At 34.4% G+C, this 57,671-nt stretch carries 50 protein-coding genes, 2 pseudogenes and 1 riboswitch; of the genes and pseudogenes, 45 read left to right on the forward strand and 7 right to left on the reverse strand.

The genetic code is table 11. The features are described from left to right. Positions 1-622: pseudogene (locus EVI01_RS04365) on the forward strand (glucose PTS transporter subunit IIA); the annotation flags it as partial. Between the two features lie 103 nt (positions 623-725). Here the strand turns inward: EVI01_RS04365 and EVI01_RS04370 are convergent. Further along, entirely contained in the window at positions 726-1,610 is an 885-nt protein-coding gene (locus tag EVI01_RS04370; protein WP_010752460.1) for a MurR/RpiR family transcriptional regulator, read from the reverse strand. A 218-nt stretch (positions 1,611-1,828) separates the two neighbouring features. Here EVI01_RS04370 and EVI01_RS04375 point away from each other — a divergent pair, with 218 nt between their 5' ends. From EVI01_RS04375 to EVI01_RS04410, 8 genes are all read left to right on the forward strand, one after another. Then, on the forward strand, positions 1,829-3,226 hold the full coding sequence (locus EVI01_RS04375; RefSeq protein WP_010752459.1) for a 6-phospho-beta-glucosidase: 1,398 nt from the start codon (positions 1,829-1,831) through the stop codon (positions 3,224-3,226). After that, positions 3,226-4,659 carry a 6-phospho-beta-glucosidase gene (locus EVI01_RS04380; protein ID WP_010752458.1) on the forward strand — a complete coding sequence of 478 codons (1,434 nt, stop codon included), beginning with the start codon at positions 3,226-3,228 and terminating at the stop codon, positions 4,657-4,659. The genes EVI01_RS04375 and EVI01_RS04380 overlap by 1 nt, the downstream gene beginning before the upstream one ends. Positions 4,660-4,779: 120 nt before the next feature. Continuing rightward, positions 4,780-5,733 (forward strand): thioredoxin-disulfide reductase, encoded by a 954-nt coding sequence (gene trxB / locus EVI01_RS04385; RefSeq protein ID WP_257006916.1) that lies wholly within the window; start codon positions 4,780-4,782, stop codon positions 5,731-5,733. A gap of 193 nt (positions 5,734-5,926) precedes the next feature. After that, the gene (locus tag EVI01_RS04390) at positions 5,927-7,180 is read left to right on the forward strand and encodes a hypothetical protein (protein WP_025480751.1); all 1,254 of its coding nucleotides are present in this window, start codon (positions 5,927-5,929) and stop codon (positions 7,178-7,180) included. A 531-nt stretch (positions 7,181-7,711) separates the two neighbouring features. Continuing rightward, positions 7,712-9,439, forward strand: coding sequence for a phospho-sugar mutase (locus tag EVI01_RS04395; RefSeq protein WP_010752455.1), 1,728 nt, complete (start codon positions 7,712-7,714; stop codon positions 9,437-9,439). A gap of 68 nt (positions 9,440-9,507) precedes the next feature. Next, positions 9,508-9,801, forward strand: coding sequence for an ArsR/SmtB family transcription factor (locus tag EVI01_RS04400; RefSeq protein ID WP_010752454.1), 294 nt, complete (start codon positions 9,508-9,510; stop codon positions 9,799-9,801). Positions 9,802-10,138: 337 nt separating this feature from the next. Further along, positions 10,139-10,528 (forward strand): YbgA family protein, encoded by a 390-nt coding sequence (locus EVI01_RS04405; protein ID WP_025480750.1) that lies wholly within the window; start codon positions 10,139-10,141, stop codon positions 10,526-10,528. A gap of 37 nt (positions 10,529-10,565) precedes the next feature. Beyond that, positions 10,566-11,504 carry an NADP-dependent oxidoreductase gene (locus EVI01_RS04410; protein WP_010752452.1) on the forward strand — a complete coding sequence of 313 codons (939 nt, stop codon included), beginning with the start codon at positions 10,566-10,568 and terminating at the stop codon, positions 11,502-11,504. Positions 11,505-11,657: 153 nt separating this feature from the next. Here the strand turns inward: EVI01_RS04410 and EVI01_RS04415 are convergent, their stop codons facing one another. Next, complete coding sequence (locus EVI01_RS04415; RefSeq protein ID WP_010752451.1) at positions 11,658-12,515, reverse strand: pyruvate, water dikinase regulatory protein; 858 nt, start codon at positions 12,513-12,515, stop codon at positions 11,658-11,660. Positions 12,516-12,607: 92 nt separating this feature from the next. Between EVI01_RS04415 and EVI01_RS04420 the strand changes: the two genes are divergently transcribed. The 27 genes and pseudogenes from EVI01_RS04420 to EVI01_RS04555 all read left to right on the forward strand — a co-directional run bounded on the left by EVI01_RS04420 (position 12,608) and on the right by EVI01_RS04555 (position 41,768). Further along, entirely contained in the window at positions 12,608-13,051 is a 444-nt protein-coding gene (locus EVI01_RS04420) for a Fur family transcriptional regulator (RefSeq protein ID WP_010752450.1), read from the forward strand. A gap of 150 nt (positions 13,052-13,201) precedes the next feature. Continuing rightward, the gene (gene rpsU / locus EVI01_RS04430) at positions 13,202-13,378 is read left to right on the forward strand and encodes a 30S ribosomal protein S21 (RefSeq protein WP_002356740.1); all 177 of its coding nucleotides are present in this window, start codon (positions 13,202-13,204) and stop codon (positions 13,376-13,378) included. A gap of 26 nt (positions 13,379-13,404) precedes the next feature. Continuing rightward, positions 13,405-13,851: a GatB/YqeY domain-containing protein gene (locus EVI01_RS04435; protein WP_010752449.1), complete on the forward strand. Its 447-nt coding sequence runs from the start codon at positions 13,405-13,407 to the stop codon at positions 13,849-13,851. A gap of 444 nt (positions 13,852-14,295) precedes the next feature. Continuing rightward, positions 14,296-15,267: a PhoH family protein gene (locus EVI01_RS04440; RefSeq protein WP_010752448.1), complete on the forward strand. Its 972-nt coding sequence runs from the start codon at positions 14,296-14,298 to the stop codon at positions 15,265-15,267. 19 nt (positions 15,268-15,286) lie between these two features. After that, positions 15,287-17,479: an HD family phosphohydrolase gene (locus EVI01_RS04445; RefSeq protein ID WP_010752447.1), complete on the forward strand. Its 2,193-nt coding sequence runs from the start codon at positions 15,287-15,289 to the stop codon at positions 17,477-17,479. A gap of 37 nt (positions 17,480-17,516) precedes the next feature. Continuing rightward, a complete protein-coding gene (ybeY, locus tag EVI01_RS04450; RefSeq protein WP_025480749.1) occupies positions 17,517-17,993 on the forward strand; it encodes an rRNA maturation RNase YbeY in 477 nt (158 codons plus the stop codon). Continuing rightward, positions 17,977-18,384, forward strand: a complete 408-nt coding sequence (locus EVI01_RS04455) for a diacylglycerol kinase family protein (RefSeq protein WP_025480748.1) — start codon at positions 17,977-17,979, stop codon at positions 18,382-18,384. Before ybeY ends, EVI01_RS04455 begins: the two co-directional genes overlap by 17 nt. Before the next feature lie 11 nt (positions 18,385-18,395). Continuing rightward, on the forward strand, positions 18,396-19,295 hold the full coding sequence (gene era, locus EVI01_RS04460) for a GTPase Era (protein WP_010752444.1): 900 nt from the start codon (positions 18,396-18,398) through the stop codon (positions 19,293-19,295). A 134-nt stretch (positions 19,296-19,429) separates the two neighbouring features. Then, the gene (gene recO / locus EVI01_RS04465; RefSeq protein WP_010752443.1) at positions 19,430-20,242 is read left to right on the forward strand and encodes a DNA repair protein RecO; all 813 of its coding nucleotides are present in this window, start codon (positions 19,430-19,432) and stop codon (positions 20,240-20,242) included. Positions 20,243-20,590: 348 nt separating this feature from the next. Beyond that, on the forward strand, positions 20,591-21,508 hold the full coding sequence (gene glyQ / locus EVI01_RS04470) for a glycine--tRNA ligase subunit alpha (protein ID WP_010752442.1): 918 nt from the start codon (positions 20,591-20,593) through the stop codon (positions 21,506-21,508). A gap of 1 nt (position 21,509) precedes the next feature. Continuing rightward, a complete protein-coding gene (glyS, locus tag EVI01_RS04475) occupies positions 21,510-23,585 on the forward strand; it encodes a glycine--tRNA ligase subunit beta (protein WP_010752441.1) in 2,076 nt (691 codons plus the stop codon). A 1,698-nt stretch (positions 23,586-25,283) separates the two neighbouring features. Continuing rightward, positions 25,284-26,063 (forward strand): YveK family protein, encoded by a 780-nt coding sequence (locus EVI01_RS04480; RefSeq protein ID WP_010752440.1) that lies wholly within the window; start codon positions 25,284-25,286, stop codon positions 26,061-26,063. Positions 26,064-26,073: 10 nt separating this feature from the next. Next, positions 26,074-26,772 carry a CpsD/CapB family tyrosine-protein kinase gene (locus EVI01_RS04485; protein ID WP_010752439.1) on the forward strand — a complete coding sequence of 233 codons (699 nt, stop codon included), beginning with the start codon at positions 26,074-26,076 and terminating at the stop codon, positions 26,770-26,772. A 17-nt stretch (positions 26,773-26,789) separates the two neighbouring features. Then, positions 26,790-27,554, forward strand: a complete 765-nt coding sequence (locus tag EVI01_RS04490; protein ID WP_010752438.1) for a tyrosine-protein phosphatase — start codon at positions 26,790-26,792, stop codon at positions 27,552-27,554. 11 nt (positions 27,555-27,565) lie between these two features. Beyond that, positions 27,566-29,382, forward strand: a pseudogene (locus tag EVI01_RS04495) (polysaccharide biosynthesis protein). A 10-nt stretch (positions 29,383-29,392) separates the two neighbouring features. After that, a complete protein-coding gene (locus EVI01_RS04500; protein WP_010752435.1) occupies positions 29,393-30,007 on the forward strand; it encodes a sugar transferase in 615 nt (204 codons plus the stop codon). Further along, the gene (locus EVI01_RS04505; RefSeq protein WP_010752434.1) at positions 30,004-30,897 is read left to right on the forward strand and encodes an NAD-dependent epimerase/dehydratase family protein; all 894 of its coding nucleotides are present in this window, start codon (positions 30,004-30,006) and stop codon (positions 30,895-30,897) included. Before EVI01_RS04500 ends, EVI01_RS04505 begins: the two co-directional genes overlap by 4 nt. Beyond that, positions 30,890-32,095, forward strand: coding sequence for a glycosyltransferase family 4 protein (locus tag EVI01_RS04510; RefSeq protein WP_010752433.1), 1,206 nt, complete (start codon positions 30,890-30,892; stop codon positions 32,093-32,095). The genes EVI01_RS04505 and EVI01_RS04510 overlap by 8 nt, the downstream gene beginning before the upstream one ends. Positions 32,096-32,107: 12 nt before the next feature. Further along, positions 32,108-33,130 carry a polysaccharide biosynthesis protein gene (locus EVI01_RS04515; protein ID WP_010752432.1) on the forward strand — a complete coding sequence of 341 codons (1,023 nt, stop codon included), beginning with the start codon at positions 32,108-32,110 and terminating at the stop codon, positions 33,128-33,130. Beyond that, positions 33,127-34,236 (forward strand): capsular polysaccharide biosynthesis protein CapF, encoded by a 1,110-nt coding sequence (locus tag EVI01_RS04520; RefSeq protein WP_010752431.1) that lies wholly within the window; start codon positions 33,127-33,129, stop codon positions 34,234-34,236. Before EVI01_RS04515 ends, EVI01_RS04520 begins: the two co-directional genes overlap by 4 nt. A 3-nt stretch (positions 34,237-34,239) precedes the next feature. After that, positions 34,240-35,364, forward strand: coding sequence for a non-hydrolyzing UDP-N-acetylglucosamine 2-epimerase (gene wecB, locus EVI01_RS04525; RefSeq protein ID WP_010752430.1), 1,125 nt, complete (start codon positions 34,240-34,242; stop codon positions 35,362-35,364). A gap of 82 nt (positions 35,365-35,446) precedes the next feature. After that, complete coding sequence (locus EVI01_RS04530; protein ID WP_010752429.1) at positions 35,447-36,694, forward strand: hypothetical protein; 1,248 nt, start codon at positions 35,447-35,449, stop codon at positions 36,692-36,694. A gap of 92 nt (positions 36,695-36,786) precedes the next feature. Then, a complete protein-coding gene (locus EVI01_RS04535; protein WP_010752428.1) occupies positions 36,787-37,965 on the forward strand; it encodes a glycosyltransferase in 1,179 nt (392 codons plus the stop codon). 119 nt (positions 37,966-38,084) lie between these two features. Continuing rightward, positions 38,085-38,447 (forward strand): glycosyltransferase family 2 protein, encoded by a 363-nt coding sequence (locus EVI01_RS04540; protein WP_010752427.1) that lies wholly within the window; start codon positions 38,085-38,087, stop codon positions 38,445-38,447. Between the two features lie 125 nt (positions 38,448-38,572). Further along, the gene (locus EVI01_RS04545; protein ID WP_010752426.1) at positions 38,573-39,013 is read left to right on the forward strand and encodes a glycosyltransferase family protein; all 441 of its coding nucleotides are present in this window, start codon (positions 38,573-38,575) and stop codon (positions 39,011-39,013) included. A gap of 160 nt (positions 39,014-39,173) precedes the next feature. Then, entirely contained in the window at positions 39,174-40,340 is a 1,167-nt protein-coding gene (locus EVI01_RS04550) for a nucleotide sugar dehydrogenase (protein WP_081184565.1), read from the forward strand. Positions 40,341-40,343: 3 nt separating this feature from the next. Further along, positions 40,344-41,768: an oligosaccharide flippase family protein gene (locus tag EVI01_RS04555; RefSeq protein WP_010752424.1), complete on the forward strand. Its 1,425-nt coding sequence runs from the start codon at positions 40,344-40,346 to the stop codon at positions 41,766-41,768. A 181-nt stretch (positions 41,769-41,949) separates the two neighbouring features. On the opposite strand, the gene yidC is transcribed toward EVI01_RS04555, so the two are convergent. After that, positions 41,950-42,882: a membrane protein insertase YidC gene (gene yidC, locus EVI01_RS04560; protein ID WP_146811543.1), complete on the reverse strand. Its 933-nt coding sequence runs from the start codon at positions 42,880-42,882 to the stop codon at positions 41,950-41,952. A gap of 446 nt (positions 42,883-43,328) precedes the next feature. Further along, complete coding sequence (locus tag EVI01_RS04565; protein ID WP_010752422.1) at positions 43,329-43,604, reverse strand: acylphosphatase; 276 nt, start codon at positions 43,602-43,604, stop codon at positions 43,329-43,331. 107 nt (positions 43,605-43,711) lie between these two features. Here EVI01_RS04565 and EVI01_RS04570 point away from each other — a divergent pair, with 107 nt between their 5' ends. From EVI01_RS04570 to EVI01_RS04585, 4 genes are all read left to right on the forward strand, one after another. Continuing rightward, on the forward strand, positions 43,712-44,479 hold the full coding sequence (locus tag EVI01_RS04570) for a TrmH family RNA methyltransferase (protein ID WP_010752421.1): 768 nt from the start codon (positions 43,712-43,714) through the stop codon (positions 44,477-44,479). Positions 44,480-44,597: 118 nt separating this feature from the next. Then, a complete protein-coding gene (locus EVI01_RS04575) occupies positions 44,598-45,101 on the forward strand; it encodes an HD domain-containing protein (RefSeq protein WP_010752420.1) in 504 nt (167 codons plus the stop codon). 250 nt (positions 45,102-45,351) lie between these two features. After that, a complete protein-coding gene (locus EVI01_RS04580) occupies positions 45,352-46,002 on the forward strand; it encodes a FusB/FusC family EF-G-binding protein (RefSeq protein ID WP_010752419.1) in 651 nt (216 codons plus the stop codon). A gap of 42 nt (positions 46,003-46,044) precedes the next feature. Then, positions 46,045-46,112, forward strand: a riboswitch (Fluoride riboswitch). 48 nt (positions 46,113-46,160) lie between these two features. Beyond that, on the forward strand, positions 46,161-47,435 hold the full coding sequence (locus EVI01_RS04585; RefSeq protein ID WP_010752418.1) for a voltage-gated chloride channel family protein: 1,275 nt from the start codon (positions 46,161-46,163) through the stop codon (positions 47,433-47,435). Positions 47,436-47,764: 329 nt separating this feature from the next. Here EVI01_RS04585 and EVI01_RS04590 read toward each other — a convergent pair whose 3' ends face one another. Together EVI01_RS04590 and EVI01_RS04595 are read right to left on the reverse strand one after the other, a co-directional pair. Beyond that, positions 47,765-48,964 carry a YdcF family protein gene (locus EVI01_RS04590; RefSeq protein WP_010752417.1) on the reverse strand — a complete coding sequence of 400 codons (1,200 nt, stop codon included), beginning with the start codon at positions 48,962-48,964 and terminating at the stop codon, positions 47,765-47,767. A gap of 274 nt (positions 48,965-49,238) precedes the next feature. Further along, a complete protein-coding gene (locus tag EVI01_RS04595) occupies positions 49,239-50,546 on the reverse strand; it encodes a serine hydrolase (RefSeq protein WP_010752416.1) in 1,308 nt (435 codons plus the stop codon). Between the two features lie 890 nt (positions 50,547-51,436). Here EVI01_RS04595 and EVI01_RS04600 point away from each other — a divergent pair. From EVI01_RS04600 to EVI01_RS04610, 3 genes are all read left to right on the forward strand, one after another. Further along, positions 51,437-52,012 carry a WxL domain-containing protein gene (locus tag EVI01_RS04600; protein WP_010752415.1) on the forward strand — a complete coding sequence of 192 codons (576 nt, stop codon included), beginning with the start codon at positions 51,437-51,439 and terminating at the stop codon, positions 52,010-52,012. A 153-nt stretch (positions 52,013-52,165) separates the two neighbouring features. Continuing rightward, a complete protein-coding gene (locus EVI01_RS04605) occupies positions 52,166-53,140 on the forward strand; it encodes a WxLIP family cell surface protein (protein ID WP_146811545.1) in 975 nt (324 codons plus the stop codon). An 8-nt stretch (positions 53,141-53,148) separates the two neighbouring features. Continuing rightward, positions 53,149-55,314, forward strand: a complete 2,166-nt coding sequence (locus EVI01_RS04610) for an L-type lectin-domain containing protein (protein WP_025480745.1) — start codon at positions 53,149-53,151, stop codon at positions 55,312-55,314. A gap of 201 nt (positions 55,315-55,515) precedes the next feature. Here EVI01_RS04610 and EVI01_RS14035 read toward each other — a convergent pair whose 3' ends face one another. Further along, the gene (locus tag EVI01_RS14035; RefSeq protein WP_010752412.1) at positions 55,516-55,641 is read right to left on the reverse strand and encodes a hypothetical protein; all 126 of its coding nucleotides are present in this window, start codon (positions 55,639-55,641) and stop codon (positions 55,516-55,518) included. A gap of 225 nt (positions 55,642-55,866) precedes the next feature. Between EVI01_RS14035 and EVI01_RS04615 the strand changes: the two genes are divergently transcribed. Next, the gene (locus EVI01_RS04615) at positions 55,867-56,973 is read left to right on the forward strand and encodes a baeRF6 domain-containing protein (RefSeq protein ID WP_010752411.1); all 1,107 of its coding nucleotides are present in this window, start codon (positions 55,867-55,869) and stop codon (positions 56,971-56,973) included. Positions 56,974-57,296: 323 nt separating this feature from the next. Next, entirely contained in the window at positions 57,297-57,497 is a 201-nt protein-coding gene (locus EVI01_RS04625; protein WP_005875554.1) for a cold-shock protein, read from the forward strand. Positions 57,498-57,671: the final 174 nt, after the last annotated feature.

Genomic DNA, 57,671 nt, shown 5'->3' on the forward strand with positions numbered 1-57,671 from the left:
AAGCTACCTAATAAGCGACCGTTTATCTTTTCAATGATCGGTGGGGCTGTCTCAGGTATTTATTTAATGGTGTCAGGTGCAACGGGTTATACAATGGGTGGACTAGGAATTTTTGGTGTCGTCAATTATATTACTGGTTCGGATGCTAGTGGAATGTATCATGCATTTATTGGTATAGCTATTGCTTCTGTCATTGGGTTTTTATTGACCTTTTTCTTTTGGAAAGAAGATATGGTAGAAGAAGTAACAGAAAAAAGGAATATTGATTTATCCAGAAAAAGGAGAAGTTCGAGCACCTTTTGATGGGACAGTCATGTCGTTGTTCCCTACGAAACATGCGATTGGACTGGTTTCAAACAATGGACTAGAATTGCTCATCCATATAGGGTTAGATACCGTACAGTTAGATGGCAACTATTTTAAAGAATACGTGAAACAAGGGGACAAAGTAGCGCAAGGGGAGTTGTTACTTACATTCGATATTGAAGCCATTGAAAGTGCGGGTTTTAGTGTTGAAACTCCTGTGATTATCACAAATTCTGCTGATTATTTAACAATTTTACAAAAACAAGGAATCGCAGCAGTTAACTCTGGTGATGAATTGATCACTGCAATGACGTAAGATTTACTTAGTCATTGAGTGATGGAGGGAACACCCAGTTTATTTTTTGCTTAAGTATAAAACAATGAATAAACTGGGTGAAAATAAATGATATCAAAACTTGCTAAGGATAAGGCGGTTCTTCCATAATTGAGGAGCTTACCGAACGCGTATCCACTTTCTGTCCAATTTGGATCAGATGATTCAGATTTTTCTGGTAATCTTCTGCGAAAACACAGCTATATAAAACATCTAGTAAGTAGCAAATCGACGTATTTATAGTAAAGCTACTAATTTTAGAATACAAACGTTCTCTGGTTGTAATGCGTAAAACGGTTGTACTTAAAGAAGCCAGCGTAGATTCACCGATACTAGTCAGCGTTAAAATAGGTACATTGATTTCTTTTAAAATTTTCGCTGTTCGAAGCATCATTTGGTTTTCACCCGTATAGGAAATTAAAATAGCACAGGTATCAGATGTACAGTTGTAGGCTTCATAATAGGATTCACCAGTAGTGGTGACAATGGTTACGTCGTATTTGATCCGTTTCATTTTTAACATAAATGCTTGTGCGATTGATGTATTTGAATGACTGGAAAAAAGAACGATTTTCTTTGCTTTTAATAAGAGTTGCTTTGCTTTTTGTAAGTCATCATGATGAAGCAAAGATAAGGTATCTTCGATGGTCATTTGTTCAAGTGAGGCGACTTTATTCGCAATTGTCATGATCCCTTCATTGGCTAAAAAAGGCAGGTTGGCATCCACTTCTTGAAAATTTCCTTCTAAATATTCCGTTTCAGCGGTAAATGCTTCTTTAAAATGGATCCAACCATTGAACCCAGTTTTTTTGGCTATACGTATCAATGTAGAGGGGTGAACATAACAAGCTTTAGCAATTTGTTGGATGGTTAATTCTTTTAGTTGATGTTTATGATTTTGAATAAAGTCAATTACAACTGTTTCAGATGGAGAAAAGGCGGTTTGTTTTAATTTCTCTTTTAAAAGCATGTCATTTTCCTTTACATTTTTTTAATTTTTTATGTAAAAAAATTGTAAGCGCTAAATGTTATTATGTCAACCAATCTTTTTTTTATACAGTTTTTTTACAGAAAAACTTCATTTTTAAGTAGATTTTGTAAATGGAAATGCAAAAAACTGAGAGGTACTTGTAGTTTTTATTTACAAAAAACATAATATAATTGTAAATAAAATAAAGGAGGAAGCGAATGAAACAAAGAGTAAAGATCGCAACAATTGGCGGTGGAAGTAGCTATACCCCTGAATTAATGGAAGGTTTTATTAAACGTTATGAAGAATTACCTATCAAAGAAATTTGGTTAGTGGACGTTGAAGAAGGAAAAGAAAAATTAAAAATTGTCAGTGAAATGTCTCAGCGCATGTGGGATGCTTCACCTTATGATGTGAAAATTTACGCAACCCTTGATCGAGAAGAAGCATTAAAAGACGCTGATTTTGTGACCACACAATTTCGTGTAGGACAATTGGATGCACGAATAAAAGACGAACGGATTCCTGCTTATTACGGTATGTTAGGACAAGAAACAAATGGGGCTGGTGGAATGTTCAAAGCTTTTCGAACCATTCCTGTCATTCTTGCCATTGTAGAAGACATGAAACGATTATGTCCGAATGCTTGGTTGATCAATTTTGCCAATCCTAGCGGTATGGTTACAGAGGCTGTGGTTCGTTATGGTAAATGGGAAAAAGTGATTGGACTATGTAATGTCCCAGTCATGGCAATGATGACCGAACCAGAAATGCTTGGCGTAGCAAAAGAAGAGTTGATCTATAAATTTGCTGGATTAAATCATTTTCATTGGCACAAGGTGGCTGATTCAACTGGAAAAGATCGAACGAATGAATTAATTGATCGCCTCTACGCTGAAAACAATGGCTTACCAAAAAATATTTTTGATATTCCATTTTTTAAAGAACAATTAAAACAAATGCAGATGATTCCTTGCGGTTATCATCGCTACTACTATCGAGAAGAAGAGATGTTGAACCATGCTTTGGAAGAATATCAAACGATTGGTACAAGAGCGCAACAAGTAAAAGAAACAGAAGCAGAGCTATTTGAATTATATAAAGATCCTCAATTAGACCACAAACCAGAACAATTACAAAAACGTGGTGGGGCTTATTATTCTGACGCTGCTTGTGAGACGATTGCGTCTATCTATGCCAACAAGGAAACGCAAATTGTGGTCTCAACTAAAAATGAAGGCGCTGTCCCTGATCTTCCAGCAGATTGTGTAGTAGAAGTGACTGCCTATGTTGGTGCACAAGGGGCTCGTAATGTTGCTTTTGGTTCATTACCACCAGCTGAACGTGGCTGGCTACAAGTCATGAAAAATATGGAATTATTAACCATTGAAGCAGCAGTAACAGGTGACTATGGCACAGCGCTTCAAGCATTTACGATCAATCCTTTGATTCGTTCGGGTGAGACAGCAAAACGAATCATGGATGAACTCTTTATTGCACATGAAGCTTATTTACCACAATTCAGTGAGACGATTCAACATTTGAAAGAAGAAGGAATAGAAGTGCAAGATGAAATAGCAAAAAACTTATCAAAAATGGTCGTGGAGGAAATATAATGGCATTTAGAAAAGATTTTTTATGGGGTGGCGCAACAGCTGCCAATCAATGTGAAGGAGGCTATGATGAAGGCGGACGTGGTCTAGCAAATGTGGACGTTGTTCCTATTGGTAAAGACCGTTTTCCTGTGATTGCTGGAAAACAAAAAATGTTTACATTTGATGAAGAACATTTTTATCCAGCAAAAATAGCCATCGATATGTATCATCGCTACCAAGAAGACATTGCGTTTTTTGCTGAAATGGGCTTTAAAACTTATCGTTTATCCATTGCTTGGAGTCGTATTTTTCCTAAGGGAGATGAAAAAGAACCAAATGAAGAAGGTTTGGCGTTTTATGAAAATGTCTTTAAAGAATGCCAAAAATATGGGATTGAACCTTTAGTAACGATCACACATTTTGATTGTCCCATGCATTTGATCAAAGAATATGGGGCTTGGCGTTCACGAAAATTGATTGGTTTTTACGAAAATCTTTGTCGGGTTATATTTAACCGTTATAAAGGATTGGTGAAGTATTGGTTGACGTTTAACGAAATCAATATGATTCTTCACGCCCCATTTATGGGAGCTGGATTGTATTTTGAAGAAGGCGAAAATGTGGAACAAATCAAATATCAAGCCGCCCATCATGAATTAGTTGCTAGTGCGATTGCTACTAAAATTGCACATGAAGTAGACCCAGAAAATAAAGTTGGCTGTATGTTAGCAGCTGGAGCAAATTATCCTTACAGCTGCAAACCAGAAGATGTTTGGGATTCAAGAAAAGCAGATCGAGAAAACTATTTCTTTATTGATGTACAGTCAAGAGGCAAATATCCAGCTTATGCGCTAAAAGAAATGGCTCGTAAAGGCATCAAACTTGAAATGGAACCATCTGACTTAGAAATGTTAAAAGAACATACTGTCGATTTTATTTCATTTTCTTATTACTCTTCTCGTGTCTCTACGACCGATCCAGAGCTTTTAGAACAAACAGCAGGAAATATTTTTGCTTCTGTTAAAAATCCCTATCTGACAGAAAGTGAATGGGGATGGCAAATCGATCCTCTAGGGTTACGTACAACGATGAATGATCTCTATGATCGTTATCAAAAGCCATTGTTTATTGTAGAAAATGGTCTAGGAGCCGTGGATACACCAGATGAAAATGGCTATGTAGAAGATGATTATCGTATTGACTATTTAGCACAACACATTCAAGCAATGAAAGATGCTGTGGAATTAGATGGGGTTGATCTTTTGGGGTATACGACATGGGGCTGTATTGATTTAGTTTCTGCTGGAACAGGCGAAATGAAGAAACGCTATGGGTTTATCTACGTCGATCGTGACAATGAAGGAAATGGAACATTGGCCCGTTCGAAGAAAAAATCATTTGATTGGTATAAGAAGGTCATTGCGACAAATGGAGAAGATTTAAGCAGCGAGTAGTCATTTCAATAAAAAGTCTATTGTTTTTAAACTGATTTTTCGAGTATAATAAATCTATTCGAAAAGAGTAAGCAGAACAATAGACTTTTTTTTCTATTGGCTGTAAAGTAAGCTTACTTGATTTTAAAATGGAGGAATGTACATATGTATGACGTTATTGTAATCGGTGCAGGACCTGCTGGAATGACCGCTGCATTATATGCTTCACGATCCAATTTATCGGTCGCAATGATTGAGCAAGGGGCGCCAGGCGGGCAAATGAATAACACGGCAGAAGTAGAAAATTATCCAGGTTTTGATTCAATCATGGGACCTGATTTGGCTTACAAAATGTATGAAGGTGTTTCAAAATTTGGTACGGAAAATGTTTACGGAATCGTTCAAGATATCAAAGACCATGGTAGCTATAAAGAAGTCATCTGTGAAGACAAATCTTATGAAGCCAAAACCGTGATTATCGCTACGGGCTGTATTCATCGTAAATTAGGCGTTCCGGGAGAAGAAGAATATGCAGGACGTGGTGTTTCTTATTGTGCAGTATGTGACGGTGCATTTTTTAGAAACAAACGATTGGTTGTCATCGGTGGCGGAGACTCTGCAGTAGAAGAAGCCATTTATCTGACGCAATTTGCTTCAGAAGTGGTGATTGTGCACCGAAGAGACGAATTACGTGCACAAAAGATTATTCAAGATCGTGCGTTTGCCAATGAAAAAATTTCCTTTGTTTGGGACACGGTAACGGATGAAATCATAGGAAATGACATGGTTGTGACGGGAGTTAAAGCGCACAATGTCAAAACAAATGAAGCTGTTGAATTGGCTGCAGATGGTGTCTTTATTTATGTTGGCTTAGATCCTTTGACTGAACCATTTAAAAAATCTGGTTTAACAAATGCTGCAGGCTGGATTCCAACAGATCAAGAGATGCGGACCAATATGCCTGGCGTTTTTGCAATCGGTGACGTTCGTGAAAAAGATTTGCGCCAAATCACTACAGCAGTGGGCGACGGCGGAATCGCCGGTCAACAAGTCTACAAATATTTGGAAGCATTAGAAGAAACTACCAATAAATAAAAAATGCTAAAACTGTTCCTCTAAAAAGAGGGGCAGTTTTTTTCTTAACTTTTGTAACATAGAAAAGAATAAATAGAGCAGAAAAAAACAGAATTTAAAATATCTATTTAAAGAAAAAAAAGTTCTGTAATCAGTTAGATAGAGGATAAACTAAACATAGTCAATAAGTGGAGGAATGAAGATTGAAACGTGATTGAATAAAGAAAAAATACTTAGAAAGAAATTAAAAAAATTAGAGAAAGTAGGAATAAGGATGAATGAAAAGCATATATTGATTTATGGATTAGATGATGAAAGATCAGATTATTATAATAATTTGATAGGTGAAAACCAGAAATCTAAATATATTCCCCTATTTATTGAAGACTATAACAATAAACTTGCTTCAATATTACTCCAAGAGTGGGGAAAAAAAAGAAACAGATACACAGTTCAGCCATCAGCTTGGGACTCAGAAAAAAGCTTTTCAAAGTTTATAAAAGAAATTTCTCGTAGTACGGAAATTATAAAAAAATATCCGTTTTGGGAAATGTATTTATTTACTTTCCAAAGTCAGCATTTTCTGAGCACATTGGAAATAATCTATAATCGTCCATTAAAAATGTTTCAAAAAAAGGATTGTCATGATGTCCATATAGATATAGATTCGCATGTAGAAGTAGGACGTAGAATCGGATTTGAGATGGCGCAGATACATGATGATCTGATCGTTCATTTTGTTTTGGATAATATAGACTTTAAAGAGGTTTTATCTAAGAATATGGATGGATATGATTATACATCAAAGGAACTTCGTTATGTTTACCGTAATTGGGAAAAATTGAAAGAAAAAATCATTTTTATAGAAAATAATGAAAGAGTCATAGCTCCATGGGAAAAAGACCCTGAATTATGGAAGAACTATCAACCAAAGAAAAAACAAGAATTAAGTAATTTGGAACCCGAGAAAAAGCAAACAGAACTGAGTGATCTGGAACATGAGAAAAAGAATCAAGAACTAAATGGTGCAGAACCAGAAAAAAAGGATCATAAACGAAGTGAATTAGAACAAAAGAAAAAAATGCAAGATTTGAACAACCCACAGCTAGAGAAAAATGCTCATTTTGAAATTACAAAAACAAGCCAAACAATAAATGATGAGCAAACAAAAAATAAACACTCACTTATTAAAAGAATGGGAAATGGAATTTGGAAGCGAATAAAGAATGTTTTTTCTCATTCAAATAAAAAATCAGTTGATTTACATAAAAACTTACCCAATATAGAAAATGGAAAAACATCGACAGTTGTTGCTCTTTCTTATCATCAATACCCGTTACCACAAACAAGTCGATTCTCTGAAAGTAAATTAAAGCATGATATAAAGTTGTCACAGATCACATCTAAGGGTTTAAATGAAAGTAAGACAAGAAACGAAAAAGCAACGCATTCACTGATGATTAGGTAAAGAGAATGATGTGTTTCAATTTTGAGAAGAAGTATCAAATACAGCGAGACATTCTTATACCTTTTAGAAGTTGGTATAGATAGAATAAGCAAAAAGACAAGTACCAGATTCAATCAAAAAAACACGGCTAGATCACTCTGGTATTTATCAAGGAGTCAAATAAATAAGTAGAATCATTGAAAAAGAATATCATAAAGGCTCTTCCTTTGATTCTTTTGAAAATTTATCAAAGCTTTCAAAAGAATGGACTAAATATGTTTTGGGAGAGTATAGAGATTGGGAGTTATGGAACGATTATTTTGAGCTTACACAAAAAAATTCAAAAAATGAATTAAAAATAATTTATAAAGAATGAATTGGACAGAAAAGCGAATTTTCAGCAGGTGATTTTTTAAAGATTATGTTAGTAAGTGAATGGAAAAGACAATCATTGGCATCTGTTTTTTTCTTGTTCTCCCTTCTGGCTTTTCTATCTAAAAAGAGAATGCTATACTTAAAACGAAACATATTTTAGAAAGAGGTGTTCGCTTCATGTCTTGGGAACAAGTATACCAACAATGGGCAAATGAAGAAAATTTAGAAGAAAATTTAAAAAAACAATTAACTGATCTAAGCCAAGATCCTGAAAAATTGGAAGATGCTTTTTATGCGCCTTTAGAATTTGGAACAGCTGGCATGCGTGGCATCTTAGGACCTGGGATTAACCGTATGAACATTTACACGGTTAGACAAGCAACAGAAGGGCTTGCTCGTTTTATGGATACGCAAGGAGAAGAAACGAAGCATCGTGGGGTCGCAATTGCTTATGATTCACGTCATCAATCCCCTGAATTTGCGATGGAGGCAGCCAAAACATTAGCGAAACACAACATTCCTTCTTTTGTATTTGAAAGTCTACGTCCCACACCAGAACTCTCTTTTGCCGTTCGCCATTTGCATGCGTTTGCGGGAATCATGGTCACAGCTTCTCATAATCCAGCGGCTTACAATGGCTATAAAGTATATGGCGAAGATGGTGGACAAATGCCACCAGCCGATGCAGATGCGTTAACAAAATATGTACGAGAAGTAAGTAATCCCTTAAAGGTCGAAGTATTATCTGATAAAGAAGTCGAATCTAGTGGTTTGATCAACATTATCGGTGAAGAAGTGGATACAGCCTACTTAGAAGAAATCAAGGCAGTCACAATTGACCAAGAATTGGTTCAAACGATGGGGAAAGATTTAAAATTGGTGTACACCCCATTACATGGTACAGGAAAAATGCTTGGAGAAAGAGCCTTGCAACAAGCTGGTTTTGAACAATTTGTTTTAGTGCCAGAACAAGCAATAGCTGATCCTGATTTTACAACCGTCAAATCACCAAATCCAGAAGAACACTCTGCTTTTGAATATGCCATTCGCCTAGGTGAAAAAGAAGGCGCTGATTTACTGATAGCAACTGACCCAGATGCGGATCGCTTAGGGGCGGCAGTCAGACAACCAGATGGATCTTATAAAGTATTAACAGGTAACCAAATCGGTGCACTATTTATTCAATATATTTTAGAAGCACATCAGTCACGTGGTACGTTACCTGAACATGCAGCTGTTCTTAAATCCATCGTATCAAGTGAACTTCCTACAGCAATTGCTGAAAGCTACGGCGCAACGATGTTCGATGTGTTAACAGGGTTCAAATTTATCGCTGAAAAAATTCAACAATTTGAAGAGGACCATTCGCATACATTCATGTTTGGTTTTGAAGAAAGTTATGGCTATTTAGTGAAACCTTTTGTTCGTGATAAAGATGCCATTCAAGCACTCTTATTATTAGCAGAAGTGGCTGCTTTTTATAAGAAACAAGGTAAAACACTTTATGATGGATTACAAACAATTTTTGAAAAATACGGTTATTTTGCAGAGAAAACAATTTCTGTCACGATGAGTGGGCAAGAAGGATCTGCTAAAATTGCTACTTTAATGAAGAAATTCCGTGATCAAGCACCAACTGAATTTGCTGGAGCGAAAGTTCTTCAAACAGAAGACTTCAAAGAATTAACGAAAACTGATTCGACAGGAAAAGTGGAAAAATTAACAACTCCACCATCTGATGTATTGAAATATGTTTTGGAAGAAAACGGATGGATTGCTATTCGTCCTTCAGGAACCGAGCCAAAAATCAAATTCTATATAGGTGTCAAAGGTAGTTCTGCAAAAGAGGCAGAAGAGAAAATTCATACCTATGAAGCAATTATTCAATCAATGACAGAAGAATAAAAAAACTTGAGACTGATGGAAAAAGTGGTAAACTTTAGACATCAGTCTTTTTGATGGAGGGGAAGCGGTTGTCAGACACACAAAAAAACGAAGTAGAAAAAGTCAGTCAATTATTTAAAGTGCTAAGTGATCCTACGCGGTTGAAAATATTGATCTATTTAAAAGACGGCGAGCAAAATGTCACAGCAATCAGTCAAGCCGTCAAAATGGAACAATCAGCGGTTTCTCATCAGTTACGTTTGTTAAGAGAAAATCACATTGTTAAATCACATCGTGAAGGAAAAGCAATCTTATATAGCTTAGATGATTTTCATGTATTAGATATTTTGGAACAAACATTGAAACATGTGGAGCATCAATGAAAAGAAGGTTGTGAAAAGGCTGGTCTGCACTAAGCAATAAGAATGAACAGAGAAAATAGTTTCTTATATTTTTCTCTGTTTGAAATTATTGTCTTGGATGTAAGCGTTTTTAAATCGCTTAGTTAGAAAGTTTTGAGATAGATTTATTTGTCAGACACTTTTTATTTGTTGTATCTATTTTATTCGTGCAACTTTTTCAATCTATTTCAAAGCCACACTTACCCTTGTGATTGCAGACTAGATATTCAACAAAAAATGATGTTTAGTAGAAGAGGAGTTCATGTCTTCAAGTTCTGAATCACCAAATGTTATAGTGATAAAAGAAGAGGTGTTCAAGATGTGTGAAACCCAAAAAGAATGGGCTCGCTGGAAATATTTTGTTATGGCACGTTCTCAAAAAAAATATCTAGCCTTGCGTCAGCTTTTTTCTGGAAATCAATGGTCAGAAGAAAAAAAAGCTACATTTTATCAGCAGCTAGATAGTGTGAAAAAAATGCCGGTTGACTTAAAAGCTAAGCAAAATACCTATGAACATGTCTGGGGTTACTTTAAAAAAGTAGCCACACCAGTAGAAAAACAACAATTTTTTACTTTACTAGAGCAGTTAACAAAAGAGCAAGATGAAGCCCTTCCATACTTATACGAATTAGCAAAAAAGTATCAACAATCTTATCTTTTAGACTCTCATTTATTCGATGAGTGCAAATCATTTCCGAATTTTAGTTAGAGCTTTTATAATAAGTGCGAGATGGAGGGAAAAATGAATGGAAACACGTGCAATAGTTATAGAAGAATATGGTCATGCGGATCAACTAAAAGAAAGCCAAGTTAGTTTACCTGAATTAGGGGATCATCAAGTCTTGGTGAAAGTAAAAGCAACATCAGTCAACCCGATTGATTGGAAATTACGTGAAGGGTATTTAGCGCAAATGATGCCTTGGGAATTTCCAATTATTTTAGGATGGGATGTGGCAGGTGAAATTGTAGCTGTAGGAGAAAAAGTGCAAGATTGGCAAGTCGGTCAAGCTATCTTTGCTCGACCAGAAACAACACGTTTTGGTACCTATGCAGACTATACGATCGTAGATGATCATTTATTAGCCAAAAAACCAGAAACGGTTTCTTTTGAAGAGGCAGCAGCAGTGCCATTAGCAGGATTGACTGCTTATCAAGCACTATTTACTCACGGCAAACTAAAAGCGGGTGAAAAAGTCTTAATCCATGCGGGGGCTGGCGGTGTAGGTATCTACGCCATTCAATTAGCAAAAAACGCTGGAGCATTCGTTATTACTACTGCTAGTGAGAAAAATCATGCCTTATTAAAAGAACTTGGAGCGTACCAAGTGATTGATTATCATACAACTGATTTTTCAGAAGTATTAGAAAATATTGATCTAGTTTTTGATACGATGGGCGGCGACGTGCAAAAAGCGAGTTTTAAAGTGTTAAATGAAGAGGGACGATTGATCTCAATCGTTGATCAGCCAGATGAGGAATTAGCTAAACACGTTGCTGTAGCAAAAAGTATCTGGCTTCAACCAGATGGCAAACAATTACAAGAGATTGCGGATTTAATGGCGGAAGGAAAAGTAAAAAGCATCATTGGACATACGTACCCTCTTACAGCAGAAGGTGTAAAAAAAGCCCATGAATTAAGTGCGACCCACCATGCCCAAGGGAAAATCGTTTTAGTAAATGAATAATCTATCCTAAATAAATATTGCTAGAACAGAAAAATATGTGGACGCTGTCGGTTTTAAATTTTTGTGAGCGAATGATGGCCTGTTTACTTCTGTTTATTGTGCTCTATTAGGTAAAAAAACTGATCCGCTAAAACAGCTGGATCAGTTTTTTTACTATTTTTCCCCAGAAGTATCCGTTCCATAGTAACTATGGTCCTCTAACTCCAAAGCATTTAAAATCAGGGACGCTGTTTCTTCAATTGAAAGTGAGGCAACATTGATCACTATACACCCTAATTTTTCATAAAGTTCATTTGCAAAATCTAACTCGGCTCGAATTTTTTCAATATCCGAATAAGCAGTATCAGGATTTAACCCATAAGAGCGCATTCGTTCTTTACGTATATTATTTAAGATATCTGGATTATTTGTTAAACCAACAATTTTTTTAGGATCGATTTCCCATAGTTGTTTAGGGATATGCGCTTGTGGAATCAATGGTAAATTTGCTACTTTTAAGTTTTTATTTGCTAGAAATAAGCTCAAAGGGGTCTTTGAAGTTCTAGAAACCCCAAGTAATACAACATCAGCTTCTAAAAAACCACGTGGGTCTTTTCCATCATCATATTTTACAGCAAACTCCATAGCTTTAATCCGTTTAAAATAATTTTCATTCAATAAATGTAAAGCACCAGGTTGTCGGGTCGGTTTAATCCCTGTTAAACGTTCAATTTCTTCAACTGGTGGGGTTAAGACATCAAAACTAAATAAGTTATTTTTTTGGCAAAAACTTCGCGTTTGATCAATTAACTCTTGATTGATCAAAGTGTGTAGAACAAGCGCTTTTTCTTCTAAAGCATCTTGCAACGCTTGGGCTAAGGTTTCTTTGTCAGTTACAAATGTTCGTCGAAACAAATTAAATTCAACGGTAGGATATTGAGCCATGGTTGCTTGCGCTAATTTCGTAGCTGTTTCCCCAGCAGAATCCGAAATGACAAAAAAAGTAACGATTTCAGTTGATTCGAAAGTCATATTTATAAAACCTCACTTGCATTTTTTTTATCTTTAGTATACCATACTGTGGAACCCATACTTCGTAATCATTTTGATTTGGAGGGAGAACCTTGAAAAAGCAAACATTGATTGAACAATCATTAGAAACATTGAAAAATAACGGTTTTAAGTATACAAAAAAGCGTGAAGCGTTGTTGACTTATTTAATAAAAAGAAATCGATACGTCTCTGCAAAAGAAGTCTTTGATTATATGAATCAAGAATTTAAAGGAGTAAGTTACGATACGATTTATCGAAACCTTCATGATTTTTCTGAACTTGATTTATTGGAAGAAACAGACTTGAATGGTGAAATGAAATTTCGCTTTCATTGTTGTCAAGGTGAGATTGGACATCACCATCATTTCATCTGTACTGTTTGTGGAATGACAAAAGAAATCCACATGTGCCCAATGAATTACTTCGAAAATCAGTTAAATGGCTGTACGATTGAAGGGCATCGTTTCGAAATTTTTGGGCGATGTGAAAACTGTCAATCGGTTGATATTTCATAAAATAACATTTTATTATTTTAAAAAAACCAAAGATTCCCTTGACGGTCAAAACAGCATTAGATATAATAATTGTAGAACAGTCTTGTTTTTTGGATTCTAATTTCAATAACAATTACGGTTACTTTTTAAGCTCGGAGGGAGGGAATTAACATGTCAAAAACAGTCGTTCGCAAAAACGAATCACTTGACGATGCTCTTCGTCGCTTCAAACGTTCCGTGTCAAAAGCGGGTACTTTACAAGAATCTCGTAAACGTGAATTCTACGAAAAACCAAGTGTAAAACGTAAGAAAAAATCTGAAGCAGCTAGAAAACGCAAAAAATTCTAGTTCTTTGATGAATTGGAGTTGGTAGTGTGTCACTACTAAGTAGATTAAACGATGACATGAAAACAGCGATGAAAGCTAAAGATAAAGAATCTTTACAAGTGATTCGTATGATTAAGTCATCCATTCAAAACGAGCAGATTAAAGAAGGTCACGACTTGACAGAAGACGAAGAATTAACAGTGTTGTCTCGCGAAATGAAACAGCGACGTGATTCTTTGCATGAGTTTGAAGAAGCTGGACGTGACGATTTAGCTGAAAAAGTGAAAAGTGAAATAGCAATTGTTGAAAAATACATGCCAGAACAACTTTCTGAGGATGATATTCGTCAACTCGTTCAAGAAGCGATCACGCAAACTGGTGCTTCTTCTGTAAAAGAATTTGGCAAAGTCATGGGTGTGATCATGCCTAAAGTCAAAGGAAAAGCAGATGGAAACCAAGTGAATGCTATCGTGAAGGAACTATTGCAATCCTAATTTTATCATTTAAACTGTGAACAGTGATGTTCGCAGTTTTTTTGTATATTTTTGAAAAAAATGATACAAGAAAAGTAAAGAATACGGTTATTTAAAATAAATTTTCGAATGAGTTTATAAAAAACAGTTGCCTCAATGATCATTCTCTATTCTTCTTATTTATATAAAATAATTCTTTCTTGTTCACGACCGTAAATAAGTAAAAGTATTTCGACTATTTCCATTTTTATCATCGTTTCTCGAGCTATTTTCTAAATAAAAAAGAAATGAGCCAAGTAAGTATCGTCCAAACAAATTGGGGGCAGTTGTCTAAAAATCGTATTTTTTGGATGAATTGATCCGCATATAAACACTTTGCTAATAACCTTTTTTATTTGCTATATAGTTTTTTACTAATATGGTAAAATAGGATGGAATGATTTGAAGTAAAGGAGATGTCTATTTTTGACAGAAGCATCCAGTTCTTTAGAGATTAGATTAACAGCAGCTGATGATATCAGTATGCTATTAGGTTCGCATGATAAACATATAAAATTAATCGAAGAAATGACAGATACGACGATCCATACTAGAGGAGAAATGATCCAAGTGATCGGGGAAGAACCGGGGCTTTCATTAGCAAACTCAGTCATACGGACATTACAAGAATTAATAAAACGAGGTATCCATGTCAGTACACCTGATGTGGTCACTGCTTTAAAAATGGGGCAAAAAGGAACGTTGGATTACTTCGTTGAAATGTATGAAGAAGAAATTGTCAAAGACCGTAATGGTAAACCAATTCGAGTAAAAAATAGCGGACAAAAGAAATATGTAGAATCCGTTGCAAAGCATGACATCGTCTTTGGTATCGGTCCTGCAGGAACTGGTAAAACGTTTTTAGCAGTTGTATTAGCGATTGCAGCTTTGAAAAAAGGCGAAGTACAAAAAATTATTCTGACTCGGCCAGCTGTAGAAGCAGGTGAGAATTTGGGGTTTTTACCAGGAGACTTAAAAGAAAAGGTTGATCCTTATTTGCGTCCAGTCTACGATGCGCTTTATCAAATTTTTGGATTGGATCATACAAATCGATTGATGGAGCGAGGCGTTATTGAAATTGCTCCGTTAGCTTATATGCGTGGACGGACGTTAGATGATGCCTTTGTCATATTAGATGAGGCGCAAAATACAACAGTTGCTCAAATGAAAATGTTCCTAACGCGTTTAGGCTACCAATCGAAAATGATTGTGAATGGAGACACGAGTCAAATTGATTTACCAAAAGGAGTGATGAGTGGACTTATTCACGCCGAACGTACACTGAAGCAAATCAAAAAAATCGATTTTGTTAATTTTGAGGCGAGTGACGTTGTTCGTCATCCTGTTGTAGCCGAAATCATCAAAGCTTATGAAAAGGCAGATCTTCATCAAGAGTAAGGCTTAGGAGGATAAGCGAATGTTGAACAAAATTCTACAACAACTGCAAGCTAGATTAGGAAAAGCTGCACTGCCCTTCTTATTACTTTTGTTTTTTGTGATTGTATGTGGGGTAACCTTTAGCAGTGTCAAACAAAAAGCCAATGATTTTAAAGAAGGGCAAGTGGCCGAAGAAAGTATTCGAGCAAACAAAACGATTGAAAATACTGAAGAAACGGAACAAAAAAGAAAATTGGCAGCAGAGGCTGTCACGCCAGAATATACTTATCAACAAGATTTGGCTGAGGAACAAAATAGCCGAATCAAACAACTTTTTGATTTAATCAGTAAAACAAATGATTCTGTCAATAAAGCGTATAAAGAGAAAGTGGATAAGGCAAAAGAAAATGAAAATATACCCAATCCAACGATAGATGAACGAATTGCCGCATTAAAAAAGAATTTTGAAAATGCCAATGCTGAAAATGTTGCTTTTTACCAAAAGTTACCTACAAACTTCTATACAAAAATATTTGGCATGACAAATACTCAAATTACAACCGTACGAGACGAGAGCCTGAGACTGATTGGTGAACAAATGAAAAAACAGGTTCGAGAAAGTGATTTGGAAACTTTTAAACAAGAAGCAGAAGACCAGATACAGTACTTAAATGTCTCAACAGATCAACAACAGACAATTCATTATTTGGTCGATCAAGGAATTGTTGTAAATGATGTATTAAATGAAAAGAAAACAGAAGAACTAAAACAATCTGCCAGAGAAGCGGTTCAACCGGTGATGATCTATCAAGGTGAAGTCATCGTTCGTGAAGGAAATCAAATCGATGCAGATGCGATGAAAAAACTTGAATTGTTAGGCTTAACCAATCAAACGACTTCGATTTTTCCATTAGTTGCGATGGTTTTAGCCGTCCTTTTACAAATTGCTGTGCTTCTTTACAATTCTATGCAATACCATGAAGCTGGAAAACGTACCGAGTACGTACTCTTTTACGTGACAGCCATGTCAATTAGTGTACTATTAATGAAATTCTTTCAACTATTCCAAACAGAACAAGCAGCCTATATTCCACTCTTTTACCCAGCTGCCTTTGTTCCTTTAGTTTTGAATTTCTTCTTGAATCGAAGAGCTGGTATCATGGCAGCTTTATTTCAAGCTGTATCTGCCCTTTTTATTTTTTATAATTCAATTGGCACAAACTTTTTGACAGTTATCTTAATGTCTTATCTGTTCTCAGGCTTACTAGCGACAATTCTAAAACGCCAGAGAGTTTCAGAACAATGGTTTTCTGCTATGATGTGGGTAATTATTTTTCCTTTGATGATGGATATTGTCTTGATCGTTTATCAAGGAATGAGTTTCAGCAATGGAACAACTTGGCTCATGCTTATTTGTGGGTTTATGGGCGCTTTATTGTCTTATTTATTAACGATGGGGCTACATCCTTATATTGAATTAATGGTCAATGATGATAGTGTAATCGTCTTAAACGAATTGAGTAACCCAAATCATCCGCTACTAAAACAATTGTTAGAAGAAGCTCCGGGGACATATCACCATAGCATGATGGTCGCCAATTTAAGTGCCAATGCAGTAGCTGAAATCAACGGACGTTCCTTACTGACACGAGTGGCTTGTTATTATCATGATATTGGAAAGATCAAACATGCGAGCTTTTTTGTAGAAAATTTGCCTTCTGGTGCAGAAAATCCACATAACTTTTTATTACCAGAAGATAGCAAACAGATTATTTTTGGTCATGTGACGGATGGTGCTAAAATTTTAGAGGAATATGGCATGCCTCAAATGGTGATTGACATTTGTCGACAACATCATGGCACAACATTAATGAGATATTTTTATATCAAAGCAAAAGAACGAAATCCAGAAATAACGGAAGAACAATTTCGTTATCCTGGACCTAAGCCACAGACAAGAGAAGCTGGAATTGTGAACATTGCCGATAGTTGTGAAGCAGCTGTTCGTGCAATGGATCATCCAACGAGTGAAAAAATCGAAAAATTTGTACACAATCTGATCGAAGAACGCATCTCAGATGGTCAATTGGATGATAGTGGCTTGACATTAAAAGAAATACGTAAAGTCGAAAAATCATTGATTAGTGGCTTAAGCAGTACCTTCCATTCAAGGATCAAATACCCTAAAATGAAATCGGAAGCAGAAAAAATGAAACCTGAAACAGACAATTAAAAAATTGATAAAAAGCAAGAAGAAAGAAGCGATGGTTATGGACATTACATTTATGGATGAAACACAAGCCGTTTCAGCAGAAAAAATCAAAGAAATTGAGGAGCTTTTGCAATTTGCTGCTTCTCATCTAAACTTACCAGAAGAAACAGAAATGTCTGTTACTTTTATGGATAATGCAGCAATTCAAGAGATCAATCGGGTATATCGTGGAAAAGACATGCCTACAGATGTAATCAGCTTTGCCTTGGAAGAAGAAGGAGAAGACGAAATTCCAGTAATTTTTGAAGATGATGACAACCCATTACCACGTGTGCTAGGCGATATTATGATCTCTACAGAACGTGCGGCTGAACAGGCAAAAGAATATGGCCATTCCTATGATAGAGAATTGGGATTCTTAGCCGTTCACGGTTTCTTACACATCAACGGTTATGATCATATGACAGCAGAAGATGAAAAAGAAATGTTTGGGTTACAGAAAGAGATTTTAGATGCGTATGGACTTAAAAGATAAAGAGTGTGAGAAAAAAGTAGAAAAAAACAAACATTTTCTCATGTCAGTAGAATTTGCTATGCAAGGTGTCAAAACAGTATTTAACGAAGAACGGAACATGAAAAAACATGTTGGCTTTGGTTTGCTTGCCTTTTTCATGGGAATTATCTGCCAATTAAGTTTATCCGAGTGGCTATGGCTATTTTTAGCCGTCTTTTTGGTTTGGATCGTTGAAATCTTAAATACGGTTTTTGAAAATGTTGTAGATATGTTTACAGATTTTCACTTTCATCCGATCGGAAAAAAAATCAAAGATATGGCAGCAGGAGCAGTGCTCGTCACCGCTTTTTTTGCCATCATCGTAGGTCTCATTTTGTTTATTCCTAAAATATACCAAATGTTGTTTAATTAAAGGAGAAAAATATGTTCGAACATAAATCAGGTTTTGTCGCAATCGTTGGACGTCCAAATGTTGGTAAATCCACATTGCTTAATCGCATCGTCGGTCAAAAAATCGCTATCATGAGTGACAAAGCACAAACAACTAGAAATAAAATTCAAGGAGTCTATACGACACCAAAAGCACAGTTGATTTTTATTGACACACCAGGAATTCATAAACCTAAACATCGTTTGGGTGATTTCATGGTTGAAACAGCCTATAGCGCATTAAGAGAAGTAGATGCTGTATTATTTATGATCAGTGCAGATCAAAAACGTGGACGTGGAGATGATTTTATTATTGAACGTTTAAAAAATGTGCAATCGCCTGTTTACTTGATTATCAATAAAATTGATAAAGTCCACCCAGACGAATTGCTGAGTATTATTGAGGATTATTCTGCACAAATGCCTTTTGCCCAAGTCGTGCCAATTTCAGCCACCGAAGGCAACAATGTAGATCGTTTGATGGAAGTTTTAGTTGAAGAGATGCCAGAAGGTCCACAATATTTTCCAGAAGATCAAGTAACCGATCATCCAGAATACTTTATTGTCTCAGAATTGATTCGTGAAAAAGTGCTATTTTTAACGAGAGATGAAGTGCCTCATTCTGTTGCGGTTGTCGTGGACTCCATGAAACGCAATGAAAATGATAAAATTCACATTCAAGCAACGATTATCGTTGAGCGTGATAGCCAAAAAGGAATCATTATTGGTAAAGGCGGAAAAATGTTAAAAGATATTGGAACAAAAGCCAGAAAAGATATTGAAAATCTTTTGGGAGACAAAGTGTTCCTTGAATTATGGGTGAAAGTTCAAAAAGATTGGCGTGACAAAAAAGTTTACTTACAAGATTTTGGTTATCGCAAAGATGAATACTAAACAAGTGAATTGGTAGATAATAAAGTGGAAAAGAAGGATGATTCATTGAATGATTTTTCTTTTCCTTATTGTCTATTCAATAAAAAACAGCAGGACAGAAGAACGTGTGAAAATTTAAGGAGAGGAATCGAAAGATGAGTCAATTGGCAGAATCAAAAGGGATCATCCTTTCCAGTAAAAACTATAAAGAAAAAGATAAATTAGTTAAAATCTTTACGGAATCTGCTGGAAAAATGATGTTTTATGTAAAAGGTATTCATCGGCAAAATCAACCCTTAGCTCCGGCACTCCTTCCTTTCACTGAAGCGATCTACATTGGGACATTCAAAAATGAAGGACTCTCATTCATAACGAGTGTAAAAGATGTTCATGCTTTTCGAAAAATTCAAGAAGATATTTTTTTGAGTGGCTACGGCACTTATTTATTGAATTTAGTGGATGCGGCAATTGAAGATCATCAATACGATCCTCATCTTTTTCAATTTACTCAATTGGCTTTGCAACGAATGGATCAAGGAGATGATGCCGAAATTATCACGAATATCTTTGAAGTACAATTGTTGCAACGCTTTGGAATAGCCCCTATTTGGACACATTGTGTGATTTGTGGGAAAACTCATGGAAAATTCGATTATTCTTCCAAATACGGCGGTGTAATATGTGAAGAGCATTGGTCAATGGATCATCGTCGTTATCATGCAGATCCACGAGCGGTGTATTTTGTCCGAATGTTTTCGGCTATTTCCTACGATAAAATTGCCGGAATCAATCTAAAAGAGACGACAAAAGCAGAGATTAGAAAATTGATTGATCAGTTATACGAAGAATATGTAGGCATTCATCTAAAGAGTAAAAAATTTATTGACCAAATGAAGTCATGGGAACATGTCTTAAAAAAACCAGAAATAGACGAGAAAAAAACTACTAAAACAAAAGAAAACGAATAAAAAACGCCAAGTCCATTTAAAACTATTTGACAAATGGATAGGAAAACGTCTATTATGGAAGCTAGATAAATGAGAGACTTACGAAGTATTGAATAAGAATAATGAAGTACGTTGAGCAAGATCAGTAAAAAATACGTAGCAAAAGCGAGTTCGGGTGGGTGTAAGCCGAATGCTGTCGATTTTTGAAGAGGCACTTGTGAGTACTGATAACGAAGCTGCCGAAAATTTCGGAAGTAGGGTGGAACCGCGAATTGATCGTCCCTATGTTTGTTTACACAAGCATAGGGATTTTTTGTTGTTTCAAATTCTTATGATAAATTTTCTTAAAAATTGGAAGGAGTCATTCAAATGAGTAAAAAACAATCTGTTCAAGAAATGATCTTGACCTTACAAAAATTTTGGTCATCAAATGGGTGTATGTTGATGCAAGCCTACGATACAGAAAAAGGGGCAGGCACGATGAGTCCCTATACATTTTTACGTGCCATTGGACCAGAACCTTGGAATGCAGCTTATGTAGAACCTTCACGTCGTCCAGCTGATGGACGCTATGGAGAAAATCCTAATCGGTTGTATCAACACCATCAATTTCAAGTTGTAATGAAACCATCTCCAGAAAATATTCAAGAACTTTATCTAGAAAGCTTGCGTTTATTAGGAATTGATCCCTTAGAACATGATATTCGTTTTGTAGAAGATAACTGGGAAAATCCTTCGATGGGGTGTGCTGGTGTAGGTTGGGAAGTTTGGCTAGACGGAATGGAAATCACTCAGTTTACGTATTTCCAACAAGTTGGTGGACTTCCTTGTAAACCAGTGACTTCAGAAATCACTTATGGATTGGAACGTTTAGCTTCCTACATTCAAGAAGTAGAAAGTGTTTATGATCTTGAATGGTCTGACGGCGTGAAATATGGGGAGATTTTTAAGCAACCTGAATACGAACATTCAAAATATTCATTTGAAGTAAGTGACCAAGAGTTACTATTAAGTAACTTTGATCGTTTTGAAAAAGAAGCCAAACGCTGCATTGATGAAAATCTAGTCCATCCTGCCTATGATTATATTTTAAAATGTAGTCATACTTTTAATTTATTAGATGCTCGTGGCGCTGTATCGGTAACGGAACGGGCTGGCTACCTTTCACGTATTAGAAATATGGCAAAAGCTGTGGCTAAAATTTTTGTTGCTGAACGAGAAAAGCTAGGTTTTCCTTTATTGAACAAGCACACAGCAAATCCGAAAAACAATCAGGAGGCTGAATAAAATGGCAAAAGATTTACTTTTAGAAATTGGCTTGGAAGAAATGCCTGCGCATGTTGTCACACCAAGCATGAAACAATTGGAACAAAAAACAGTACAATTTTTAGATGCGCATCAATTGACATATGATTCGGTTGAAACTTTTTCTACACCAAGACGTTTAGCGATCAAAGTAACAAACCTTCCAGAACGTCAAGCAGATAGCGAAGAAGAATTAAAAGGTCCAGCCAAAAAAATCGCTTTAGATGCTGATGGAAATTGGACAAAAGCAGCAGAAGGCTTTGTTCGCGGACAAGGCTTAACAACAAAGGATATCACGTTTAAAGAACTTAAAGGCGTGGAATATGTGTACATTACAAAATATATTCAAGGAAGACCAGCAAAAGAAGTACTATCAGGACTAGCTGAAGTGATTAAGAGTTTGACTTTTCCAGTAACGATGCATTGGGCGAATTTTGATTTTGAATACATTCGTCCTATTCATTGGATTGTTGCTTTACTAGATGATGAGGTGATTCCTTTTGAGATTCTAGACGTAAAAACAGGACGTAGTTCTCGCGGACATCGTTTCTTAGGAGAAGATATTATTTTTTCACATGCTGATGAGTATGAAGAAAAATTACAAGAACAATTTGTGATCGCTGCGCCATTTAAAAGAAAAGAAATGATTGTTCAACAAGCAACGGAATTGGCAGAAAAAAATCATTGGACCATAGATCTAGATGAAAATCTATTGGAAGAAGTAAATAATCTAGTCGAATATCCAACGGTATTTGCAGGTAATTTTGAAGAAAAATATTTGTCTGTGCCAGAAGAAGTATTAGTGACTTCCATGAAAGAACATCAGCGTTATTTTGAAGTGAGAAATGACCAAGGATTATTGTTACCGCACTTCATTTCTGCACGTAATGGAGACCGTGTGAAGTTAGAAAATGTCATCCGAGGAAACCAAAAAGTGCTGACTGCACGACTTGAAGATGCTGAATTTTTCTATAATGAAGATAAAAAAATGACGATCGATACTTGTGTTGAAAAATTAAAATCGGTAACTTTCCATGAAAAAATTGGGAGTATCTATGAAAAAATGCAACGTGTTCAAGTGATTGCTCGTATTATCGGAGAATCTGTAGGATTGACTTCAGAAGAACTAACTGATTTGCAACGTGCTGCTGAGATCTATAAATTTGATTTGGTTACGAATATGGTCGGTGAATTTCCAGAGCTTCAAGGAGTCATGGGGGAAAAATATGCTTTATTAAATGGCGAAACCCCAGCAGTAGCCACAGCTATCAGAGAACACTACATGCCAAATTCAAGTGAAGGAGAGTTGCCAAAAACAACGATTGGCGCCGTATTGGCAATTGCTGATAAATTAGATAGTATTTTTGCCTTCTTTACGGTTGGTATGATTCCAAGTGGTTCGAATGATCCATATGCTCTTCGCAGACAAGCGTATGGCATTGTTCGGATCATTGAGGCGAAGCAATGGGCCTTTCCATTAGCTATCTTACAAAAAGAAATTGATCAAGTCATTAATGAAGACAAAGTACGCTTTGGTATTGAATTATCTGACGGTCAAAAAGAAGTCATTGACTTTATCAAAGGTCGGTTACGTCAATTATTAACGACAAAACAAATCCGTCATGATGTTATTGAGGCAGTCTTGAATGCAAATCAAAAAGATTTAACAAAAGTTTTTGCAGCTGCTCAACTATTTAAAGAGCATTTAGAAGACGAAACATTTAAACCGTCGATGGAAGCCTTGACTCGTGTAGTAAACTTAGCAAGAAAAGCCCAACAAGAAGTACAAACAGAAATTGATCCATCTTTATTTGAAAATGAAGCAGAAAAAGAGTTGTATCAAGCAACAAAAGAAGCACAAACACATTTTGAAAACCAAACACTACAAGAAAATTATGCTCAGCTGGTTGCTTTACGCCCATTGATTGAAGCTTATTTTGATCAAACAATGGTTATGGTCGAAAACCCAGCAGTACGTCATAACCGTTTGGCGCAATTAAGACAAATCGCAGAAATGGCTCTTTCATTAGCAAGTTTAGATCAAATTATCACGAAATAAGAAATTATATACAACGTTTATCAGATGTTATCCTCCAAAAAGGTTGTTCACAGATTAGCTAACTAGTTGGCTGGTATGGATTCGGTATTGTCCTGAATTCGTGCCAGTCAATTTTGTTTTTTTATCTATTGATAATTGTAATAATGTATATACTTTACGCTTCTTTTTTGATAACGCAAACCAAGAAAAAATACGATGAGTATATGAAAAAAATATTTGAACTGCGTAGTTGAACAATCTATGAGTTTCATCGAATAATTTCAAGATTAAAAAATCTTTTGAAATATAAAAATATTTTTATATTGCACCGAATATTAGATCACCGATTCATGCTTTAACTAAGATAAAGCTTAATTTTGTGAAAAAAGTATTTTTTGGTGATGAATAAGGAAGAAAATTTGAAAGAAATTTATTTATTTTTAATAAACTTATTTAAAGAAAAAGTTTATAATTGATTTGTAGAATGTTATAAAAAAACAATTATTGATGTATAATTAAAATTATTTCTTCGTTTTTTCAGATGAAAAAGAAGTTTTAACAATGAATTATTTTTAATCATATAGATAATCATTTTAAAATAGGTTTAACTATTAAAAAGTAATACATAGATAGTCTATATGTAAAACAAGAATTTTAGTTAATTATTTCATTATTAGCTGGAAAATAAAATAACTTTTTTTATTAATTGGAGTTTATTTTATAATTCAATCTTTATTTAAAATTAAAATTTATGTATAATTGTTTTAGTAAGTTAAATATATGTGATTTTTTTAACTTTTTATAATGTTAACTATTTTTTAATCTTAATTTCATATTTATAGAATTGGCTTGTTAATGAATCAATGAACAAATGTAAGATGACAATAATTATTTTGTTTTGAATGTTAGAATCAAAGAATTTATTTTGAGAAATATCACTCCAATCATCTTCTGTTAATCATCAAATAAAAAGTAAGCTGAAGATAAAAAATGGTTTAGAAAGGTCGTTATTTATGAAAAGAAAGGCACCACTAATGAAAAAGTAATCAGATGTTCAATTAGTACTACCTTTATTTTTTCGGTGAAAGACAATGATTGCGTTTTATTTTTAAGGATAAAAAATAATGGAAAAATTAGGTGACAGGAGAATAAAGTGGGGTGTATAACTTTTATTTAATTTCCATAAAAGTATTGAAAGGCAATGTTTTTAATAACATATGAATAAAAAAATAATTATATTGACAAAATTTTAGATATTTAAAAAATTAATGATACTTCATTTTTTGTGAATAGAGTAAAATGAGCAAAAGAAAGAGCTAATTTTTCCTATGAAAAATATAAAGAACTGCTTTTTTACTAAAAAATAAAGCAAACGTTTATTAAAATAGACATGTTTGTTCGAAAAACAAACACCAGTTACACTCGTAAATGGCATTGGAGAGTAAGTCAAACAAAAATATCAACATGAAATTACTATAGATAATGACAAATTTATAAAAACAATCACTTCTATTCCCTCATAGTTATGTGCGCTTGAAGATAAAATAGTTAACGTCTTTATTTAAATGAGAATGATCAATTGTTTTATCAAAAGTATTGAATCCCTTTACAAAGAGGAAATTTTGTTTAAATAGCATTTCTTAAGATCGCATTTATGAATAATTAGTAAAATTAGTACTAAAAAATTGAATAAAAAAAAGATGTAGGAAAGTGAGAAAAATGGAAGAGACAATTAGTCTAAAAGAAACGATCAAGATACTTCGTAAACACGTAATGACCATTATTATTTCAGTATTAGCTGGATTAGCTGTAGCAAGCCTCGCCACATTCTTTATTATCTCCCCTAAATTTAGCTCGCAGGCTCAACTAATCGTCACATTGCCTCAATCAGATACCACCAATGCGAATGATGTGAATACAAATTTGCAAATGATCAATACCTATAAGGATATGATTGTTAGTGACTTGGTTTTAAATGAAGTGAAAGATCGTTTGGAAACACAAGATAAAGTAACGATGTCAGCAGAAGCAATTAAAAAAGCTATTTCAGTCAATCAATCTCAAAATTCACAAATGTTTTCGATTCAAGCAATCAGTCCTGACCCAGATGTTGCCCAGCAAGTGGCTAATACAACCGCTAATGTCTTTCAAATAAAAGCCAAGGATGTCATGAATGTAGACAAAATCTCGATTATTTCAGATGCGGTCGCTGATGGAACGCCTGTTTCCCCAAATAATAAATTAAATATAGCTATTGGACTTGCTTTAGGATTAATCATCGGTGTAGGGATTGCTTTCTTACGAGAAGTCTTTGATCGAACCGTCAAAGATGAAAGCTACCTATCAGAGGTTTTAGGTTTTCCTATTTTAGGGACAGTGCCCGAAATGACCATGAAAGATTTAAATACTATTCATCCTAAAAAAAATACTACTGTCACACAAGTAAAAAAAATGAATGATCAAGCACGAGCTTCTCGAAGAAAACGTTCAAAAGTGTAGGAGGAGAAAAATGAGACGTATCAAAAAACAAATGGAATCGCAAATAGAAACAGTTGATTTGATTACTTTGACGAATCCTTCTTCTGCAATTTCAGAACAATATCGAACGATTCGTACAAATATCCAATTTGTTGCCACAGAGAGGAAGACAGTGAAAACGCTTGTGGTAACCTCTTCTGGTCCAGCCGAAGGGAAGTCGACTACTGCAGCTAATTTAGCAGTGGTATTTGCCCAAGCAGGAAAAGAAGTATTATTGGTGGATGCTGATATGCGAAAACCAGTATTAGCTAAGACTTTTCAAATAAATAATAGTTATGGTTTAAGTAATATTTTAAGTTTTTCTGGAAATATGGAAGATGGGATTCAAAAAACAACGATGGAATACTTATCTATTCTACCAAGCGGTCCCACCCCACCTAATCCTTCAGAATTATTAAGTTCATCAAGAATGGATGAACTGATGAAAGAATTAAACCAGCTTTATGAAATTGTGATTTTTGATATGCCACCTGTCGTCGCTGTGACTGATGCCCAGATATTATCGGCAAAAGCAGATGGGACACTTTTAGTAGTACGTGAAGGAATTTCTAAAAAAGAATCGCTTCTTAAAGCTAAAGGGTTATTAGAAATGTCGCAAGCCAAAGTACTTGGTGTCGTTTATAACGGAATGCAACAAAACAAAGAGACGAATTATTATTACAGTAGTTAAATAGGAGGGGTGACGAAATGATTGATCTGCACTGCCATATTTTACCTGGAATTGATGATGGGGCACAAAATCTTGAAGAAAGTATTGAAATGGCTGAACACGCCATCAAGCAAGGGATTACTCATATTTTGTGTACCCCACATCATAATAACGGAAGATATTATAACCAAAAGTCAAAAGTGATAACTTCGGTCGTCTCTTTACAAAAAGAATTGACAAAAAGAAATTTGCCATTGGTATTATTTGAAGGTCAAGAAATACGTATAACTGGCGATTTGATAGATGAAATTCAACGAGATGAAATTCTTTTTACAGATCGCCAAAGGAAATACTTACTGATTGAATTTCCCACATTAGAAGTTCCACTATATTCAAAAAAACTTTTTTTTGAATTGTTGAAACGAGGAAAGACACCAGTGATTGTGCATCCAGAACGTCATGCCTATTTTAGAAAAGATCCTAATCAATTAATACCTTTTCTTGAAATGGGTTGCTTGGCACAACTCACAGCGCCAAGTTATATTGGGCGATTCGGCAAAGAGATTCAAAAAACAGCAAAGAAAATGGTCGAACATCATCTTGTGCAAATGGTTGCTTCCGATGCCCATTCGGTTACTAATCGTCCCTTTTATTTAAAAGAATGTTATGAAGAGCTAACCAAAGATTTTGGGAATGATAGGGTAAACCTGTTGAAACAGGTAGCCAAAGATTTGATTGATGGCAAAGAGTTCAGTTACCCACTTTATCAAAAAATTAAAAAGAAGAAATTAGGGTTATTTTAGGAGGAAGAAAAGTGTTTGTACGAACAAGGAGAAGTAAAATCATCACTTTGATCTTTGTGGACAGTTTACTTTTGATTACTTCCAATATTGTAGCAGTTATATTTATGATACCATTTGTTACTATATCAATGGATTTTAGATTTATCTCTGTTGGTTTATCGATCTGCTTTTATTTATTCTATGGTAGTTTATTCAAAGTATTTACTCGAATCAATCGTTATACAAATTTAAAAGAAATGATTGCAATTTTTAGTTCACTGTCTGCGAGTGCAAGTTCAAGTATCCTGTTTTTATATTTCATGGATAAAAAATATAGTTTGCGTTTTGTTACATTTACTTATCTTCTTTCAGTATTATTGATTGTTGGTAGTCGCTTAATTTGGCGGATCTACATCGAAAAGAAGAATAGAGGATATTTGTCTTTAGAATCTGCTAAAAATACGTTAATTGTTGGGGCTGGAGAAGGGGGACGGGTTTTGTATAATAGTTTTTCTGGTTCAAAAACCGCTCAAGCTATCCATGTCGTAGGGTTTGTGGATGATGATCCTAATAAACAAAATACATATTTTTCAGGAAAAAAAGTCTTAGGTACAATAAAAGATTTACCAGAATTAATTAAAATTTACAATATACAAATAGTGACGATTGCTATCCCATCCTTACCACGGAAAAAGCTAAGAAAAATCTTTGAAATAGTTGAATCTTCACCTGTCAAAGTCAATACAATGCCTTCCATAGAAGAAATCGCTTCTGGCAAAGTTAGTGTGTCAAAACTAAAAACGATTGACGTTGTCGATTTGCTGGGAAGAGATGAGGTGGAATTGGAAATTGAATCCATCAAAGACCAGATCACAAATAAAGTGATCCTAGTAACCGGTGCTGGTGGATCAATAGGTTCAGAAATTTGTCGACAACTTATGCCTTTTGATCCAGCAACATTATTGCTTTTGGGACATGGAGAAAATTCCATTTATTTAATTGATCGTGAATTACGTGGTTATGAGAAACAAAAACAAACAAAAATCATACCAATTATTGCTGATATAAAAGACCAAAAGAAAATCAAAGAAATCATGAAGCAATACCAGCCTGATATCGTTTATCATGCCGCTGCTCACAAGCACGTCCCTTTAATGGAAAGCAATCCTAAAGAAGCAGTCAAAAATAATATTTTTGGTACGAAAAATGTAGCAGAGGCAGCGAAAAAAGCAAAAGTGAAAAATTTTGTCATGATTTCAACAGATAAAGCAAATAACCCCCCTAATGTTATGGGTGCAACAAAAAGAATCGCTGAAATGATCGTCACTAATTTGAATGAAGAAGATGGCACCAAATTTTCAGCGGTAAGATTTGGGAATGTTCTCGGCTCTAGAGGTAGCGTTATCCCAGTATTTCGAGAACAAATTGATCGTGGTGGACCGATTACTGTCACTGACTTTCGAATGACACGTTATTTCATGACGATTCCAGAAGCAAGCCGCTTAGTCATCCAAGCAGGTGCTTTAGCCAATGGTGGTGAAATTTTTATTCTAGATATGAGCCAGCCGGTTAAAGTCGTTGATCTTGCCAAAAATATGATCCGATTAAGGGGTACAGCGAGGATGAAATTGAAATTATCGAAACAGGTATTCGTCCAGGAGAAAAATTATATGAGGAATTACTGTTAGACAAGGAAAGAAATGATGAAGCAGTATATGAAAAGATCTTTGTCGGTAATATCAAAGGCTACCCGATGCAAACAGTGATGGAATTTATTAGTAATCTAACACAAGAAGATGATCAGCTAGCTAAAGAAATCGTCGCTTTTGCAAATGCTTCAAATAAGTAGGAGGAGTAAATTGTATAAAGACAATTTAAAAAGAGGTATTGGTTTTTTACTATCTTTAGTTGGGATTATCGGATTATCTCCCGTATTTTTGATTTTATGTATCCTCATTAAATTAGATTCAAAAGGTCCGATTATCTTTAAACAAAAGCGCATAGGAAAAAACAAATCATATTTTTACATTTACAAATTTCGAACAATGAAAGTGGATACACCACAAGAAATACCCACCCACCTATTGTTGAATCCAGATATTTATATTACTAGAGTAGGAAGATTTCTTAGAAAAACAAGTTTAGATGAGTTACCACAACTATTTAATATTTTAAAAGGAGAAATGGCTATTATTGGACCACGTCCAGCATTATGGAATCAATATGACTTGATTGAAGAGCGTGAAAAATACCAAGCAAATAATATTCGCCCAGGTTTGACTGGGTTGGCTCAAATTAGTGGCCGAGACGAGTTAGAGATTCATCAAAAAGCAAAATTAGATGGTTACTACACAGCGAATATGACTCTTTGGGTGGATTTGAAATGTTTTTTTGGAACAATTATTTCAGTTTTCAAAAGACACGGTGTAATAGAAGGAGGCACTGGCTATAGAAAGAAGGAGGAGGTTGAATGAAAAAAATTTTGATAACTGGCAAAAACAGCTATATTGGCACATCCTTCCAAAAATGGATGGCACCATTTCAAGAGGATTATCAGATTGAGTGCTTAAGTGTAAGAGGCGATGAATGGCGACATCATGATTTTTCAGAGTATGATACGGTTTTTCATGTAGCAGGTATTGCACATGCTGATGTGTCAAAAGTCAGTGAAGAAACAAAACAGCTTTATTATACTGTGAATCGTGATCTTGCGATTGAGACTGCTAAAAAGTACAAAAATGATTTATCTGGAAAAAGTGGACAATTTATTTATATGAGCTCAATCATTATTTACGGTGAAGAGACCAATATTAATAAAAAATGTGTGATCACACCTGATACAAAACCTAATCCTTCTAATTTCTATGGTGATAGCAAATTACAAGCAGAACAGGGTCTTATGCCACTGGATGAAAGTCAATTTAAAATAGTCATTCTTAGACCACCGATGATTTATGGTCCTGGAAGCAAAGGGAATTTTCCTGAATTAATTAAATTAGCTAAGCATCTACCATTTTTTCCGGAGATTAATAATCAACGGTCTATGTTGTTTATCGATAATTTGTGTATCCAAATAAAAACAATTATTGATGGAAAACGCAGAGGTGTGTTTTTCCCGCAGAATAATGAATATGTCAAAACGAGCGATATGGTACAAATAATAGCAAAATACCAAAAAAAGAAAATAATCTGTCTACCCTATTTTAATTATTGTGTAAAATTATTAGGTTATCTTCCAGGTAAAATGGGACGACTGACGAATAAAGCTTTTGGTAATTTAGTTTATGCTCCTATTGAAAGGAAAGACAAATTTGTTTGTTTCGACGAAACGATAAAAAAGAGTATAGGATATAAAAATGCATAAAAAGAAAATTTTAGTTGTTTCTCAATATTTTTATCCCGAGCAATTTAGAATAAATGATATTTGTCGAACATGGGTCAAAAAAGGATATGAAGTGACAGTCCTTACAGGAATTCCTAATTATCCACAAGGTGATTTCTATGAAGGTTATGGTTATCAAAAGAACAAAAGAGAAATTTATGAAGGAGTGACGATAAAAAGAATTCCAATTGTTCCAAGAAAAAAGAATAGTATAATGATGGGATTAAACTATCTTTCTTTTGTCATTTCTGGGGAGCTGTGGAAAATATTGAATAGACAGAATTTCGATTTAGTGTTTATTTATGAAGTGTCCCCCATGACACAAGCCCTTCCAGCTGTAAGAATAGCGAAAAAACTAAATATCCCTTGTTATATTTATGTGATGGATTTATGGCCTGAAAATTTTGAAATTATTACTGGGATAACCCATCCTCTAGTGATAGAACCATTAAATAAAATGGTCGATTATATTTACAAAAATTGTACAAAAATCTTTACTGCTTCACGTAGTTTTAAAAAAAATATAGAAAACAGAGGAATTGATTCTCAAAAGATATATTTTTGGCCACAATATGCAGAAGAATTTTATCAGATTTCTGAGGTAAAGAGTTCAGTGTTGATAAATGACAAAAAAGTAAATATTACATTTGCTGGAAATATCGGTATCGCTCAAGGGCTAGATATCCTGCCAGAAGTTGGGAAAAAAATAAAGGAAAAACAATTGAATGTCAGATTCAATTTTGTAGGTGACGGTAGATATAAACAAGATTTAATAAAAGAAATTGAACGTAATGAATTACAAGAATGGTTTCATTTTGTTGAGGCTGTTCCTGCAACAGAAATTCCTGAAATACTTGCAAGCAGTGATTTTTCTTTTGTTAGTTTGCAAAAAAATGACATATTTTCCATGACTATTCCCGCAAAATTGCAATCAAGTATGGCTTGCGGTAAACCCATTTTATTATCTGCAAGTGGAGAAGTAGCAGAGATTGTAAAAAAGGCAAATTGTGGTTTTGTAGGAGAAGCAGGAGACAGCACCGCTTTATTTAATAATTTAATAAAAATCAGTCATTTATCTTCGCAAGAAATTACTAAGTTAGGTATAAATGCTAGAAAATATTTTGAAGAAGAGTACGAAAAAGAAAAATTATTATCCATAATGGATGGACATTTAATGTGAGGAGAACAGTTTATGTTCAAAAATAAAGTATTATTGATCACCGGTGGAACAGGCTCCTTCGGTAATGCGGTAATGAAACGTTTTTTAGATTCTGATATTAAAGAAATACGTATTTTTTCTCGGGATGAAAAAAAACAAGACGATATGCGAAAAAGATACAATAACGACAAGTTAAAATTCTACATAGGAGATGTTCGAGACATCCATAGTGTGAAAAATGCGATGTATGGCGTCGATTACGTGTTCCATGCAGCAGCGCTTAAACAAGTCCCCTCTTGCGAATTTTTTCCTATGGAAGCAGTGAAAACAAATATTCTTGGAACTGATAATGTGTTAACTGCTGCAATTGAAATGGAGATTGAAAAAGTGATTTGCTTGTCGACTGATAAAGCGGCTTATCCGATCAATGCGATGGGTGTCTCCAAAGCAATGATGGAAAAAGTATTCGTTGCTAAAGCAAAAACTGTTTCTGATGAACAGACAGTAATATGTGGAACTCGTTATGGCAATGTGATGGCTTCTCGTGGATCAGTCATCCCGCTTTTTATTGACCAAATCAAAGCTAACAAACCATTAACCGTGACAGATCCTGATATGACACGTTTTTTGATGAGCTTGGAAGAAGCAGTGGAATTAGTTGTTTTTGCTTTTAAGAATGCAAAAGCAGGAGATATCATGGTACAAAAATCGCCCGCTTCGACGGTTGGTGACTTAGCCCAAGCAGTTAAAGAACTATTTCACGCAGAAAGTGAAATCCATGTTATTGGAACACGTCATGGAGAAAAACAATATGAAACGTTATTAACAAAAGAAGAATATTTAGTAGCTCAAGATATGGGGGACTTTTATCGTGTTCCAGCAGACACACGTGATCTGAATTATGATAAATATTTTGTGGAAGGTAGTAAGGAATTAACACAAGAAGGGGAATACAATTCAGACAACACCCAACGTTTATCTATTGAGCAAATCAAGGAAAGACTTCTTGAATTAGATTACGTGAAAAAAGAATTGAAAGAGTGGCAAAGCCTATGAATATCTTAGTAACTGGAGCAAACGGTTTTGTTGGAAAAAATCTGATTGCTGAATTAAAAAATGAAGGCTACACAGATATTTTCAGTTTTGACATAGATACACCAAACGCTTCATTGGATGAATATTGTAAGAAAGCAGACTTTGTTTTTCATTTAGCTGGTGTAAACCGACCAAAAAATGAAGCGGAATTTATGGAGGGAAATTTTGGATTCACTTCAGAATTGCTTGCAAAATTAAAAGAACAACAAAACACTTGTCCAGTGATGATTTCTTCCTCTATCCAAGCAACGCTCGAAAATTCATACGGAAAAAGTAAAAAAGCTGGTGAAGAACTCTTAAAAGCATACCAGGAGGAAACCGGAGCCCCTGTCTATATTTATCGTTTTTCAAATCTGTACGGAAAATGGTCACGACCAAATTACAATACGGTAGTTGCAACATTCTGCTATAAAATTGCCAGAAATGAAGAAGTGATAGTGAATGATCCAAACGCTGTCGTTGAACTTTGCTACATTGATGATGTCATCAAAGAATTATTTCATTGTTTAAATGGCAAACCTTATAGGGAAAATGGTTATTGTGCAGTGCGAGAAACAGATAAAGTGACAATCGGTGAATTAAAAGAGTTGATTACTTCATTTAAAAATAGTCGCATAGATTTGAGTGTGCCAAATTTTGCTAGAAGAGTAGAAAAAAATCTATACAGTACTTATTTAAGTTTTTTGCCAGAAGATGCTTTTTCTTATTTTCTAAAAATGAATGTCGATAGCCGAGGCTCCTTTACAGAGTTTTTAAGAACAAATGATCGTGGACAAGTATCCATCAATATCTCAAAACCAGGAGTCACAAAAGGAAATCACTGGCATCACACAAAAAATGAAAAATTTTTAGTTGTAAGTGGGCAAGGCGTTATCCGTTTTAGAAAAATCGATTCAAGTGAAGTGATTGCCTATTTTGTTTCTGGAGAAAAACTTGAAGTAGTTGATATTCCAGTGGGCTATACGCACAATATTGAAAATCTAGGAACAACAGACATGGTAACTGTGATGTGGGTCAATGAACCATTTGATTCAGAACATCCGGATACTTATTATGTGGAGGTTTAACCAATGAAAAGATTAAAAGTGATGACAGTGGTAGGCACACGCCCAGAAATTATTCGTTTATCTGCGATAATCAATCGTTTAGAAAGTTCGGAAGCTATTGACCATGTGTTGGTACATACGGGACAAAACTATGACTACGAATTAAACGAAGTTTTTTTTGAAGATTTCGATTTGAAGAAACCCGACTACTTCCTAAACGCAGCAACTGGTACTGCAATTGAAACAGTTGGAAATATTTTGATTAAGATCGATCCTATTTTAGAAGCAGTAAAGCCAGATGCCTTTTTAGTATTAGGTGATACCAATAGTTGTTTGTGTGCGATTGCTGCTAAACGTAGACATATCCCTATTTTTCATATGGAAGCAGGCAATCGTTGTTTTGATCAGCGTGTACCTGAGGAAACAAATCGCAAAATCGTCGACCATACAGCAGACATTAATTTAACGTATAGTGACATTGCTAGAGAATACCTTTTACGCGAAGGCTTGCCTGCTGATCGTATAATTAAAACTGGTAGTCCAATGTTTGAAGTATTAAATTCAAGGAAAGAAGATATTCAAAATTCTGATATTCTTAAACGATTAGAGCTGAAAGAAGGACAATATTTTGTAGTTTCGGCTCATCGTGAAGAAAATATCAGTTCAAAAAGTAATTTTTCAAATCTAATAGATAGTTTAAATACAATTGAAGAAACCTATCAACTACCGATTATTGTTAGTACGCACCCGCGTACGATGAAAATGATCAAATCAAAAGGAATCAAGTTTCACGAGCGGATCCAAATGATGAAACCGCTGGGATTTAATGATTACAATAAACTGCAGATCCATGCAAAAGCAGTATTAAGTGACAGTGGAACAATCAGTGAAGAATCTTCAATCTTGAGTTTCAAGGCACTAAATATCAGACAAGCACATGAACGGCCAGAAGCAATGGAAGAAGCGAGTGTCATGATGGTCGGATTAGAAAAAGAAAGAATCATGCAAGGTTTAGTAGTACTAGAAACCCAAGAAAAAGATACTTTACACCGAGTGTCAGACTATTCAATGCCAAATGTTTCAGAAAAAATATTGCGAATTATCCTTTCTTATACTGATTATGTGAACCGGGTGGTGTGGGGGGAGTGAAAGATGAAAAAATAACATCATATATAAGAAACAAAACCCTAGAATTATGCTGCTAATTGAAAATACAAAGGAGAAAGCTTCCATGAATTCAAAGTTTGATTCGCTCCTGGCTAATTCAGTTTTTTTATTTTGTCTCTTCCCGTATATCACATTTATAGAAACTGGTAGTGATGTACAACCCTATAGTTTAATGTTAGCTACTATATTTTTACTATATTTAGTTGTAAAAAATAATTACATCAAATCTTTTAAACCTAGTATTTTACTGTGGCTACCCATAATTTATAGTTTAATAACGCTCAACGAAAGTTTATCCTTTATAGCTTGGTTAAGATCTTTTTATGGTTATGTAACAATTCCAATTTTGTGTTTAGCTGCTTACAATTCTTTCCCTCTTATAAAGGGAAAACTCCTGAACTTTTCCATAAAAATTTGGTTTTTAGTTTCTTTAATCCAAAGATTTGTATACAAACTTTTTGGGAACTTTTTAGTGGCGAGGATTTCAACTTCCACAGATCGAGGAGTCACAAGTCTAGCTGTAGAACCTTCAGCTTTTGCGAATATATGTTTGTTCATACTTTTATTAAATGATTTATTTTATTATTCAAAAAAAATTAGTAAGAAAGCCTATATTCTTAATATGCTTTTGTTAATAATCCAGTTTTTTTTGGCAAGTTCGGCAATGGGATATCTTTTACTAATTGTTTATTTGCTTACTAAAATATTTATTAAAAATGGTATTAAAGCCAGAGTTATTCAAATGGTTGTTATATTCTTGAGTTTACTTTCCTTACACTTTGTGCGAAATAACTTGTATCTTCTTCCCACTAATAGAGTGACTTCAATTTTATTTAGATTAAATGAAAATTGGAAGGAAATATTTTTTACGGACCAAAGTATATCAGATAGGTTGGCTCATATATTAATATCTTCAAAAAGTCTATTTTCCAGGTATGGTTTGGGATATGGATTGGGAACATGGTCTAAAGAAGCTTATGGTATCATAAATGATTCTGGGACATTTATTCAAAGGCTAGTTAGTACTAACTTTACTAGTGGTAGAATTATGAGCGGATGGGGAACTATCCTTTTTGAAGTTGGTATTATTAGTTTATCAATTATCTTTTGGTACGGATCGATTTTTTTTAGAGGTGTGACGTCATTAACTAAGAAAGGTAAAGATATTTTATTTGTTGCTTTTATCTCAATCACCTTCACAATGACTCTCTCTGTTACAATTGCATTTCCACTTTTTTCTTATATTTTAGGTTTTTATGCCTATATAATAAATGATCATAGAATTAAATTACCTGAAGAGCTCTCTTTATAGTTATTAAGAACGCGTATAGAGAGTAAGCGAATAGATGAAGAAAAATTATGTGATGAGAAGTATTGGTAACATGCAAAATAGGAGATGAAAATTTGAAGATACTATTGGTTAATTCTGTTTGTGGGATAGGAAGCACTGGGAAAATTTGTGTTGATTTGTACAGAGGCCTAACAAATTTAGGCCATGAATGTTGTATTGCTTATGGCAGAGGAAATAAGGTAGATGATATTCAAACTTACAAAATAGGTAATAATTTGAATACACTTCTCCATGTAGTGGAAAATCGTTTTTTTGATAATCATGGTTTTGCTTCAAGAAAAACAACTCGCGACTTTGTTGAGTTTATTGAGGAGTATAGACCAGATATAATACATTTGCATAATATTCATGGGTATTATATAAACACGGAAATATTGTTTGAATATCTAAAGAGTAAAAGCATTCCAGTAATTTGGACATTCCATGATGCATGGCCTTTTTCTGGCCATGCGGCTTATATTGACTACGTGGGAGATAAACAATTACCGCAGAGAAATATGCATTTTTCTGAACGATTCTCTTACCCAAAATCATTTAGAGATAATTCTGCTGCTAATTGGAAAAAAAAGAAAAAAATTTTTAGTGATTTAAAAAATTGTACAATTGTAACACCGTCAGATTGGTTAAAAAAGATGACAGAAGATTCATTTTTTAGCGAATGTGACATCATTACAATTAATAACGGTATTGATTTAAGTAAATACGAAAAAGAAAGTGAAAATAAGCGAGTTAACGAACCTGCGAAAAAAAATATTTTGGCGGTAGCAAATATATGGGAAAAAAGAAAGGGATTAGAAGACGTAATCTATTTTAATAACCAATTAAGTGATGATTACAAGTTCACAATAGTTGGGAAAGTGAGTAAGCGACTTCCTTCTGGTATTACTCATATAAGTAGAACAGATAGTTTTGACGTATTGCTTGATTTGTATAGAGAAGCAGATGTGTTTATAAATCCTACATATCGAGATAATTTTCCTACAACTAATATTGAGTCATTGGCGGCAGGTACACCGATTATCACGTACGACACGGGTGGAAGTAGAGAAGCTATTAACGATAATGTTGGTTTCGTAGTGAAACAAGGATCAAAAAAAGAATTTATTGAAAAAATTATAGAGGTTAAAAAAAATAAGTATGTTAGAGATTCTTGTAAATTACAAGCTCTGAAATATGATAAAGCTAACATGATCAAAGCTTATATCGAGTTGTATGAAAAGTCTTTAGAATGAAAACTATATTTGGCATGTAACTTATATGTGAAATAGATATATTAAACATCATCATTTTAAAAATTTGGATGTATGATAATCAACAACTTTAATGAAATATATAAAGGAGTGAAATTATAATGAATGAAAACCCACTTGTTTCTGTGATTATGTCCGTATACAACGAAAAAACAGAAGAAATTAGCTATGTTATTAATTCTATATTGAACCAAACATACGCCAATATAGAATTTATTATTATGTATGATAATCCTAATAACTTAGAATTATTCCATGAATTAACTGAAATGGTACAAGATGATGAGCGATGTAGATTGTTAAAAAATAAAGAAAATTTAGGACCAGCTAAGTCACTGAACAGAGGCTTAAAAAGTGCAAAAGGCAAGTATATTGCCCGTATGGACGCAGATGATTATTCATTTCCTGAGAGAATTTACAAGCAAGTAGAGTACATGGAAAAAATATTGATATTGATCTTCTAGCAACCGGATGCTCACTTATAAATGAGCAAAATGAAAGAATAGGAGAATACAATTTCCCGCTTGTATCTCGAAATAAACTCAAAAAATTATTATATACACAAAACTTTTTAATTCACTCTACTTGGATGGTAAAAAAATCTGTATATGATGATTTGGAAGGTTATAGAGAGTTTCCTTCCTCACAAGACTACGATTTTATATTACGATTTTTAGACAAAGATTATAATTTAGCGATTCTTCCTGAAAAATTAGTACTCTATAGAATAAGAGAAAAAAGTATCACCAAAAGTAGTTCTCTGAAACAATTTTTAACATCTCTAAATATAAAAAAATTACATGTGCAGAGAAAGTATAAAAATCAAGATCAGTTTTCTATGGGGAAAATAAAAGAAATATACACGAATATTACTCCAGAACAAGAACGAAAGTTTAGACGTGCAAAAGAATTAATTGACAAAAAGAATTATAAAGGGCTATTGGAAGTATTTAGGTCTCCATATATTATTCGTTATATTATGCAAAAGGTTATATTTAACTTCAAACTATTGACTATGAAGTTTACATGATTTTAATATCAGTGATTATATATTTTCGGTAATAGACAGAAAGTAATGTTTAAATACTTATATTTTCATCAAATGTTAGTTATTAACTATCTAAAACCAAGAATTTTAGAAATATAATGAATGTGTAGTTATTAATATTTATAAAAATAGGAGATTAAAAATGAACTTATCAGTATTTGGCCTCGGCTATGTTGGCTTAGCGAACGCTTTGTTGCTTAGCCAGCATGAAAATGTTAAAGCATATGATATTGTGGAAGAAAAAATCGATATGCTGCAAAAAAAGAAATCACCTTTAGATGATCAAGAAATTCATGAATTTCTTGAACGTGATGATTTGAAGGTCGCTTTCACTAAAGATTTTGAAGAAGCAGTTTTGTTTGGTGATTATTTGATTATTGCCACTCCGACTGATTATGACGAAAAGAAAAATTACTTTAATACTGCTACAGTCGAAGAGGTTGTTGAAAAAGCATTAGCTATTCGTTCTGATGCGACATTCATTATAAAATCTACGGTACCAGTGGGATATACGGCAGACTTAAAAGAAAAATTTAAAACAGAAAATATTATTTTCTCGCCAGAGTTTTTACGAGAAGGAAAAGCGCTATACGATAATCTTTATCCTTCTCGAATCGTCGTAGGAGAATGTTCTGAGCGAGGGCAAGAAATTGCAGATATGTTTAAGCGAAACGCTTTAGATCAAGATGTATCAGTTTTAATGACACATGCTACTGAAGCAGAAGCAATCAAATTGTTTTCAAATACCTATCTTGCTTTACGTGTTGCCTATTTCAATGAATTAGATACTTACGCTGAATCTCGAGGGATAGATACGAAACAAATTATTGAAGGGGTAGGGTTAGATCCGCGGATTGGTTCTCATTATAACAACCCTTCTTTTGGTTATGGCGGGTACTGTTTACCTAAAGATACGAAGCAGTTAAGAGCAAATTATGAAGAAGTACCAAGCAACATAATAGGTGCAATTGTAGAAGCAAATACAACAAGAAAAGATTTTATTGCCGAACAAATCTTAGCTAAAAAACCGAAAACAGTAGGTATCTATCGCTTAACAATGAAAGCAAATTCTGACAATTTCCGCTCTTCATCGATTCAAGGGATCATGAAGCGGATTAAGGCAAAAGGAATCGAAGTTTTTGTGTATGAACCCACACTAAATACAGAAAACTTTTTTCATTCACGTGTCATTAAAGAGTTAGAAGAATTCAAACAGCTGTCAGACGTGATTGTATCAAATCGAATGGATCCTCAATTAAATGATGTGGCAGCAAAAGTTTATACGAGAGATCTTTTTAGACGAGATTAATGAATGAAAAATATAGCCAAAAATTTTTTTTATCAGAGTCTATTTCAAATCACAAAAATTATTATCCCAATTGTGACTATACCCATCGTTTCAAATGCTTTAGGTCCAAGTGGCATCGGTATTTATAACTACACTTTTTCCGTTACACAGTGCTTTGTTTTATTTGCTGGATTAGGTGTAACAATCTATGGGAATCGAGAAATAACCCTAGTCTATAATCGGAAGAAAGAAGAGTTGTCTAAAGTTTTTTGGGAGATTCTTACTTTTAAAGTGCTAGTAACAGGATTGGTATTGCTTGTTTATTTTATTTTAGCTTTCTTTTTAAAAAATAAACTTTATTTATTTATTCAATCTTTGGGGATTTTTGCAGTATTATTTGATGTTTCATGGTTTTTTATGGGGATCGAAGATTTTAAGAAGACAAGTATTTCCAATTTAGTGGTTCAGCTATTCACTTTTTTCTTGATCATTTTGTTTATCAAAAATGAAGGTGATACTTTAAAGTACACATTGATCCAGGGGCTAGGATTGGTTTTTTCACAAATCAGTGTTTGGCTCTTTATCCCTAAATATATTCGTTTTACAAAAATAAATATAAAAAACAGTAGTAAACATTTAAAAGAGGCATTTGAATACTTTATTCCTCAGATTGCGATAACATTGTATACCAACTTGAATAAAACACTTCTTGGCTTTACATTAGGGAGCACAGCGGTAGGATTTTTTACAAATTCTTTGCAGTTGAATACTGTCTTTGTCACGATTATCACCACGCTAGATTTGGTATTGTTGCCTCATATGACTCGTTTTTTTGCCAAAGAAAACATCGAAAAAATCATCAGTATGATGGAAAAAACAATCCATCTCCAATTATTTTTTTCGATACCGATCATGTTTGGAATATTAACGGTCTATGATAAATTAGTGCCTTGGTTTTTTGGAGAAAAATTTCTCTATGTTAATCAAGTGATTCCTTATTTTACAATTTTGATTGTAGTGATTCCACTAGGAATGGCGATCTCAAGACAATATTTGATGCCAATTGGACATATAAAGGAATACAATCGCTCGGTCATTGTTGGTGCAATCATTAATATCGGTGCGAACTTTATTTTGTTACCAACAGTTGGATTTTTTGGTGTCGTGTTTTCATATATTTTAGCAGAATGCTTGGTTACTTTTGTGCGGACGAAATCTTTTTTGCAACAAACTGATTTTAAATTTGATTTTCGTAAAATCTGTATTTATGTATGTGCAAGCCTGACCATGTGTTTGGTTACACGCTTTTTAACTAATCAACTAACAAGTAACATGCTGACAAATATTATCCAAGTGTTAATTGCAGCACCGATCTATTTAGCGATCACCACGATAGCAAGAACGAATCCACTGATTGATTTCATTGTACGTAAAAAGAAAAATGGATAAACAAGAAGATAGCAGATGAAAATGGTTCGCAAGGATAACCCAATAGTTGTAAATCATTTTTTGTTGCAGTCATTGCGAAAGATAACTGATTTTTTTACTAAAAAAATGATGATAGATGCGTGACAACAGAGAAAAAAGTAAACAAAAAGAGGTTGGAAACCAACCTCTTTTTTATCTACCGTTATTTCCGATTTTGTTGTTTGCCGGAATTACGACCGTTTTGTTTTTTGGAAGCTTGTAGTTGTTTCGTCGGTTGCTTTTCTTCTTCTGCAGGGGTGACATCTTTACGAGGAGTCACTACTTGTTTTGGTGGGTTTTGTTTTAATTCTTCAGCTACTTGGGCTTTTAATTTTGGTTTCATTATCACATTCGTAATAAATGTTTGTAAGCAACTAAAAATACCGCCGACTACCCAGTAAAGCGTCACGCCAGCTGGTGCGCTAATTGACATAAAGACGATCATCGCAGGAGAGACAATTAACATCGTGCGCATTGTTTTCTTTTGTTCTTCAGGAATTCCGATTGTAGAGATATACCCTTGAAGTAAATAGGCAATACCTGCAATTGCCACTAAAAGAAAACTAGGATTACCAAGGTCAATACCATAAAATGAAGAATCGCGAATACCTTCTGTATAACGAGCAGTGAAATAAAGGGCTGAGAATATCGGCATTTGAATCAGTAGAGGTAAACAACCAATTCCGCCTGTCATACTTAGTCCGTTTTCACGATAGACTTGTTGCATCTCTGCTTGAGCAGCCATTTGTTCTTCACGAGTCGTAGCAGTTTTCAGTTTTTCCTGCGCTGCTTGTACTTGTGGTTTCAACGCTTGCATTTTTTCAGATTGAATCATTGTTTTCTTCGATTGACTAATACCTAATGGCAAAATGATAATACGAACAATGACTGTCATCAAAATAACAGCCCAACCATAAGACCAGTTGAAGTTCTCCACTAAATATGTAATCGCTTGACCCATTGGATGAACTAATAGTCGGTACACAATGCCTGATGTATCAGGATTACCATTTGAATCTAAACGTACACAACCAGACAAGAAAAGCAAGATTGTCGCTAGGCTAGAACCCAATAACCAATTTTTCCATTTATTCATAAAATACTTCCTCTTTTATAATTTTTACACAAAGTTAACTATACTAAAAAAGCACTCATAATTCAATCTACTTCATAGAAATTTCATATAAATCACTCGTCGAATAGATGAAACATTTCATTTTTATAGCATAAAAAATTCTGCCAAGAAAAGACATAGGATAAATAGTAGGTAAGTAAACCCAACAATTTTAACCAAAAGTAATAAAAGCATACTAAAATAATGAGTGCAAACTAGCTAAGAAGAAAGGTTTCCGCTATGTGAATAATTTATGAGTAAATTTATCAGAGGTAGTTGGATCATATAGGAAAAAAGAGTGTGAGAAGAAGGGATGGATCTACGAAGAAGGATGCAAAAAATGTTCGCAGAAGCTCTTTTTTCGTCATACTCTTTTTCTTATCTTTTTTCATTTATTCGTTTACTCTTTGGGTCATCAATAAAAAGGATTAACCAATGACATCAAATGTTTTTCTTTCTTCCATCATGGGATTTTCTTGTAAGTCGACATATTGGACACGACCACTTGGGCTAGGTGATTTTTTGACTTCTTCAATAAATTTTTTGATGATCTCCTCTTCCCCAAAAGCTTCAATCGTGACAGAACCATCCTCTTCATTTTTTACAGTTCCTGTCACACCCAATTGGTCAGCAACAATTTTTGTCATATAACGAAAACCAACGCCTTGCACACGTCCTTGGACATTCATTTTGACTTTATTCATCGTATCCACCTATCTTTCCTTTATTTTTAAATTAATGATACCGATTTTTTGAGAAGGAAACAAGTTCAAGGAACGAATCCATGCTATAATGAAGCGAGGTGAAAAATGTGAAAGAAATCCAATCAGCAAAAAATCCAAGAATCAAAGAATTAAAAAAACTACATAAAAAAAAATTTCGAGAAGAAACAGGCGAATACCTACTCGAAGGGTTTCATTTGATTGAAGAAGCGGTCTCTTCCGATGCAAGTGTAAAAGAAATCTTAATCACACAAAAAGGACTAGCAGAATGGTCTTCTTGGCTTGAAAGAAATCAGGAAATTCCTCGTATTTTGGTGACGGATGAAGTGATGTCTGCTGTGTCTGATTTACCAACCCCACAAGGTATATTAGCCGTTATGCACTATGAAACAGTCAAAATGCCAGCCGTTTCTGGTGGATGGTTGTTACTAGACAATGTCCAAGATCCTGGAAATGTAGGCACAATGATACGTACGGCGGATGCATTTGGTTTATCTTGTGTTGTTCTAGGAAAAGGCACGGCTGATATCTATAGTACAAAAGTTTTAAGAAGCATGCAGGGGAGTAATTTCCATCTTCCTATTATCCAAGAAGACCTTGAATTACTCATTCCTAAGTTAAAAGAAAATGGATTGATGATCTACGGTACGGAATTAAACGAAGAAGCAGTTTCACTAACGAAAGTGGATGCATCAATGAATTATGCGATTGTTATGGGGAATGAAGGGCAAGGGGTACGTTCTGAGATTCTTTCATTGACGGACCAAAATGTTTATATACCGATTCAAGGAAATGCTGAATCATTAAATGTAGGAGTGGCAGCTGGAATCATTCTTTACCATTTCTCTTTATGTTAAGGAACTATTAAGCTTTCCGCATTTTTCTGAAACCTCACTAGAATAATCCGAACATTAGTGATATACTATGTTCAATTTCAAAGAGAATGAAATTCAAAAAGGTGGCAGATCGATAATTATGACAGAACTATGGCGTGAAGACGAAGAATATCTCTCTTATGTAGAAGATTTATTGGAAACAGACGCAGTGCAGAAACTAGCTAATTATACACAACATGTCCACTCAACTCGTTTAGAACACTCTCTTAGTGTTTCATATTACAGCTATAAATTAGCCAAAAAATGGGGAGGCGATGTAAGAGCAACAGCTCGGGCAGGACTTTTACATGATCTTTTCTATTACGATTGGCGTACGACGAAATTTGATGAAGGTACGCATGCTTATATTCATCCAAGAATTGCTGTAAAAAACGCTGAAAAGATTACTGAACTTTCAGATTTAGAGCGCGATATTATTTTGAAACATATGTGGGGGGCAACGATTGCTCCACCAAAATATAAAGAAAGCTATATTGTTACTTTTGTTGATAAGTACTGTGCGGTGAAAGAAGCAGCGCAACCGATGACAGATTCAATGAAACACAAATGGCAACGATATTTTGGTAAAAAACAATCCATTTAGTTTCATTTGATGTGATTAAGAAATCTTCCTGCGAAATTTTGTAAAATTTCGCAGGTTTTTTGTTTGTTGACGAATCGAGGTTTTTCCTGTTTACTTTAGTTAAAGAAACAGGCTGATTAAAAATAAAGGGGGTGATGATAAGATGCTGAATGGATCTTATTTAAAAGCGTGGAAAGGTTTCAACTAGCGTACTTTGTGGAAGTTCTTTTCTTCAAAGTACATTCATTTGCAAGAAGAAAGGACTTAAATCATGGAACAATCAATTAAACCTTACCAATATTTTTTTATCAAACGAGAAGTTACACATTTATTATCCGTTTACCATTCAGTTAACGATCCTAAAACAGTAGCGACTGTTCAAGCTCAAGCTGTAGAAAAAATCAAAGAATTGTTAGACAGTTCTTCGCCAATCGTTGACCTTTTCTTAGAAAACATTTTGGATGCTACGTTAAAAAAAGAAAAAGCTGAACGGTTATTAGAAGAATTAAAAGAGTCGGTTCTTCCTTTTGAGCAACCAACGAAAATACAGATCGAAAAATTATTCCGAAAAGTGAAAAAATTAAAGCAACCTGATTGGCAACACTTAGATTTAAAAGAATGCACTTATATTGGATGGAACGATTCTGGAAGTCAGAAGAAATTTATGATTTATTATGATGAACAAGGTAAATTAAGCGGCATTCATGGGGCATTATCGCCAACAGTTACTAAAGGAATTTGTACAATCTGTAAAAAGACTTCAAGTGTTTCGCTTTTTTTAGCAACAACCAAGTCTAATTCTGACGGAACGTATACGAAAAAAGGAAACTATATTTGTCATGATAGTGAACAATGCAATCACCATTTAGTTCAATTAGCTCCTTTTTATGAATTTACGGAACTTGTAAAAAAAGAAAGATAATTTCATTGTTTTTTTCATAAATCTGTGCTAATTTATTTAGTGAAGTGAATAGGTGATGGTGTTCGCCTTTAAACGTTATTCTTTAGATAACTAATGACGCCTACTAAAAAATGGGAATACCCTTTTTTTAGTAGGCGTTTTTTTGAGGAGGAAACAAAATGGAAAATCAATTATCTGATCCACTGAGGATTGTCGTGTATATGGCCAAGTGGCTACTCATTACATTTATTTTAGGTATTTTTATGGGAAGCTTATCCGCATTTTTTTTAAATAGTTTAACTTTTGTAACGAATGTTCGACTTGCATTTCCTTGGCTTTTATTGCTTTTACCAATCAGTGGCGGAATTTTTGCTTTTTTGTACAACGCATATGGGAAAAATGCTGCTAGAGGAAATAATTTAGTGATTGATCAAGGCAATGGTGGAGAGGAAAACATCCCGTTACGTTTGATCCCTTTGACGTTATTTGGAACCATTACGACGCATTTATTTGGCGGATCTGTTGGCCGAGAAGGGACGGCTGTCCAGATGGGTGGGGCTTTGGCGGAAAACTTTGCTCGGCTTATTCAGCTGAATAAATTGGAACGTGAATTATTAGTTATTAGTGGAATCAGTGCGGGATTTAGCTCAGTCTTTGGCACGCCTTTAGCGGGCACATTGTTTGGCTTAGAAGTACTGGCGATTGGTAAAGTCAGAACAGAAGCAATTTTTCCCAGCTTTTTTGCTGCTTTATTTGCTAATTTTGTCACAGAAAGCTTTGGTGTCAAACATATTCATTACGACATGGGAAGTATCCCAACTTGGAATGTCGCGCTTTTTTTTAAACTGCTAATAGCTGGGATTGCTTTTGGACTTATCGGATGGGTATTTAGCCGTTCGATTGTCTTTTTAAAGGGATGGTATGCCAAAAGAATGCCAAATCCTGTCATCCGCAATTTTATTGGTGGAGCAATTGTTGTATTAGTAGCAGTAGTTTTGCAAACACAAAGATATCTTGGATTAAGTTTGCCTTTATTAGAAGAAGCATTTAACGGAACGGCTCATTTTTATGATTTTATCGGAAAGTTAGGATTTACTGTGCTGTCATTAGGCGCTGGTTATCAAGGTGGGGAAGTCACACCTTTATTTGAAATTGGCGCAACTCTAGGTGCAGCGTTGGCACCAATTCTACATGTTTCTATCCCATTCTTAGCAGGATTAGGTTTTATTGGTGTGTTTTCTGGCGCAACGAATACACCCATTGCTTGCTTTATTATGGGGATTGAATTATTTGGTGGACAAGCAGCGAGTTACTTCTTTATGGTTTGCTTGGTGAGCTTTATGTGTTCTGGTAATAGTGGGATTTATTCTGCACAAAAAGTAGAGGTTAAAAAAGGAATTCTCTTTTTACCGATCATGGAAAGTAAATCATGGAAAAGAAAAAAGAAACGCTAGGTTTGTCTCATTTATAAAAATACGATTAAAAGAAGTGGGCAACGACAAGGTTTAAGTAGAAAGATTTTAGCTTCTACTCGCTAATGTTTATTGGGTTTCAATGGCAGAAGAAGAAATTTTTTCATAACTTATCAAAATGCTAATTTATGTAACTCTGTATTTTATAAAAATAGAAAAGGACAAAACTTTAAAATAGAATATGCGGTGTTTAAAGCATGAATTCTGCGAAAGATAAGCCCCAAAAATCAAAAACAAGCAGAGCTGTTTTCGATTTTTGGGGCTTATTTGTTGTGCCAGGATATATGAATTCTACCCTTTTTATTGACTCGTTAAATAAAGTAAGTAACAAGTGCCGATACTACTGCAAACAGAACAATCAAACTACCAACGAATAAGTGCCTTTTTTTATGCAAGACTAAAATGGCAATATACTCCCTTAAAAAGGCATTTGGTAAGTAGTAGAATGCTGTTTTACTCCCAATACCATCTGCTTTTAATTTCGCTTGCCGTGCATAAATTCCCGCTCGGAAAATATGATAATTATTGGAAGAAAAAATCGCACGATAAGGACCGTCTGAACGTTGATCCATGATCTCCTTGGAAAATCGCATATTTTCAAGAGTAGTTTTAGAATGAGTTTCCACTAAAATATCTCTTTCAGGTATTCCTTTTCCTAGTGCATACTGTTTCATCGCAATAGCTTCGGGTAATTTTTCATCAGCACCTTGTCCGCCAGACATCAATAAAACAGGCGGATTCAAAGTTGCTTTACTTTGGGCCCAGTAAAAAGCAATGGCTTTGTCAATTCGTTTGGCCAAAAGAGGAGAGACTTTTTCGCCATTAATTAATCCCGCACCTAAAACGACAATGTAGTGTTGATTATATCTTGGACGATTGAACTGGTATAAAAAAGAAACAGTCATAAAGTTATAAAAAACGATAAATAGATAGATTAAAGTAGCAGGGACTGCCGAAAATAAAACGTTGAACCATTGAGGTAAATACTGAATAAAGTAAATTTGGAACACAATAAACAATGTTAGAAAAATAGCTAACAATAAAGTTAAAAGATTTGCCAAAGAACGAGATTCTCTTCTTAAAACAACAAGACTGTTCCAAAATAAAAAAACAATTAGGATATAAATACCAAATATTAAAATAAGTAAAATCGGAATTGCGATGAGTGCAATTAAACCACCAATAAAAATATTTTGTGTTTCGATAAGTAATTTAAATAAGTAAACACCAAAACTAAATAAAAATAAATTGAACAAAACACCGTTCAGTAATCTACGTTTTTCAGTAAAATAGGAAAAGGCAAATATACTGAAAAAAAGTAAGGGAATCAAAAAATAAAAGGTAGAATAAAAGATTTCCAAAACAATAAAATAAGTGACCATCATCATAAATGTCCATGTTCCACAATAAAAGAACAATGCTGGATCACTTTGACGTCGCCGCCAATACAAAATCCCACCAAACCCTAAAACATAGAGGACCAAGAAAAGCAGGTCTCTTGTCAGATTCATAAAATTAACTCCTTTCGTTTAGTTAACACATCAAATGAAATACGTTCATTCTCGGCAAATCAGTGAAATGAATTTTTACTGATTGTAAAATCATTCACTGTTTTACAACCTTTATTATTATAGCGAAATATCTAGAAAAAAGCTGTTTTGAAAAGTTGGAAACAAAAAAAGAATAAAGATCCATCTTACATAAAAAAACGAGAATAAACTGCGCCCCTTAAGTTAGAACGGACGAACTGACTTAAGGAGCGCTTTATCGTTTATTTATTTAAGTTTAAAACAATTGACTAAAAAAGTCAGTGACGTGTCTCCAACCAATCACGAAAATATTCGCTTTTTCAACGGTTTTAGTCGTAATGATATCTGTAGTAGGTTCTTTATTATCTTCTAAATAGCCTAGTTTATCATCTTTTAAGGTAATGGTTGCTGTTCCAACTTTTGTTCCTTTATTGATGGGTGCTTTCACTTGGTTATTTGCTGTTACTTTTTTATCTAGAGTAGGAGTGATCGTTAGTTTGCCAGTATCTATTCCATTTTTAACCCATACTTTTACTGGATTTTTTAAAGCTAAAGCGACAGAAGTTTCTTTTCCATCTTTTACGTCGATTTTTTTCAAATTTGGAATACTTGCATTGGCTTTTCCTAGTTCTTTGACAGACCAATTATCATAACAATAATCCATTAAGCGATTTGTTTCATTGAAACGAGCACTTGGATCAGTTGCATGATTATCAGCATTTAAAACAACTGTAATGATACGCTGACCGTTTTTATTGATCGTTCCGACAAAACATGCACCAGCAAATTCAGTTGTCCCAGTTTTTAAACCGTCAACCCCTTCTTTATAGCTAACAAAACCTGGTAGCATCCAGTTCCAGTTAACCATTTCTACAGGAGACTGGGTATTTTCACCGAACATTTTAGTCGTCGTACTCGTCACCTTTAATACTTCAGGAAAATCCAAAATCAAATGACGTGCAATGATCGCAACATCTTTGGCTGACATCTGATTCTCTTCGGTTTCTGAAGTGCCTTCTGGTCGATTTTCGCCAAGATAAGAATTATTTAAACCAGAAGCATTCACGATCGTGGCATCGTTGATTCCCCAGTCCTTTAGTTGTTTTTTCATTACTTCTAGAAATTTTGTCTCACTACCAGAAATTTTTTCTGCTAAGGCGACCATTGAAGCATTAGCAGATTGGATAAAAGCTGAATCAAATAGTTCTTTGACTGTGTAACTATGCTCTTTGTGTAAAGGAACATTTGATAGGTCAGGAACAACACTTAACGTTTCAGCATAGTCTGAGATAGAAACTTTCTCATCCCAAGATAATTTTCCTTCTTTTACTTGATCAAGTACGATGTAAAGGCCAATAATTTTAGTGATAGAGGCAATCCCCATGGCTTTTTCTCCATCTTGATTGTAAAGAACTTTTCCACTTTCAGCATCCACAGCAAAAGCTGCTTTTGCATTGACAGTAAAAGCATCATCTGCTTGCACAGTTACTACAGGTAAAAATAAAGTAAGGCATAAAATAAGACTTGTTAATAATCTAACCAAACGTGTTTTCTTTAGGGCCATAACCGATCTCCTTGTTTTCTAATTTTTTTCCTACAAATTAAAATTTTATCAGAGAAAAGCACCAGTTTCAATGTTTCTGGAAAAAACCTTAGATTTTGTCAGGATTCTATTTTTTTATTTGTAAAGAAAAATATGACGAATATTGAGAGGAAACTTATACTACGGTTTTTTTGTATCAATATGAATGGCAAGAACAAAAACGCATGATCAAAAAGAAAGAAGCGATAAAGGTGAGCGGGACTCTGTTCAGTGGATATTTATTTAGAAAGATATGTTGCTTCATTTTTGATGTGGATAAATTTATATATCACTTCATTTTTAATCTAAATTACGTAGAAAACAGATAAAACGGACCTCAGTTAAAATTTGGAATGGCTGAACAAATAGCAATGATGAATAAGTAGCTAAGTGGACAAATAATGAGAAGAAATCACTCCGCAATTAAAATAAAGTATTGGATGGAAAGAAAAAAGGTTAGAAGGAAAGAAAATAAATGTGAAACATTTTATTTAAACAAGAATAAGTTTCTTTAGATGTATATATTTTTAATAAATAACTATTGTAATTAACTTTGGCAGGGCTTTTATTGATGCTTTTTATCATAATTAATTCAATAAAAAAAGAAGCTGATGTTCTTTTAAAAAGTAGGGATGGGAAACAAAATATTTAACGCTACTTGGAAGTTAGTTAAAATAAATTATATAATTATTAAACGCTTGATTTAACTAGGTTTGTTAGTTTATATATTTTTTTAAAAAAAGTGAAGTGAAAAAACTTTTTCTTTACAAACTTAATTAACAAATGTTTTGGTAATTTTAATTGAATATGTTATTATTAATTTATGGTAAAAATAAAATGATAAAAAAACATATTTTAAAGGTGGGGTATTTATGAAAAAGAGTATTATTTTTATGTTGTTAGGTAGTGGGGTTGGTTTATTTGGTGGTGTTCAAAATGCATTTGCTGTTGAAGCAAATCCGACAGCAGAATTAACAAGTGAGGCTTCACTTAATATTCAAGCAGGTATTTTAAGTTTAGACAGAGTTTCTAATTTTGATTTTGGCACGTTGTCTATTAAAGATATCGCTGATTCTGATCAATCGTTAACAAGTACGCCAGAAACAACTATGATCTCAGATTATCGAGGACCGAATGACTCTGGATGGATGCTTACAGCTCAATTATCTGCCATTGAAAACGAAAATTCAGTCAAAATTCAATCTGCACAATTAAATTTAGCTGCTACTGTTGCGCAAGGGGATGCTGCGATTGGAACGATTCCTGCCATTGATGCAGGTGCAACAGATCCAACACTTGTGGCTACAGCAAATGGTACAACTGGACTAGCAGAAAATGCCTTTGATTTTACGGCGACGACATTAACATTTCCTAAACAAAATATTAATAGCGGGCAGTATTCAGGTGTTGTTACATGGACTTTAACTAACGCTTATACACCAGCGTAAAAATAAGAAGCTCACATGTAATGAGAGATTTATCATACATGTGAGATTTTTTGTAAAAATTTTTGAAAGAATGGTATGGGAATGAGAGATGATGAAAATAAATAAAAAATTCTGCTTGCACTAATTTTCTTTTCAAGTTTCTTTTTTTTATGTATAAATGTTGGCCATTTATCTGTAGAAGCAGAAACGACTGCTTTTACTGTTTTACCTAGCTTTCCTGAAAATCAAGTTTCTGATGCGACTTACTTTGATTTGCTTGTGAAAGAAGAGACAAAAGAAACGTTAACGATGATCGTCCAAAACACATCTGATCAAACATTAGAAATTGAAGGTAGTGCTTTAAATAGTTATACAACTTCTACTGGCATTATTGCGTATCAAAAAACTGAAACGGCAGAAAAAAATCAAGGATATTCGTTTACTCGTTTTATTGAACCCAAGCAACAGAAAATAAAATTGAAACCAAATGAAGCCAAAGAAGTATCCTTTACTTTAGATCTAAAAAAACAAAAAATAACCGGAGAAATTTTAGGTGTATTCTCGTTTGATATTGTTTCCGATGACACCAAAGAATCAAACAAAGATACAATGATCCAGGCTCGTTACGTGACTCAAGTGGGGATTAGGTTAAGAAATGGTCTAACAGAATTACCTTCACCAAATCTATCATTAGAAAAAACAGAGCCGATTGTCAAAAATGACAATGCTGTGATTCAAAGTACGATTAAAAATGATCAACCCACAGCCTTTGGTGGTGTAAAAGTTCAAACAACCATCTATGCTAAAAAAAATAATAAAATCGTTGGTGAAAAGAAAATTGAGAATTATCAAATTGCCCCTAATTCTACGATTCCTTTGATTACGGAGTTGGAAACCAAGCAATTAGATCCTGGCGACTACACCACACATATCGAAGTGACCTCATCAAAAGGTCAATGGTCATTTGATGATTCGTTTACTGTATCGAAAGAAAAAGCCAAATCAATTAATCAAAAAACTGTTTATGCACAAGATGATAACAAGAATCTGTTAGTCTTCTTATTGGTCTCATTTATTCTGGTGTTGCTAGTCATTATCCTATGGTTAACATGGAAATATTATCAATCAAAAAAATCACAAAGTGAGTGATGCAAAAAATGAATAAACAGAAAACAACAAGAGTTTTTCAGGAAGGATCATTCGTTTTTCTTTTATTTATCCTATTTCTGCTTTTCTCTACTAGAGCGAATGCAGCAATTGTTGAACCGTCATTTGAAACATTGCCAATTGACGAGACGATGATTACAACGGTTGGGAAAGCAGGAGCACCAGCTGGGTCACAAAAGCATCGGTATGTACAAATCAATGATACAACGACCAACTCAAGTGGTGCCGTATGGTTTAATAATCCAGTTACTTTTACAAGAGATTTTAAAATAGAAATGGCTTTTTATATTGAAAATACTGCAAATGATAGCGATGGAGTGGCTTTTGTCATGCAAAGTAACGGGCCAACCGCTTTAGGTGAAGAAGCAGGTCCGACGCTTGGAGTTTGGTCAAATACAGCAGGCACTAATCCTCTAAGTCAAGGCGCTATCCCTAACAGTATTGCTATAGAATTTGACACCTATCGTAACAATTATAGTACCATTTTCGATAGACAGGGAATGATGGACCGAGATACCGTTTCCCAAGGTCATCATATCGCTTGGGCCTATCCAGGTGTCGACAGTTCCTATACGACAGATGGAACTATACTCGTAGACAAGGTACTTCACCATCAAGATGAAGTAGCGGTTGCGGATTTATCAGATGGGCAATGGCACAATTTTACGGTGGAATTTAAAGCAAGTGAAAGCACTTTTACCTATACGGTGCCAGATTATGATGTAAATGTCACCATCCCAGTAGATGACACGTTCAAAACTAATTTAGGATTAAGCTCAGGAAAATCTGTTTATTTTGGATTTACAGGAGCAAATGGAGGATACTCACAAGCAAAAGCTGTTTCATTTGTTAATGTAGAAGGGTTAGTTGACTTACAATTAAGAACAGGAATTTTTCAAGTATCAAATAACCAGTTGCTTCTTGATACTGGTGCGGTGCCTCAAACGATTTACTCGGTAGATAAAGAGCAAGAAATTAGTTATATGACCATTCTTACTTATTCTGAAGACAGTGACTTGACAAGCCTACAGCCAGGAACGGCCATTGATTTTTTGGTGCCAGATAGTTTAGATTTGGTTGATGATACGATTTACTTTGTCAAAATTGAAGATACGAGTACGGTTGTTCAACCAGAGGAAGGAATTCCAATTGATTTTGTAAGAGAAGGAGATACAGTTACTGTCACCTTGCCAGAATTAGAAAGAGGATATCAGTATGAGATATATTTTAAAGTAAAAAATAATTATATCGAAACGGATAAAAATCTTAATTTAAAGATACCTGTTACTACAACATTTTCTGGTAATGCTTTTTCTGCTCCTGTCATTTCTGGCAATGCAGAGACACACTATTACAATTTGACAGGAACTTGGGAACCTACCGTAACTACCGGATATAAAACGGCAACAGAAGCAAAAGAAGATGCAACCATTGTCCGTCAAAATCGTCATGCCTATTTTTCTATTCAAATAGAAGATGAAAATTCAACTTCTGTTCAGTTGTTTATGAGCCAACTTGTTTCTGAAGAAGATCTATCAACGATGACGTTCTCTGAAAAAACCAGTATTTCAAGGGAACAACTAACGGATCCTTTAACTGCTACGATTGACTATGACACCACAGAACTTCAACCAGGAACGATCTATTACGTTGGGATTTACGTTATTGATGTAGAAGGGAATCAGTCAGAAACAGTGTACCAAGCGATTGATTTTAGAGGAATTGTCGAATTAAATACGGTACCTGGAAATTTTAACGGAAAAACGGTAACGATTAATGATTTAATTAAAACTAAGGAATCGGATGGTTATTTTTATCTCAAAGTAGACAATTTAGAAAATCAACTGAGTATAACCAATACGGGGGAAGAATTGTGGGCGTTTGATGGTCAATTAACCAGTATTGTCGAACAAGTGAGTGGATGGGCAGAAGACTTCTCCCTTTGCTTCTTTGAAAAAGACACAAAAAATTTGCTTTTCCAGTTAACCAGTGAAAAACAAAGAATCTTTACCCAAGAAACCGTAGGAGCGGCCGATTTGACGAAAGATTTTAATGAATATGATATCTATTTTAAATTTAAGGCAGATCCATTAACAATTGTTCCGGGTACCTATTCAGGAGAGATTAACTGGACGCTAACTAATAGCGTTTCTTAAAAAATCGCAAAAGATTTCGTTTAAATCTATCTAATATATGAAGAAACAAAAAAGAATCGAGTGTCAGACGATTCTTTTTTGTTTTTTTATTCTTTGAAAATAAAGCCAAAACCTAAATAAATTATTTTTTATTATTGACGAAAAACGTCCAATTTTATTGATTTTGGCAGGCTGTAAGCACGAATGTTGGTTATTGAGGTACTAATGGTTATTTTTGTAATGACTGCGTACTTTTACGGTTTGTGTTTTTGATTCTGTCAAACGGGAGGCTGTAAAAAGAAAAAGAGCAGTGATCGTTAATAAGCTAAAAATCATAAGTAATTGCATGGAATCACCTCATTTTTTATTGAATTAATCCTATTTTAACAAAAATATTTGAAGGTTTTATTAACATTTAACTAAGAAGTCGGATAAAAGTGTGAAGAGAAAATGAAGTAGAGAAAAAAATAGTGTGCCAATTACTCGTAAGGATTCGTTTTATTGTCTTGAAAAAAATTGTTGTGGTAGACTTTACTTATAGTAAAGGAATGATTTTTTAGGAGGGATACGTTTATGGCAAAAATGGCGAAAGAATTATTGTCACAGTTAACTTCAGAAGATGTAAAAGGACCCTTTGTCACGATTATGTTAAACACACATGTAGCACATCAAGACGTCGAAAAAGACCAAATCAAACTCAAAAATTTTGCAAAAGAAGCAAAAAAACGGTTTGAAAAAAAATATGCTGAGCACGATTGGTCCTTGTTCCAAGAAAAAATCACTAGTTTATTAGAAGATGCTTCGTTCTGGCGGAGTGCAACAGCTAGTGTTGCACTTATCTTGTCTCCAAAGCAAACCTATATCCATCGCTTAAGTATTCCTGTTGATGATCAGTATTATGTGAGTGATCTGCCGTATTTACTGGCAGTTATCAAAAATAGTCACTTCAATTACTCATACTATTTACTAGGCTTAAACCGAGATTCAATGAAATTGTATGAAGTAAACAATAAACAAGTGAAAGAAGTAAAATTGCCAGATGATGCCCCTAAAGATGTGGTAACGGCTTTAGGCTCAGAATTAACAGGTGGCGGTCTAAACTATACATCAAATGGAGGTGAAGGTGCCACATTCCATGGTGTCAATCCAAAAGATGAAGAAGTCGAAATCGATTGGGTTAATTATTACCAAGCAGTAGATGAGTACTTTAAAAACACCTTTGAAAATCCAGAAAAATGGCCAATCTATTTATTTGCCTTACCAGAAAATCAAACAATGTTTAAAAAAGTAGCCAAAAACCCTTATTATCGCTCCGAAGTGGCAATTTCTGCTTCACCTGCACAGTTGACACTAAAAGAAATCGAAGAAGGGGCGAAAAAACTATCTGATGAATTAGCAGCCAATGAAGCGAAAGGTTATAATCGATTATTAGATAAGAAATTCATTGACCAACTTGTCGATATTGTTCCAGCGGCCAAAGAAGGGAAAATTTCCCATTTATTTGTTGCCACCTCAAACTTAGTAGATGGATTTGGTGAAGATCCAGAAACGGAATATGATCGTCGTCAAGTACTGAATGAATTAGCGGATAATGTTCTTACAAATGGGGGACAGGTGTTTATCCTTGAACAAAAAGATGCCCCAGATGAGAAGAGTTTAGTAGCCATCCTTCGATATTAAAAACTTGAAATGAAAAATTGAATGAATTTTGCCAAACAAATTTAAGAGGTAGGGATTTTTCCCTTCCTCTTTTTTGAGGAAACTTTTAAAATGCTTTTGGAACAAATAAAGTGAATATATTTAGGCTTGTTTGTTCATAAAATATGAGAGGAAAGAGAAAAAAAGAAGGGAAAATAGTGGCTATTTTGTAAACGGTATGATATATTAAAAATGTAGTTTTTGTTCGGTAATCTGTGGTAGCTTGTTTCAAATAAACATCTTCCAGATATACACCATTCAAGTAATTGCAAAATATGTGTTGAGACACAAGGAGGATTTTTATTATGGAAACAGGTACAGTGAAATGGTTTAACTCAGAAAAAGGTTTTGGATTTATTACAGCAGAAAACGGTAACGATGTATTCGTTCATTTCTCAGCTATCCAAGGCGACGGATTCAAAACTTTAGAAGAAGGTCAAACAGTAAACTTTGACGTAGAAGAAGGTCAACGTGGCCCTCAAGCAACAAACGTTGTTAAAGCTTAATTCACTTATATAAGTAGTAAAGCCCGATAACTATCTTAAGATAGTTATCGGGCTTTTTTTGTGTGGCATTGTTTTCTTTTTTTAACTAGAGAATAAACAAAGGGATGACAAGAAATAAAAGGAAATGAAGAGCTTGAATCATTTAATAGAAAGAAGAACAGCTAAATAAAGGAT

The sequence above is a fragment of the Enterococcus villorum genome (assembly GCF_007990225.1).
Lineage (GTDB): Bacteria > Bacillota > Bacilli > Lactobacillales > Enterococcaceae > Enterococcus_B > Enterococcus_B villorum.

Coding starts and splice junctions, on each gene's coding strand:
- EVI01_RS04370 (WP_010752460.1), bottom strand. CDS start 1,610: ATGCTTTTAAAAGAGAAATTAAAACAAACCGCCTTTTCTCCATCTGAA.
- EVI01_RS04375 (WP_010752459.1), top strand. CDS start 1,829: ATGAAACAAAGAGTAAAGATCGCAACAATTGGCGGTGGAAGTAGCTAT.
- EVI01_RS04380 (WP_010752458.1), top strand. CDS start 3,226: ATGGCATTTAGAAAAGATTTTTTATGGGGTGGCGCAACAGCTGCCAAT.
- EVI01_RS04395 (WP_010752455.1), top strand. CDS start 7,712: ATGTCTTGGGAACAAGTATACCAACAATGGGCAAATGAAGAAAATTTA.
- EVI01_RS04405 (WP_025480750.1), top strand. CDS start 10,139: ATGTGTGAAACCCAAAAAGAATGGGCTCGCTGGAAATATTTTGTTATG.
- EVI01_RS04410 (WP_010752452.1), top strand. CDS start 10,566: ATGGAAACACGTGCAATAGTTATAGAAGAATATGGTCATGCGGATCAA.
- EVI01_RS04415 (WP_010752451.1), bottom strand. CDS start 12,515: ATGACTTTCGAATCAACTGAAATCGTTACTTTTTTTGTCATTTCGGAT.
- rpsU (WP_002356740.1), top strand. CDS start 13,202: ATGTCAAAAACAGTCGTTCGCAAAAACGAATCACTTGACGATGCTCTT.
- EVI01_RS04445 (WP_010752447.1), top strand. CDS start 15,287: ATGTTGAACAAAATTCTACAACAACTGCAAGCTAGATTAGGAAAAGCT.
- ybeY (WP_025480749.1), top strand. CDS start 17,517: ATGGACATTACATTTATGGATGAAACACAAGCCGTTTCAGCAGAAAAA.
- EVI01_RS04455 (WP_025480748.1), top strand. CDS start 17,977: ATGGACTTAAAAGATAAAGAGTGTGAGAAAAAAGTAGAAAAAAACAAA.
- era (WP_010752444.1), top strand. CDS start 18,396: ATGTTCGAACATAAATCAGGTTTTGTCGCAATCGTTGGACGTCCAAAT.
- recO (WP_010752443.1), top strand. CDS start 19,430: ATGAGTCAATTGGCAGAATCAAAAGGGATCATCCTTTCCAGTAAAAAC.
- glyQ (WP_010752442.1), top strand. CDS start 20,591: ATGAGTAAAAAACAATCTGTTCAAGAAATGATCTTGACCTTACAAAAA.
- glyS (WP_010752441.1), top strand. CDS start 21,510: ATGGCAAAAGATTTACTTTTAGAAATTGGCTTGGAAGAAATGCCTGCG.
- EVI01_RS04480 (WP_010752440.1), top strand. CDS start 25,284: ATGGAAGAGACAATTAGTCTAAAAGAAACGATCAAGATACTTCGTAAA.
- EVI01_RS04485 (WP_010752439.1), top strand. CDS start 26,074: ATGAGACGTATCAAAAAACAAATGGAATCGCAAATAGAAACAGTTGAT.
- EVI01_RS04490 (WP_010752438.1), top strand. CDS start 26,790: ATGATTGATCTGCACTGCCATATTTTACCTGGAATTGATGATGGGGCA.
- EVI01_RS04505 (WP_010752434.1), top strand. CDS start 30,004: ATGAAAAAAATTTTGATAACTGGCAAAAACAGCTATATTGGCACATCC.
- EVI01_RS04510 (WP_010752433.1), top strand. CDS start 30,890: ATGCATAAAAAGAAAATTTTAGTTGTTTCTCAATATTTTTATCCCGAG.
- EVI01_RS04515 (WP_010752432.1), top strand. CDS start 32,108: ATGTTCAAAAATAAAGTATTATTGATCACCGGTGGAACAGGCTCCTTC.
- EVI01_RS04520 (WP_010752431.1), top strand. CDS start 33,127: ATGAATATCTTAGTAACTGGAGCAAACGGTTTTGTTGGAAAAAATCTG.
- wecB (WP_010752430.1), top strand. CDS start 34,240: ATGAAAAGATTAAAAGTGATGACAGTGGTAGGCACACGCCCAGAAATT.
- EVI01_RS04530 (WP_010752429.1), top strand. CDS start 35,447: ATGAATTCAAAGTTTGATTCGCTCCTGGCTAATTCAGTTTTTTTATTT.
- EVI01_RS04540 (WP_010752427.1), top strand. CDS start 38,085: ATGAATGAAAACCCACTTGTTTCTGTGATTATGTCCGTATACAACGAA.
- EVI01_RS04545 (WP_010752426.1), top strand. CDS start 38,573: ATGGTAAAAAAATCTGTATATGATGATTTGGAAGGTTATAGAGAGTTT.
- EVI01_RS04550 (WP_081184565.1), top strand. CDS start 39,174: ATGAACTTATCAGTATTTGGCCTCGGCTATGTTGGCTTAGCGAACGCT.
- EVI01_RS04555 (WP_010752424.1), top strand. CDS start 40,344: ATGAAAAATATAGCCAAAAATTTTTTTTATCAGAGTCTATTTCAAATC.
- yidC (WP_146811543.1), bottom strand. CDS start 42,882: ATGAATAAATGGAAAAATTGGTTATTGGGTTCTAGCCTAGCGACAATC.
- EVI01_RS04565 (WP_010752422.1), bottom strand. CDS start 43,604: ATGAATAAAGTCAAAATGAATGTCCAAGGACGTGTGCAAGGCGTTGGT.
- EVI01_RS04575 (WP_010752420.1), top strand. CDS start 44,598: ATGACAGAACTATGGCGTGAAGACGAAGAATATCTCTCTTATGTAGAA.
- EVI01_RS04580 (WP_010752419.1), top strand. CDS start 45,352: ATGGAACAATCAATTAAACCTTACCAATATTTTTTTATCAAACGAGAA.
- EVI01_RS04585 (WP_010752418.1), top strand. CDS start 46,161: ATGGAAAATCAATTATCTGATCCACTGAGGATTGTCGTGTATATGGCC.
- EVI01_RS04590 (WP_010752417.1), bottom strand. CDS start 48,964: ATGAATCTGACAAGAGACCTGCTTTTCTTGGTCCTCTATGTTTTAGGG.
- EVI01_RS04595 (WP_010752416.1), bottom strand. CDS start 50,546: ATGGCCCTAAAGAAAACACGTTTGGTTAGATTATTAACAAGTCTTATT.
- EVI01_RS04600 (WP_010752415.1), top strand. CDS start 51,437: ATGAAAAAGAGTATTATTTTTATGTTGTTAGGTAGTGGGGTTGGTTTA.
- EVI01_RS04610 (WP_025480745.1), top strand. CDS start 53,149: ATGAATAAACAGAAAACAACAAGAGTTTTTCAGGAAGGATCATTCGTT.
- EVI01_RS14035 (WP_010752412.1), bottom strand. CDS start 55,641: ATGCAATTACTTATGATTTTTAGCTTATTAACGATCACTGCTCTTTTT.
- EVI01_RS04615 (WP_010752411.1), top strand. CDS start 55,867: ATGGCAAAAATGGCGAAAGAATTATTGTCACAGTTAACTTCAGAAGAT.
- EVI01_RS04625 (WP_005875554.1), top strand. CDS start 57,297: ATGGAAACAGGTACAGTGAAATGGTTTAACTCAGAAAAAGGTTTTGGA.